Genomic DNA, 57,671 nt, shown 5'->3' on the forward strand with positions numbered 1-57,671 from the left:
TGGCTACCGATGTATTGTTGAACGCGAAATGTACAGCAAAGATCAACACGCCCTAATCAACAGGAAGATATTAAGAAAAACATACTCAGAGAGTTGGGTAATGTTGACGCTAAGTTCATCTCGTTGGTTGGCAGTGCTGGAACAGGAAAAACGCTATTAGCATACGATATAGTCAAAGAATACAAGCAAACTAAAAATCCACTAATTGTTCACTGTGGTTATCTAAATGAGGGGCATCATACTCTAATTAGAGATGGCTGGGATATCGTTCCAATAAGGGATTTAGGAAGGCGTGATGTCGCAGACTATGATGCGGTCTTCATTGATGAAGCACAACGGATTTATGAGAATCAACTAAACAATACAATTGAGGGCATTAGAAGTAGTAATGGGAAAATCGTTTTTTGTTATGACCAACTACAAACGCTGTCCGATAGCGAAGCACGAAGAAATATTGATGAAAAGATCAGTAATATCGATGGGATTATTAGACATCAGTTATCTGAAAAAATAAGAACCAATAAAGAAATTGCTACTTTTATCAAATGTTTATTTGACAAAAGTAGAAACCTACCAATTCATAATAGTCATAACATCGACTTTGTATACTTCGATAATGCTGATGATGCAAAATCGAAAATTCGCTCTTTAAGTGGTGACGACTGGGAAGTGATTCGTTTTACTCCTTCGCAGTATCACAATGAACATCATGAGCAGTACTCAAACACAACCTGTCAGACGTCTCATGGCATAATTGGTCAGGAGTTTGACAACGTAGCTATCGTTTTAGACAACCTATTCTATTACTCAGACAGTAATGTTTTAGATTACAGAGGGCGTGTTTACTACAATCCTATCAAAATGTTGTTCCAAAACATCACACGTACGAGAAAAAAGCTGAAGATAGTTATAATCAACAATCAAGAGCTGCTAGAAAGATGTATGTCAATCTTAAACTGACGCACGTAAACATACAAATAGGAGCTCAGTCCCCGTTAAACGTACCAATTCAGACTTGTTCTGAAAGTTACCCGTTTTGAGGATTGGTGCATGTCAGATCATATCTGGGCTAGATTCTTTTGAGCCCAGATTGATTTCGCCACCTTCTAAAGTGTACGTTAGCGTTCTGCCGCAACAGACTTTTTTTGATGATTTCGAGACTTCCCATTAGTAGAAGTTACCCCGAACGTCTAGCGCTTAAGGGGTTCGTAACAAAGTTTTGTCCTGAGCCTTGCTGCGGGACGACGCAACCCCAAAATACCGTTTTATGTGTTTCTGATAGTCAATAATCCATTGCATCAAAGAAACATTTGACCAAAGCTTTTTTACCAGCTTTGCGTCTAGAGACTATTGAATAATGCTCTTTCCCTCATCAAGTGAATACATATTCAACTTTTCACAAATACGCTTTAAATTATCTCGACGAATGAGGCGTATCTCAGATTTTCCATCAAATGTCACATTGGAGTGATCTACAAACACTTGTACATACTCACTATTCAACATCTCAGCTTCAACTTCTCTTGCTATCGAAGCTCCCACAGGAACAAAAGCTTTTAAAGATGACTTAATATCCACCCCAAGCTCCCGACTAGCACTCGCTGCAGACGCCTTAGGTCTCTTGTCAAAGTACTGCTTAACCGTTATACCAATCTTACAAGCGACCCATCCTTCAGCAACCTCACCCAATGGAAAGTTCTCTAACTCTGAAATGTACAAACAATCACTTTGTAAATTCTGAGGCGGCAGAGTTTCGTATAGTTCCTCATCTAATTTACGTCGCCAAATCACCATTCGAACTGCAGGCATGTACTGCGCAAACTCTTGAAGTGAGTTGAAGGCACCGGCAATAACAAAAAGCACTTCGTTATCTTGGTAGGTCTGTCTCGCACCGCATATCTCTGCCAAAACATAGTTTTTAAGACCTGCGTTGAGCAATACATTTGAATAATTGCGCGATTTAAACTCTGACCAAGGTTTTATACCCTTTGAAGCAGCTTGTTCGATGATGTCGTCTGACTCGTCCCTCAAAGTCACTAGAGCGTTTGCCAAAGGGCTGAGCTTTAAAAAAAATTGATCTACTAAATTCATCAACCCTTTACGCTTGGCATAAGTGTAGGCGCCACGGTTCTCTTCGTGCCACCTCTCCTTGATGGCGTAACCTTTCAAACTTTTCATCAGCGACTCTTCAGTCCATTTAGTGTTCATTTTAAGTAGACTGTCCATCTGTTTGGCCACTTGGAGTTTACGCTTTTGGATATTGCTCAAGTTGTCTTTATTGTCAAACTTCCTCCAAGTTTGATAAGCCTCAAACGCCTTTTTTACACCCGGCTGAGAACTGTTCGCAAAATCACGACGCACACCCAGCTGACGAGCTAACCTTAAGAGTGTTTTGGGCTTCCATTCAATCTCCGATTGATCGCCCAATTTGTAGTTTGCAAGCAGAAATATGCTATTTGAAACTTTAAACGGATACTCTTTAGTGTAGTTCAAAGAGTAAATACGCTTGTAAATTGCAGGCCATGTCTCATTTAGTCTTCTGACTGTATGTGAACCGTCCATACAAACATAGCTTCGAAGAAGCTTAACAAGCTCATAACGCGATGCATAAGCTACTGTAGGCCGAGGGGGGGGGTATTCGATCCTACAAGACTGGAACACTTCCTCTCGCACACGTAACCCACCTCCCGCATCCTTATCAAGTTGCCCAATCCTCTTTGAATAGGTTGAATACTTCTTGTGGAACTCCTTTCCACTGCACTTAACGTTAAGAGTCTTAATAGCTTCAATGAGCTCCTGTTTCCCCATACGGCTTATTGCTGTCATAAGTATATCTTTATAGTAATATCGTTAAATTAGTCATTAACTAAGACACCCCTTCCTACTTTGATATACGGTAGTTGAGCCTTGTTTTACAAAATAAGGAAATTTCGTAACTCATAAATTGTCCAGAATGTGTCGATGGAGAGTAGAACACAAAAATGTCCAATACTGAGTTAGCCTTCTCCCTTACCCAACAAAAAGGCCTCGCAATGCGAGGCCTTTGATTTTTCTATCTATCAGAAGAGATTAGTCGCGAAGTGCTGCGCCGAATTTCTCTGAGATTGAAGCTACGATAGCATCTACTGAACCAGCGATGTCTGCATCTTCAAGTGTGCGCTCTACAGACTGTAGGCTAAGTGCGATTGCTAGGCTCTTCTTACCTTCTTCAACGCCTTGACCAACGTATACATCGAACAGTTTAGCGCCTGTTAGGAATTCGCCACCAGCAGCGATACACGCTTCTACGATGTCGCCAGAAGCTACTGCTTCGTCAACAACAACGGCGATATCACGACGGTTTGCAGGGAACTTAGATACTGCTACTGCTTCTGGAAGCACGCGAGTGTTGATAGCTGCCCATTCGATTTCGAATACGATAGTACGGCCGTTAAGACCAAACTTACGCTCTAGTTCTGGGTGAACAGTACCAATGATACCCACTTCTTTGCCGTCTACTACGATAGCCGCAGTTTGACCTGGGTGAAGTGCTGGGTGCTTAGCTGCTTTGAAGCTGTATGCGATTTCGTTTGCAGAAAGCTCAAGAACTGCTTCTAGGTCACCTTTAAGATCGAAGAAATCTACAGTGTTAGTTGCAATGTCCCAGTGCTCTTCGCCACGAGTACCAGAGATAACGCCCGCAAGCATCATTTCTTGGCGCATGCCGTTTTCAGCAGTTGCTTCAGGGATGAAACGTAGGCCTGATTCGAATAGACGAACGCGAGACTGTTGACGCTTCTGGTTGTGAACAACCGTGTTTAGAAGACCTTGGATTAGGCCAAGACGCATTGCTGACATGTCCGCAGAGATTGGGAATGGCAGGATTAGCGGCTCAACACCAGGTACAACAAGTTTTTGCTGTTCTGGTTCTACGAAGCTGTATGTGATTGCTTCGTGGTAGCCACGGTCCACAAGAAGGTCACGAACGCGCTTAAGCGGTTGGTCAGCTTCTTTGTGGTCATTCATTTTAAGTGCCGCTTTAGGCGCTTGGTTTGGAATGTTATCGTAACCGTAGATACGACCTACTTCTTCAATTAGGTCTTGCTCGATTGCGATATCAAAACGCCAAGATGGAGACGTTGCCGTCCAACCAGCTTCTGTCGTTTCAACTTCACAACCTAGGCGAGTAAGAATTTCCACTACGTCTGTAGATGGGATTTCGTGACCTAGTAGGCTGTCTAGCTTAGCGCGACGTAGAGCAACTACGTTTGCTTTAGGAAGAGCAGCTTCAGATTCGCTGCCGTTTACTGGCGCAACTTCCCCACCACAGATTTCAACTAGAAGCTGTGTTGCACGCTCCATTGCTGCTGCTTGAAGTGTTGAATCAACACCACGCTCGAAACGTAGAGAAGAATCTGTGTGAAGGCCGTAAGCACGCGCACGACCACGGATGTGATCAGGTGCGAAGAATGCAGCTTCAAGAAGTACGTCTGTTGTTTCAGTAGTAACACCTGAATCTTTACCGCCAAAGATACCAGCGATTGCTAGTGCTTTGTTGTGGTCAGCGATAACAAGTGTGTTGCTGTTTAGTTCAGCTTCGTTGCCATCTAGAAGTGTTAGCTTTTCGCCCTGCTCTGCTAGACGAACCACGATACCGCCTTCGATCTTAGCAAGATCAAATGCGTGCATTGGTTGGCCTTGCTCTAGCATCACGTAGTTTGTGATGTCTACAACTGGGTCGATTGAACGGATACCACAACGACGCAGTTTTTCTTGCATCCAGATTGGTGTTTCCGCTTTCACGTTTACGTTCTTAACCACACGGCCAAGGTAACGTGGACAAGCGTCAGTTGCTTTAACTTCAACAGATACTGTGTCTTCAATGCTTGTTGCAACAACTTCTACTGCTGGCTCTGTAACGTCTGCGCGGTTTAGTACGCCAACTTCACGAGCAAGGCCACGGATGCTGAAGCAGTCTGCGCGGTTAGCTGTTAGGTCTACGTCGATAGTTACGTCGTTAAGCTCAAGAAGCTCACGTACGTCCATACCTAGCGTTGTACCTTCTGGCAGCTCAAGGATGCCGTCAGACTCTACGTCGATACCTAGCTCAGAGAAAGAACAAAGCATGCCGTGCGATGGAACGCCACGTAGTTTTGCTTTCTTGATTTTGAAGTTACCAGGAAGTACTGCGCCAACTGTTGCTACTGCTACAGTTAGGCCAAGACGACAGTTAGATGCACCACATACGATGTCTAAAAGCTCTTCTTCGCCGATATCAATTTTTGTAACTTGTAGTTTGTCTGCGTCTGGGTGCTGACCGCACTCAACCACTTTACCTACTTTAACGCCGGTGAATTCACCAGCAACAGGTTCTACATCGTCAACTTCCAAACCAGCCATAGTGATTTGGTGAGCTAGCTCTTCGCTGTTAATTGCAGGTTTAACCCACTCGCGTAGCCAAGATTCACTGAATTTCATAGTTTTGACTGCCCCGGATTACTTGAATTGTTTTAGGAAACGAAGGTCGTTCTCGAAGAACGCACGAAGGTCATTTACGCCGTAACGAAGCATTGTTAGACGCTCAACACCCATACCGAATGCGAAACCAGAGTATTTCTCAGGGTCGATGCCTACAGAGCGAAGTACGTTAGGGTGAACCATGCCACAACCTAGAACTTCTAGCCATTTGCCATCTTTACGTTTCACGTCAACTTCAGCTGAAGGCTCTGTGAACGGGAAGAATGAAGGACGGAAACGCACTTCAACTTCTTCTTCAAAGAAGTTACAAAGGAAATCGTTAAGAATGCCTTTAAGTTGTGCGAAGTTTACGTTCTCATCAACTAACATACCTTCCACTTGGTGGAACATTGGCGTGTGAGTTTGATCGTAGTCGTTACGGTAAACACGACCCGGAGCAATGAAGCGGAATGGCGGTTTGCCGTTTTCCATCGTACGGATTTGAACACCAGAAGTGTGCGTACGTAGCATTAGATCAGGGTTGAAGAAGAAAGTATCGTGATCAGTACGAGCTGGGTGATCGTCTGCGATGTTTAGTGCATCAAAGTTGTGGAATGCATCTTCGATCTCAGGGCCAGACTCAGTGCTAAAGCCAAGCTCACCAAAGAACTGTTCGATACGCTCAACTGTGCGAGTTACTGGGTGAAGACCACCGTTCTCAATGCGACGACCTGGTAGGCTCACATCGATAGTTTCTTCAGCTAGTTTCGCTTCAAGCTCTGCACGTTGTAGTGCGTCTTTGCGAGCTGCGATCGCTTGTTGAACAGCACCTTTCGCTTTGTTGATCTCTTGACCAGCAGTGCGACGCTCTTCAGGTGGAAGTTTACCTAGGCTTTGTAGTTGAAGAGTGAGTTCACCCTTCTTACCTAAATACTGAACTCGCACTTCATCAAGTGCGACTAACGAATCTGCTGTATCAATAGCAGTCGTTGCATTAGCAATGATCTCTTCTAGATGTTGCATCATTTCCTCATCTACCAGTTGGTAGTGTCCGTATCGGATGATTAGTTTTTTTAGATAGCTACACATAGTAATCAAACACGCTACCAATGCCAAATTGAATCGCTAAAAGAGCAAGTTATTGACTAAAAACACGGCAAATTTAACAGGATATTAATGAGGAATAGGAAGAAGTGGAACAAATACCGGTTCCACTTGTTTATTTTAAAGTGAGTCGCACTCAAAAACTAAAGTGAACTAGGTTCTAGAATTAAAGCGAATAGCGCTCAAAAAATAAAGTGAGTAGCGCTCAAAGACTAAAGCGAGCGGTGCTCTAGATCTGAAGTGAACGGTACTCTCAATATCGAGTGAACCGAGATCTAAATCTGAATCGAACAAACGCTGTTCTTCCCCGCGTTTTTCGCTAAATAGACGGACTCATCGGCGGCTTTAATCAAATCGTTCATTGAGCCGAATTCTTCGGTTATTTCAGCGACACCAACACTAATGCTGCCAATCCAAACTTGATTACTGGTTTCAACCTCTAATTCAGACACTTTCTGTCGAGCGGTTTCCGCTATGTACATCCCACCTTTAAGGTCGGTGTCTGGGCAGATAACCAAGAACTCATCGCCACCTAACCGGCAAACAATATCATCATTACGGAACGTGTTTTTCAGTTCACGCGAGAGGGTTTTTAGCACCAAGTCGCCTGCATCATGACCGCTAGTGTCATTAATGCGCTTGAAGTGGTCGGCATCAATCATAATGCACACTAAAGGCATGCCAAGTTCTTTAGAGTCTTGCCAATGCAGCGCTAACTGTTTAAAAGCACTACGACGGTTATGCAAATTAGTGAGAGAGTCGGTTAATGACAGCTCTTCAAGTCTCTTGTTCGCTCTTTTTAATTCAGCCGTGCGTTCCTCAACTTTATCTTCGAGTAACTGGTTGAAGCGTAACAACTGCTTATTGCGTTCAGAGACTTGTTCAAATAAGCCTTTAAGAGCCGCCAACAAAGGCACAGTCGAAGAGTCTTGCTGCTTTTCCTCCGCTTCAAAGGCTTGCAGAGGTGTCGCGCCCTCTTCTATGGCGGTCATTTGTCGCGCCATGTTTTGGTCGATGCCGAGGATGTGATAAGCAAGCCAGTGGATTAAGAAATCAAGTAACTGCCGTGCGGACACCTGATCTTCTTCCAAGATGAAAGCTTGCATGCTGTAGATATCTTGCATGAATACACGATGCACTTTGATGTGCTCTTCAATGTGTAACTCATACACACCGCAATCCCTCATCAAAGATTCTTCCTCTTTAAAGTGAAATTCTGCATAGCGTGTGAGATCGAGTAAAGCGACGTTAATGTCGTCAATAGAGATAGTATTCTCTGACAACAGGTTTCCGTAGTGGTTGATAAAACCAACAAGATATTGATGCTGTTCATCTACAACACCAATGCCTGTTTCAAAGTTTTTATCCCAATTAAATGAATTCATAAATCCCTTAAGGCCGATACCACCAGCACGATTTACATGCATATTCGGAGGTTATAGATATTCGAAAAAATATAACCATCTTACCTGTGGGTCTATTAGATTGTTTGATCCATTTTATAAAAAGAAGATATTGAACACTCTAAATATAACTCATCTTAAATTTGAGACGCCCCTTTTAACAAGAGCGCCTCACGAAGCTAACACTAGAAATAATATTCCAACGCCATCTCAACAAAGTCATCCTTGCGCGCGAAGAACAGCAAGTCTTCTGGGGTTTCGTTCTCAAACAACCAAGCATTCAACCGCCACTTAAGGTTGTTGTTGATGCGGCTTGAGGCTTCTAACTTCGCACTGTAGACATCACTGTTATCTAAGTCTTGAGTGATGCCTGTAAGCACCTCAGTCCCATCTTCATCGTTCAAGGCGAAACGAGCTCCAAGGAACACATCGTTTTGACCGATGGTTTGGGCGTTATTGCCTCGGCTGTCATACAGATATTCAGCAATGAAGCCGATATCCCAATACGATTCAAGCGCGCCAACCCAGGTGTATTCAAAGCCTGTTGCTACGCCCGTGTGGTTGTCGTAGCTTTCGCGATAAATGCTTTCCAGCTTCCATAACCAGTCTCCGATAATGCCTTGCACATCCAATCCGAAGTGCTGCATTTGTGCGTAATACGGCTTTAGCTGATTGCCTTCAACACGGTAGTAAGGGTCGCGGTTTGTGCCGCCTAAGTAACTTAAACCGACATCCCAATCACCGTACATTTGGCTATAGCGCAACGCGACATCCACATGCTTATCTTCTCGCGAGGATTCATAAAGCGCATCGTCTGATACAGGTATCGTTGGTCTTAAGCGTCCGTCTTCGCCTGCAAAGGTACGCTCACGAAAATACGGGAGTAACATGGCATCGATGGTTCCCCACTCTTTTATCGAGGTGAAGTGCACCATAGGCTGACCTAGCTTGGATTCACCATCGACCGATTCAATCGCATCGGTTTGGTTTACCACATCCACCAAGTGCGCCGATTCGGTCACACCCCAAAACACCTTGCCAACACCGGCGCGCAGTTCGTAATCGTCCCAATAATTGAGATACAGAGCTTCACGAACGTCGCCATGGGTTCGCTCATCGTCTTCGCTGTCTAACCGATAAAACGGCGTGAAGGTAAAGCTGCCATTGCCCTCTTGTTGCTCCCAGTAGAACTCTGGCTGTAACACCAGTGAACTTTGCCCTTTGTCTTGCCCCTGTAAGCCTTCACTAAAGAACTGCCTGTGTTCAAGGTTAACCTGCCCTGCGAGCTCCGGGGTAACCTGTTCTACGAATTCAGAGCTAAAGCCTGCCGCCACACATGGCAACGACACCTGCATAAGCCCGACGGTCGCTGCCAAAGTTAAGGATAACTGGGTTCCTGTTGCCACAATCCTTTTCATATTCCTGCCTTATTTTGCACGTTTTAGTGTGTTCTTTTGGAAATCCTTGTCTTTAAGACCGGTCTGGAAGGCTAAATCTGTCGTAGTTAATACCGTACTCTTGCCTGTTTGGTGGTTTTGCATCGACATGGTGTGTGCGCGCCAGTATTGGTTTAGGTATTGTTTGTAGTCTTGGAACGATAGAGTTTTCAGCAATGCGCCTTTACGGTCGTAAAACTCCACTTGAACGGGGCGGTAGTATTGTTGGTCTAGCCATACTTTTTGCATGGTGTAGCCAGAGTTTTTGTCGGTCGGTACTTGTTCTAAAACAAAGGTATCGACACCTTCGATTTTGGCGTCTTCAATGTAGTTGAAGGTGTACTTTTCTAGCTCAAACGAGCTCAAGTCTTCGTAAGCAAATTCACTGCCCATAAACGGGCCCGATTTGTTGCGTGAAGAGATGCGTTTTACACGTTTCAATGCAGGCAGATACAGCCACTGGTCATCGGATTTGGTGATGTGTGAATGGTTTAGGAAAGCCGTACCTTTAACGTCGCGGGGCTCATCAAAAATGGTTAAGCCTTTGTCGCCATCGTCATCGACTTCCAAAGATTTCAATCGCATTAGGCGTGTGCTGCTTTCGCCCTGTTTGTTACGAAGTAGCATTTCCATGGTCGCGACAGAATCGCCCCACCCAACATCGACCGCTTTACGTTGTTCGGCAATTTCTAAGCCTTTCGCAGGGTCTGCTAACGCTGGGAAAGCGGCGAATGTGCTCACAGTCAACGAGCTAACCGTAAGTAATGTAGTAACGAATGATTGTTTAACGCTTTTCATAAATATCTCCTTGAGTCAGCCCACCGCAGCAGGCTGACGATTCCTTATTTGGTCGAAGTAGACAGTTCTGCAGTCGAGTTAGGCTGCGCTGTTTTAGATGGCTCTGTTTTAGACGGTTGCGATTCGTGCTGAGGTTTATCTGCATAGTGCGTCTGTTTGTCGAAGATCATCAGTAAGCTCGGTAGCAAGATGAAGTCGACCACCAGCGCAATGAAAATCACAATCGCGCTGAGCAAGCCCATGTCGGAGTTGAGTCTGAAGCTCGACATCGCCAGTACAGAGAAGCCAGCCACCAGAACAACCGTGGTGATCCACAAGGCGCGTCCAACGGTGTGGAAGGCATATCGAACCGCTTCTTCTGCTGATTTCCCTTCGATTCTGGCGCGTTGGTATTTACTTAAGAAGTGCACCGCATCATCAACAACGATACCCAACGTGAGCGTCACCACGACTGACAAACCAAGGTTGATTTCACCAGAGATAAGCGCCCATAAACCAAAGCCAATGATCGCAGGCGCAATGTTTGGCACTAGGCTGATCATGCCTAAGCGAACTGAGCGCAACGCAAAGATCATCAAGCCAGAGATAAGCACTAAGGTAATAGGCAGAGTCGAGAGCATGCTCGCCATATTGGTTTCGCCAATGTGGGCAAACATCAGTGATGGGCTCGACGCGACTACTTCATACTGAGGCGCATTGGCCGCAAACCATGAGTAAATGCGCTCTTCGAGTTCGACTAGCTCCACGCTGCCAAGATTATCGACGGTGAGCACCATTTTGATCGATGACTTATCGACGTTAATCTGGTTGTTCAAGTCCAAGCCATACGGCAAAGACATCTCATAAAGCAGAAGATACTGCGCGGCAAGTTCACGGTTAAGCGGTAGCTTGTAGTAGCTTTCGTCGTCGCCATGCATGTTCTTGTTCAAACGCATGTAAACATCAGAAAGCGTCGCTACATGGTCGGTCTCTGGTTGAACGCGCAACCACTCAGTAAAGTCGCCAATTGCTTGCAAGAACACAGGATCGGCAATCGCTTGAGATTCATTGGTTTTCACTGCGATGCTAAGGGTCGTCATGCCGCTTACGGTCTCTTCCATAAAGTCGGCCGCTTGTCTGAATTCACTTGAGGTATCGAAATACTTCACCGATTCATCGTTGACTTTGTTGAGCGGGATTAACGCGGCAGCACCCACAATCACTAGCGTAGAAATCGGCAGCAATGCTTTACGATTAGTTACGACAAAATCGCCCAGTTTATCCATGAAGGTGACTTTGTTTGCCGCCTCACGGTTAGCAGGTAGGCGTTTCACAGGCAGCAGTTTTAGCAGTGCAGGCAGCATAGTCACAGAGAGGAAGCACGCGATAAGTACGCCTAGTGCCGATAAGTTACCGAAATCACGCAGCACTGGTGAATCCGACATGTTCATCATCAAGAAACCAATCGCAGTGGTGACTGAGGTGATCAGAATTGGCATCGCATTGAGCTTAATGCTGTATTGAATGGCTTGTGCTTTCTCCATCCCGCGTTGCATCGCTTGTCTCATGGTCACGATTACGTGAACACAATCAGCAACCGCCAAAGTTAACACTAAGGTAGGAACATTGACGGTTGCGGTACTCAAGAACATCCCTGCCCAACCAGATAAACCCATGGTGGCAACAATCGAAGAGATAATCACAATTAAGGTAGCCACCACGCTAAAGAACGAACGCAACATAAAGGTCAGGAATACCAACACCACTAATAGCATTAATGGCACCAGTGTTGAGCTGTCTTCTTGAGCCGAAGTCATAAACGCGTTGTTCATGGCGATGATGCCCGCTTTATGGAACTCGACGTTGGGATACTGAGCTTGGTACTTGCCGATCATGGCATTGATCGCCGCAATCACCTCTTGCACTTCCGCCGTCTTATCCACTTCTGGCAGTTGTACGGTCACGTTAACAATCGTCACATCACCAGAGGCCGACACCAAAGCATTCTTAAGCAACGGTTCGTTGAGGGCGATCTGTTTTACTTTGGCGATGCGCTCTGGTGTGTGCTCATACTCTTCATACAGCAAGTCTTCTACCAAAAGATCATCTTCAATGGCTTCGGTGTGCTGATAATTAGCTAGGGAATCGACACGGCTTGAATACGGGATCTGCCACGCATCAACCGTGAGATTTTGAATCAGGGTGAGAGTTTCAGGGGTGAAGACATTGCCATCTTCAGGGGCGACAACAATCGCAAGGTTGTCGGTTTTTGCAAAGGTGGTTTGAATCTCATCGAACGCCATCAACTGCTTGTTGGTGCCTTCGAAGAAGATGTTGTAATCCCCTCTAAAGTAGAGGTTCTTCGCACCAAAAGCAGAAAGCATGATGATAGAAAAAACCACCAGCAGAACGATAAACGAACGCTTGGTCGGTATTGAGTGCCAACTGTTATTTAGATCAGTGTTTGCGTTATCGACATTACGGTTATCTCGATTTTGTTGATCGAAAGCGGGCTTCTGGCTGTCATGTTTCATCACAGTCTCCATTTGTGACGATTCGTCATATTTGTGTCATAAAAAGCCAGCCGAAGCTGACAAAAGACACAATTCTTAGTCAAACACTCAAGAAACCAAAACTACAGTCGGTTAATCTCAAGTTTGTGACGAATCGTCAAAAATGGTTATTAATAAACCCACATGAGTGGGCTTAATAGAAGCTATCGACCTACTGATTCTAAGTAAGCGATCTCTTCGCTGAACAGTTCTTGTTCTACACGGCGCCAGGTTTTGCGGTAATCCCAGTCACTAGAAAGGGGCTGCCAATTGAGGCCGTCTAGAATCATGTTCGCGTTGTGTAATACTGAATACGGGTCTTGTAACCGCTTAATACAATGACTGTTTGATGCATTCTGTGACAAAGCATTTGAACCAAATGCGATTGACCAGTTAGCAAAAACGATGGCATCTGAGCCAACGCCAGAAGAGAACTTTAGGTCACCCGCTTCTACCGCTTGGTTAACCATAGAGTCGCATTGTTCAATCACCAACTCTTCCAGTTCATTCATCTCGGCGACGCGTGCACTAGACGCTTTCTCTAGTACCCACGGGCTTTTAGCCATGATCGCACAGGTTGATAGTACCGGTTCCATGCGAGCATAGATTCGGTAAGCAACGTGCAATGCGACGATCTTTTCACGTGTGTTGCCTTCAAACTCTCCAGAGCGAGCAAACATCATTGCTTCTGTCTTGAGAGAGTGAATACATAACGCTAAAACGACGTCTTCTTTGCTGCAAAAGTGATTGTATATCGTACCTTTAGAATAAGAGCTCGCTGCCGTTAGCTTGTCCATCGTGAGGTTTCCGAACCCTTGTTCTCGAACCAGATCTTTTGCTAACAACATCAACTCTACTTCTCGGTCTGCAATAGACTGCTGCTTTTTAGACAACACGCCTTTGCAACCAAAGATACCTTGTTTATCGCCTTTACAACCAAAGCCAAACATAATTTTTTAGTCCGTATATGAGCTTAGCCGTTATCTAAGCTTCGCCAGTATTTAAAACACTCCTATCCAATATATTAACACGAATAGTAAATTCATGTAGTTAACCATTTTGTGACGCTTCGTCATTTCTGACTTATCGTCATAATAGCGCAAATATTGATCATATCAAGGTGTTTTATAAATTAAATACAACTTATGAATGGATGGATAAATATGTCAACAAGTAGATAGAGAAGTCATCAACAGTCACTAGAGAGAGAAGATAGGCGCTTTCATGAAGAGAACACGAAAGGTGAGAAGCTCATTCTTTACGTTAATAGACCACGTTATTTTAAGCCTTAGTGCAGAATCAGACCCGAAAAAGACGGCCGTAAAACCCACCTTTAGCCACCTTCTGACCTAGAATGAATGAGTGTAGGCTTACTTTTTAGGGCAGACCTCTCCTTATGGTCAATATTTGGCTTACTAATGCCGTTTTCTGTTAAGTTGCTATAAATTCGGTAAGGGGTGACTTACAATAGTGACAACGACTTACCTTTTTTGAGAACACGATATTGAGCGCCAAATATTCTTATTTAGCTTGGCAAGTGAATACTTCTAGCCCTGCAGAAAAGCTGGTTTTATTGATGCTTGCAGACGGTGCTGACGAATTCGGCTACACCAATGTGTGCCTACAAACAGCAGGTCAACTTTGTGCTCTCTCTACGTTTGGTTTAGCCGACTGTCTTAAGTGTTTAGTCGACCAAGGTTTTCTCGATAAGGTAAAAGTAGATTATCGGGATAAAAAAGAGATTCACGTTTTCAAAATGCTCATTGAGCAAGAGCAAACTGCGGCGCACGTTGAGGTTCAACCGACCAATAGTATTCCGGTCTACTCTACGGCACCTGCACCTGCACCTGCACCTGCACCTGCACCTGCACCTGCACCTGCACCTGCACCTAAGTTTCAGCCTGCTCCGGCACCAATGCAACACATGCAGCAGGCCCCTCGCCCACAAGGTCGAGGCTCAATGAACAGCAACACCGTCTCTACTCATGATCTCAACGAAGAAGAGATACCATCATGGGCGGAACGTGCGTTTAAATTCTCCGGTTTGACCGGTGACCATAGTTTAGTATGGAAAAAATTTGTCCTCTGGTATAAAGCCAAAGCCAATGAATTAATGCCATTATCTCGGATTGAATCCAAGCTGCAGTACTGGCTAGTTAACGAGAAGCAAAATGAAAGACAACAACAGCAGAAGACCTCTCAATATTCAGGAAATGCAGGACAAGCTCAAGGAAATGGGTATCGACAAAAGCTTAGCCCATCTGAACGCTTCAGGCAGCAGCTCATTCAAAAAGGCAAAAAGCCAACCTTCTGAGCCAGCTTCACCTGTTGTTCCGGAAGTGCTGCCTAAAGATCCCGCAGTACCTGACGTTATTGAAGCACAGAGTACGGAAGTAGCGACACCTAATGCTGCTAGCACTGGTGCGTCTCAACAAGTGCCAGTTGTTGATCAGGATGCCGCAGAATTAGAACTAACCGATTGGTGTATCCATGTGTTCGGCTCTTTCTTGAGCGTATACGAAACACAGTGGGAATATCAGTACGGTAGCGAGCCAAGTGGCAAGTTCATTGAGTTTGCTAACTCTGTTGATTCAGACGGCCTAAACCGAGTGCTAATGCACTGTCATGAGCGCATTCAGCTTGGCAACAGTTGGCCGCCGCAAATGGGTGAGCTTTGGATCCTGAAAGATTCTTTGACGGAAGAAGAGTTGTTGGATAGCCGTATCCGTGTGTTGTCGCGCACAGCGGTGAACAAGATTGAGAAATGGCTGATTCAAAACAAGCTGTATGACTTGAAGCGCACTGCGGAAAACAAGCTTGATGGCCTGTTTAAGAAGTACTACTTGGAAGCAAAACGTTTAGATGAGAAAGGCATGCTAGAAACGGAGTTACCGCAATTCCTGCTTGCCGCTAATTCAGTGAAGAACCTGAACGATTTAAAACGTGAAGAGTACGAAAGCCAACACGGCAAAGCGATTAACCCTAGAATTCAGCGTATTTTGAACAGTAAAAAGTAACCGTCGGCCCGCTATCTGTTGTAAGAAAACAGAGTAGCGATTACACGGTTAACAGATACAAAAATGCCAGCTATCAAGCTGGCATTTTTTATGAATTCTTACGAACCCTTTAACCACTACCCGACCGTTATTAACGATCGTTTTACCGATTAATTAAAGTAGGTGGATAGTTGCGTTTAGAGAGAAAACGCCTGCGTCGTCATCTTTCATTTTGAAGTTTTGGTAGCTAGCGCCTACAGATAGTGGACCGAAGATGAAGTATTCAGCGCCTACAGCGTACATGATATCAACGTCGTCTTGCTTGAAGTTATCGCCTTTCACTTCGTAAGAATGAAGACCACCCTTCGCGTATACGTGAAGAGGACCGAAGTCGATGCTTGGTTTGATCGCTAAGTAAGCAGTGCTTACGTCAACACCTTGTTTAGCACGGTTGCCGTAGCTAACGTTGTCGAAAGAACCTAGATCCCAGTAACCCGCTTCAACACCGATTAGTGGAAGGATACCTGTACCTACGTGGATGCCCACCGCATTTTCATCTTCACCAGCGAATGAGTTTTGACCACCCATTACACCGCCGTACAACCAAGAATCAGCCATTGCTGTTGAAGATGCACCTAGTAGTGCTAGTGCCAATAACGTTTTTTTCATATTCGACCTTTTTCGTCCTAGTGGCAGGCCTTGAGTGGTAATAAATTGCCACCAAGTCGCCCTGTATGTAATAACTATTCAATTAGTAATGCAATAAGCAAGATTTATACCCAAACCTTGCTATTGCGTCTAGCTTTATTCCTTTAGCAAGCATCAATCGCGTTTTTAACACGCTTATCTGATACTGGGTAAGGCGTACCGAGCTGCTGTGCGAAGAAGCTTACACGAAGCTCTTCTATCATCCAACGCACCTCTTTTACATTTTCTGGAACCGCGATCCCTTTTGGAATTTTATTCAGCAGTTCTTTGTAATCATTCATTACTGACTCAACTTTGATCATATGAAGACGATCTTTATTCGGGTCAATTGGCAGTTTTTCCATGCGACGTTCAATCGCTCTCATATAGCGTAGAATATCCGGCAGGCGTTTCCACCCACATTCTGTGGCAAAACCCTTAAAAATCAAACCTTCTACTTGAGCTTTTATGTCAGAAAGTGCGAATGCCATAGAAAGATCGACACGGCCTTTTAGCTTCTTACTGATGCTGAATGCCGTGGTTAAGATGGTTTCAACTTGTTGAGCAATCTCAACTACCGTATCACCCAACTCTGCACGTACGTGCTCTTTCAGTGCTTCAAACTGCTCTGGTTCCCAAACCAAACCGCCCTTCTCTTCAATCAGCTTATCAATACCACAAGCGATACAGTCATCGATTAAATCAAGTACCTGTCCGTATGGGTTGAAGTACAAGCCAAGTTTCGATTTGTTCGGCAAGTTAGAGTGCAAGTATTTGATCGGCGATGGCACGTTCAATAAGATCAAACGACGTTGACCCGATTTCATTGCCGAGATCTGCTCTTGCTCGGTTTCGAACAGTTTGATCTCTACGCTGTCTTTGGTATCCACCAGCGCAGGGAAGGCTTTAACATCGTAGCCGCCACGCTTCTGTTGGTAGACTTTTGGTAACTCACCAAAGCTCCACGTGTGCAGATTCTGCTGCTCGATATCGTCATCCGCAACTTTAGAAAGCGTTTCTTGAACCTTGTCTTTCAGGCTCTCTTTCAGTTCATGCAAATCTTTCTGTTCTTTCAGCTTACGCTTACGATGATCTACGGCACGGAATGTTACCTTTAAGTGTTCCGGAATCTGGTCTAACTTCCAGTCGTCACGGACCACTTCAACACCTGTCATACGGCGCAGCTCTTTCTCAAGAGAGTCTAACAGCGGGGCTTCTAACGGTGTAACACGAGCCAAGAACGCATCGGCGTAGTTTGGCGCAGGCACAAAGTTACGGCGTAGCGTTTTAGGTAATGACTTGATTAGGCTAATCACCAATTCCTGACGTAGTCCTGGGATCTGCCAATCGAATCCGTTCTGGTCGATCTGGTTCAAGATAGGCAGCGGAATGTGTACCGTTACACCATCGTTGTCATCGCCCGGCTCAAATTGGTAACTCAGCTTGAGCTTGATATCGTTTTGGTGCCAGAAGTTCGGGTAATCCAAGTCAGTAACGTGGCTAGCATCACCTCGGAACAGCATCGACTTTTCAAAGTTCAGCAGTTCAGGGGTTTTCTGGCTGGTCTTCTTCCACCATGTATCGAAGTGACGGCCTGAAACTGCCTCTTCGCCAACACGCTGGTCATAGAAATCGAACAGTTCATCATCGTCGATCAAGATGTCACGACGACGCGATTTATGCTCTAGCTCTTCCACTTCTTGCAGTAGCTTGCGATTCTGCTTGAAAAAGGCGTGTTTGGTTTCCCACTCACCTTCTACTAATGCACTACGTACAAACAACTCACGGCTGACTGTTGCATCAATTGCACCGTAGTTCACAAGGCGTTTAGGAACAATCGGGATTCCGTAAAGCATCACTTTTTCGTGTGCCATGACTGCCGCTTGTTTCTTCGACCAGTGTGGTTCGCTATAGCTACGTTTAATCAGGTGTTTCGCTAGCGGTTCAATCCATTCAGGTTGAATCTTGGCGATAACACGACCCCAAAGTTTTGAGGTTTCCACCAGCTCAGCAGACATGATCCACTTAGGCTGTTTCTTAAATAGGCCAGACGCAGGGAAGATATGGAAACGTGCGTTACGTGCACCTTGATACTCATTCTTCTCTTGGTCTTTCATACCGATGTGCGAAAGCAGGCCTGATAGTAGCGAGATATGAATGCCATCATAGCTGCCCGGCTCTGTATTCAACTTAGTATCCAGTTCACGCATCGCTTGGTGAATTTGAAAGTACACATCTTGCCATTCACGAATACGTAAATAGTTGAGGTAATCCTGCTTACACTGTTTGCGGAACTGGTTACTCGACAGCGCTTTTTGCTGCTGCTTGATGTAATCCCATAGGTTCACAAACGTAATGAAATCAGACTCTTTATCGAAGAAACGTTTGTGCTTGTCATCAGACGATTGTTGCTTGTCTGACGGGCGCTCACGCGGATCTTGAATCGACAACGCAGACGCAATCACCATCACTTCGTGTAGGCATCGGTTACGTGGCGCTTCAATCACCATACGCGCTAAACGTGGATCGATAGGCAGTTTTGCTAGCTTACGGCCAATCGCGGTGAGCTTCTTCTTGTCATCGCCTTGGTTCTTGTTTTTGTTGGCTGACGGTTCAACAGTCGCGATCGCACCAAGCTCTTCAAGCAGCCTTACACCATCTTGAATGTTGCGCTTATCGGGCGCTTCAACAAATGGGAACGCTTGAATGTCGCCGAGGCCTAGCGCTGTCATCTGAAGGATAACCGATGCTAGGTTAGTACGAAGGATCTCTGGGTCAGTAAACTCTGGGCGTGATTCGAAATCTTCCTCTGAATACAAACGAATACAGATACCTTCCGCAACACGACCACAACGACCTTTACGCTGATTTGCACTCGCTTGAGACACGGGCTCAATCGGTAGACGCTGTACTTTGGTGCGGTAGCTGTAACGGCTAATACGCGCCGTACCCGGGTCGATAACATACTTGATGCCCGGAACGGTTAATGATGTTTCTGCCACGTTGGTTGCCAGAACAATGCGTCGTCCCGTGTGAGACTGGAAGATACGGTTCTGCTCACCTGCCGATAGACGTGCGTAAAGCGGAACAATTTCAGTATCACGAAGGTTACGTTTGCTCAATGCATCTGCGGTATCACGAATCTCTCGCTCACCGTTCATGAAGATCAAGATATCACCAAGGCCTTCATCACACAGCTCATCAACGGCTTCAAAGATACCTTCGATTTGGTCGCGGTCTGAATCACTGTCATCACCACCTAATGGACGGTAACGCGTATCTACTGGGTAAGTACGGCCAGAGACTTCGATGATTGGTGCATTATTGAAGTGCTTAGAGAAACGCTCTGGATCGATGGTTGCCGACGTGATGATCACTTTCAGATCAGGACGCTTTGGTAGCAACTCTTTCAGGTAACCCATGATGAAATCGATGTTCAGGCTACGTTCGTGCGCTTCATCGATGATGATGGTGTCGTACTGGTTTAAAAAACGGTCGTGTTGAATCTCCGCCAGTAGAATACCGTCGGTCATCAATTTGATCTGTGTGTTGTCAGAAATCTGGTCGTTGAATCGAACCTTATAACCAACAAACTCACCTAGCTGCGTTTCCATCTCTTCAGCAATACGGTTCGCAACCGAACGCGCAGCAAGACGACGAGGCTGAGTGTGACCAATTAGGCCAAAGCGACCACGGCCAAGCTCAGAGCAGATTTTTGGTAGCTGAGTGGTTTTACCCGAACCCGTTTCACCCGCCACGATAACCACTTGGTTTTCAGCAATGGCTTTCGCGATGTCGTCGCGTTTTTGGCTAACAGGGAGAATTTCTGGGTATTCAATCGTTGGTTTTTGCGCAGCACGCTGAGTTGCCGTCATCATTGACTTAGCAATGTCTAACGCAATCTCATCAAAGACAGCGTGCTTAGCTTGTTCGTTCTTAATTTTACTCGCACCAGCAATTCGCTTACTCAAACGGAAGCGATCGCGCATCATGCACTCATTTAAGGCCTTACGAAGAGAGGCTGGGCTATTTTGAGATGCGCTAGCTTTAGGTGCTTGTTGTTTGTTGTTTTGCTTTTTTTGATTAGCTTGATCAGCAGCAGAATCCGATGTCGCGTTGGTATTCGCTACATGGTTATTTTTATCTGCTTTTTCCGGAGACGAAGTCACAGCGTGTCCTATTCTTTCTCTTATATAAACTCGCGCGATTGTAGCATAAAGGAAAGGAACGAGTTAACACAAAGCAAGGAATATTAGCTGCCTAAGCGCTTGCTGAAACAGGGGCAATGCAAACTAACGTGTTCAATTGTTACACTAAAAACTGAAGCTCATTATTGGTAGGCAGTTGGTGATTCGATTAAAAAATGTTGGCTTAGATTGCCCAAGCCAACATTAGGTAGAAACACGTTATTGGTAGAGACTCTGAAAGCAATAAGAGCTTCACTTGTCTCGTGTTTAGTATTCCAGATTAACTTCGTCTTTTAATAAAACAGACTTATCAACGGGTTTCATTAAGTAATTCATTACAGTAATTGAAACCAATAGCGCAGCGTAAGCCAAATAGGTGTTTTCAGCCGTCCCCGCTACCGAGGCGAGTATTCCTCCGAAGAACCCTGACACACCCCATGCTGAATAGAGTATTCCAAAGTTGGTTCCGTACGTCTTCAAACCATAATCCACCGCTGTTACTGGAGGGAAAACACCGAATAACGCACCATAAGACATGGCGCCTGCGGAGATCCTGATCATTAGAGGAATCGTGGTTTCAATGGTTGTAAAAAACACCATATTGACCGCTTGCAACATGAATATTAAGCCTAGTGTATGAACGCGCCCTATCCTGTCGAATACAACGCCGCCAATGACTCGCCCTGCGGTATTAAAAATCGCTAATAAAATGATACCTAACGCAATTTCTTCAGCGGTTAAGCCTATTGATTTACTGACGTTGCCAATGGAACCGATGAGCATGATACCTGCTGCTGATGACACCATGAACATTAACCATATCTGGTAAAATTGTGGTGTTTTAAGCATATCCAGCCACTGGATGTTTATGTCTGATCCATATTCCGCAGCCTTTCCTCCGGGAACTTCTGAAACATATCCTTTGGGTGGGTTCACCAGCAGAGAGGCCATCGGGATCATGAAGAGTAGACCGACACCGAGGATCTTGAACGTATCTAAGATGCCATAGTGTTCGATGAGAACGGTCGATAACGGAGCTAAATACAGTGCCGCCATCGCAAACCCACCAGCGGTTAAACCACTAACCAGCCCCTTTCTGTTCTCTGGCCACCACTTCATGGTACATGGGCCAATACAGGCATAGGCAAAGCCCATCCCAGCACCGACCATACACCCGAAGGTAACCTGCAATTCCGCTAATGTTGAGGCATAACCGGACGCTAAAAGCCCCGCCCCGACAAGAAACACACCAAGTATTGTGACCTTCCTTGGCCCTATTTTGTCTTGCCATACCCCAGCCAAAAACAGACTTACCGAAAATGCGAACACGGAAGTCTGGTAAGGCCCATCTACGTCCTTAGGATCAACACCTAGCGCCTCAGCCAAAGGTTCACTGAAAACGCCCCATACATATAGGATACCGATCGATAGGTTCACGATTAAACCTATCACTAGTATTTTAAATGGTTTACTAATCAAGCTAACCTCAACAATTCGCTGTTTATGAACAATCGTTAGAAATGATGACTTTCAACGACTTGTGGTCTGAAGCATGGATAAAGGTCGAATAAGCTTCTTCTGACTCTGTTAAATTGAACTGGTGACTAATCAGTTTTTGAGGTTCCAAATAACCCGCTCTAATTTGCTTGATTAACATTGGTGTTGTGTTGGTATGAACCATGCCAGCTGTCATAGTGAAGTTTCGTTTCCACATGTCTTCTAGGTTAATCGTTGCAGATTTACCGTGAACACCAAGCACTGCAATGTTGCCTCCTGGGCACACCAACTTCTGAGACATATCCCACCCAGCAGGAATGCCAATAGCTTCAATCACCACATCAACACCCACATCATCTGTCATGTCGAGAATTTGCTGCACGGCGCTGCCATCTGAGTTATCGATCGCATGAGTTGCACCTAGCTCTTTAGCCACTTGCAGTCGATGAGGGTTAGTATCAATTGCATAGATTTCGCTTGGAGTGAAGAACTTAGAGGTCATCAGAGCTGCAAGGCCAACGGGACCACAACCAATAACGGCAACAGAGCAACCCGGCTGAACCTGACCATCCAATACACCCACTTCGTAACCCGTTGGGAAAATATCGCTCAATAGAACCAGAGAGTCTGTATCGATGTCATCAGGAACAAGGTGCAGACTTGTATCGCCATAAGGAACTCGAACGTATTCCGCTTGGCAGCCATCAATTTCATTACCAAGTAGCCAGCCACCATCTAAACATTGACCAAATTTAGACACTTGACACATTTTGCAGCTACCACATGAAGTAATACATGACACGATCACGCGATCGCCTGGCTTAAACTTACTCACCAACTCACCGCATTCTTCGACTATACCAACCCCTTCATGGCCCATGATTGTGCCTGGCTTAAATGTCGCAACGTTATTTCTTAATATATGTAAATCCGTACCACAAATTGTGGTTTTCTCGATTCTTACGATGACATCGCTTTGCTTCTCAATTGTAGGGATTGGACGTTCTTCCAATTTCGCGCTGTCTTTTCCATCAAATACATATGCTTTCATTATTCTTCCTAGCTGACGTTGTTGTTATATAAATTCGAGCTCATCATATAGACGCAATTAAATAATTAACGTGACCAGCACGACGATTAACAATCGATTAACAGACAATAAACACAGTTAGAACACCATGAAGGCCCAGGATGGCAATATAATATAAGTCATTGTAAATAATATAAAAAAGTTAACAAATAATGAAAGAAGGTTAAATAATCAAATAGTAGTAAAATCCGAAAAGGAGACAGAGAATATTAGATAATCAGAATGAACTCATATATTAGGTTTCAGTTGAAGTAGCTTCGAATAGTTAATTATCAGTGACTAATCGTGATTAGCTCTTTTCTTTAGTGATAAAAAAATGCCGCTCTATTTGGAGCGGCATTTTTAGTAGATGTAATACTTTAGAACTCGTATTGGAAGTAAACCGTGTTGTAGTTACTGCCACCTTTGATACGTCCAAACTGGGACGCATTTTCAAAGATCGCCGAGCGGTGATGTAATGAGTAACCAAACCATAAATTGTTGAGGTCATTCTTACCGATAAGGTCACCGACGTTCACATCAAATGAGAAGTCCAAGTAGTTTAACAGGTGGCTTGCCGTGTAGCCCTTACGATCCATTTCAGAGCCTTCGATATAAGTAATCGAATCTATGTAAGACATACCCTCTGCGACACCGAATCGCCACTGAGTTGGCCAGTTGAAGGTGTAGTACGCTTTAATTGCAATGATGTATTCCGAGCTACTGGATTGAACGTCTGAACTCCAGTGATGCGCAATACCCGGCGTTAGATAGATATCCAACGGGAAACCAAAGATCTCATCCGTTAAAGGGTGACCGTAAAAGAACGATGTGAGTTGGTTGTTGTATTCGTCTTTCTCCGTGTTGAACTTCATGATGTCGCCGATATTCGACGGTGTTGCCCAGCCATGTGCGACACGTAAATACGGCGCATTGCTCAACTTAGGTTTCGGCGCTTTCTCTTTATCGTTAAAGAAACCAAAGCCAAGGTACAGTTCACCTTGATAACGATCTTCGACAATCGACGAATCGTAAGCGTTATCGTCCAATCGAGTGACACTGGTTGAACCCAATAAGTATAAGTTTGAAACTACATGGTAACGCGCTTCAACACCGACATTTAAGTCAACACCAGCCCCAATGCTTTCACTCGCTGCAGAGTAATACTCACTGTTGAAGTCAGCACTTTTATAACGCAGTGTCGCACTTGGGTAGAACTCCCAATCGCCTGTTTCATACTTCGCTTTAGCACGCAAGTTACCGTGGAGGTTAAACTCACTGTCACTCATGATTTCTGTTTCAACAGCCCACTGCTCGTCCAACTGGTACGCAAGTTGCCCACCAAAGTCAGCTGTATCACCCTCAATCGCGTTCTGCTCAGATGCTGGGATATCAATAAACCGCATGCGAGAAATAGCATTAAAAGACCATTTTTCGTCATCTGTTTGGTAGAGGTAAGCCCCCATTTCAGTACCGTCAATGAACACATAGTCGTTTTTAAAGAACAACATTGGGACAAACGAGCTGACGGTCTTATCACCACCTGACGTGTCATAAGGGATACTAGCAGTACGGAACATTGCTGCAATGCCCCACTCTTGCTCTTCAGCGGCCCACACATTAGTGCTTAGGAACGCGCTACCAAGTAGAATCGCACCCGATGAAGTGAGAGTCGGTAAATATTTGAGCTTCATTCTTATGTAATTACTCTTTGTAATAAATATTGTGTTACTGAATAGACATTTATTAACCGTGATGGCTAACTATTTTTAGGTTTGCTCGGCATTGACCGTTACAATGTAGGATATTCTCGGTTAAATGAAAGTATTGTGAAAGTCTCCAAATTACAAAATATTATAGATCACTTACCCAAATATTCCGATCCAGATATTGTTATGGGCGAGGCGTGGCTACCCGAACGTTTGGTGAATACCAACCTAGACGGCGACATGCTATTCCTTGAATTCGATAATGCCCCTGAAGACAATCAAGGGGATGAAGAAGGCCGTGGTTTTGTTGAACACGAGATTGCTATGATTCGTGAAAAACTGGAACAGGTGTTAGACGACACTTCCGATACCAAGACCAAAGCCGATGCCCTATTGGCAATATTTCTAATGGGTCATGAACTTTCTAGTTCAGAAGTTATCGAAATACTTGAAACAACAGAGTCTGAAACGAGTGAGCCTCAAACGAATAAGCTCGAATTAATAGAACACCACGACGACTAGCCACTAACGATTTTAGGTACCGTATTGAAACCCTCTACGACATCATCTCTTCCCCTGTTACTCGCCGGACCCATTTTAAGAAAAACCACCGCGACTGAAGTGGTAATTTGGTTAGCCACCAGCTCGCCTCTCATAGGCAGGGCTGAGCTGTATGTTAACGAAACAGATCTCGTTGAAGAAATCGGCCAGTCTAACGTAGAGCAAGACCAACCGTTTTATACCTCTTCGCTTGAAGAGCATGATTCGATTCAAGTCGGCACACATGCGTGGGTGACACTCATCCGCTTACAAGGTCAGTTTCCGACTAATACGCTTCTTGAGTATGACATTCACACAGACTCAGGTTCACTAAAAGAGCTCGCCCCTCACCTTGTTTACAATGGCAAATCTCACGTTGAGTTTAAGATATCGACCTCAGCTGATTACATTCTTCATGGATCTTGCCGTAACCCCCATCATCCAAGCAAAGACAGCCTAGTCGCAGCCGATAACAAGATTGCCGAGCAAACCGTTGCAGAAAGACCCGATATGCTGATGATGAGCGGCGATCAGATCTACGCCGATCATGTGGCAGGCCCAACGCTTGATGCTATTCAACAAGTGATTCAACGGCTTGGTCTTGTTGGTGAGAGCTTACCGACTGACTCGCAGATTAAACAAATCAACAGCAGTGACGCTCTGTATAACAGTGAATATCACTTATACCAGCGTCATCACTATTTACCGCACCACACCGCTTCAGAATCCATGCTCGATAAGTTCTTCCCGAATCGTGGCATGCCGATTTTTAGTTCTACCGATTGTGAAAACCACTTGGTCACGCTGTCTGAGTTTATCGCGATGTACTTGTTGGTTTGGTCTCCAACACTGTGGCAATGCATTAACCGCGAACGATTAATCGAAAACAATTTCATGCAGGCTGGTCGACAATTGACGCCAGCAGAGCAGCAACAGTGGCGTGATGAAAGCGTCATCATCGATGATTTCATTGCTGGCTTACCGCAAGTACAACGTCTGTTCGCGCATATCCCAACATACATGATCTTCGACGATCACGATGTTACTGATGATTGGAACCTTACAGTGGGTTGGGAATACGCCGTCGACCAAAATCAGTTCGCCACTCAAGTGATTGGTAATGGCCTTGCCGCCTACTGGATGTGTCAGGGTTGGGGTAATAAGCCTGAGAGCTTCGACGAAACGTTCATCGAGCAAGCAAAACAGCTTTTTGTCGATCATCCGCGCATTACTGAACAAACGCATAATGAAGCCGGTAATCCTGCGACTACTCACTCTGTTAGCAACATCGAGCCAGACAAGCATCAAGCCTTCATTGAGATGCTGAATCGCTTTGAAGAGTGGCATTACACAATAGATACCTCACCTAAAGTCATTGTGTTAGATACTCGAACCCGCCGTTGGCGTTCAGAGTCACGCATGAATAAGCCTTCAGGTTTAATGGACTGGGAAGCCTTGATTGAGTTTCAGCATCAGTTAATGAATCAAGATAAAGTGGTGATCGTTTCTGCTGCACCGATGTTTGGCGTGAAGTTTATTGAAACACTGCAAAAGATGGCGACCACAATCGGCAAGCCATTAGTGATTGACGCTGAAAACTGGATGGCACACCCGGGCAGTGCGAATACGCTGATCAGCATCTTTACCCATACCAAAACACCGACCAACTTCGTGGTGCTTTCTGGCGATGTTCACTACTCCTTTGCTTATGACATCAAGCTTAGGTATCGTCGTAACAGCCCGAACATCTATCAGATTACCTGTAGTGGCATTAAAAACCAGTTCCCTGCTCCGCTGCTTAAATTCTGCGATGTATGGGACCGTCTGTTGTACAGCCCTCGCTCAATTTTGAACTACTTCACTAAGCGTAAACGCTTGAAGATCGAAAAGCGAAGCCCTGACAATCAGACCTTCTATCGCCTTTCAAACCGCAGTGCGATTGGTGAATTGAGGCTAGATACCGATGGGAAACCGCAATCGATCACGACACTCAGTGGCGATGGCAAGGTCACCCGCTTTCCAAAACCGGACTAGGAAGTGCTCCTTATCGCTCGCGTATCCGTAATGTCAGTTTTTAGTAAAGACGCTTGCGATCACACTCTGTAGACCCAATAGTTATAGTTATACTTGTAGTTATAGCTATCAGCGTTACGGAACCCGATACAAATTTTAACTGGAGCTCGTTATGTTCAATTCTCTCACATCAATGTTTAAACAATTGATTGAAGGCCAGGACCTAAGCAAAAACCAAGGCACATCACCTAACATCGCCATCGCGAGTTTGTTGTGTGAAGTCGCGGGAGCCGACCATCAGATCAATGAATCAGAAAGAGTCGCTAAGCTACAGCTTCTTCAACGCTTGCTGGATTTAGATGAAGAACAAGCGAAGGTGCTGCTAGCTCAAGCAGAGCCGAAAGTAGAGCAATCAGTATCGCTGTATGACTTTACATCTCAACTTAGAGATCTTTCTCAACCAGTGAGAATCGATTTAATCAAAGCGATGTGGGAAGTGGCGCACGCCGACGGGGAAATTGACCCTATCGAAGACTCTGTGATCCGTAAAACAGCAGAACTGCTCTACGTTGACCACAGTGACTTTATCAAGACTAAGTTGAACGTCCTCGGTAAAAGCTAATCAAGCGTTCTCTACTCACGTTAAGCCTCTGTATTAGCGTAATCGATCGCCATGCATGATGCCTTTGAGCTCTAACGGCGTGCCCTTTTTAGTCACATAAAGGCCGCGCTGATTTGATACCAACACGCTACGCTTGCCTTGTGTTTGTTGAATATATAAGTGCTTGATATTGAAAACCTGTTTATCTTGGGCTTGGTCTTGGTCCAATTGGTAAAGGTAGTAGTGATTCCCCCAGCGTAAGAACACACCAAACATCTGCTTGGTTTGAACAACATTCCCATCGATGTCGTATCCAATGTACTGCATTTTAACTCGACCATTTTCCAATCGCAGTGAGATTTTTTCCCAACCTACCATTGGATACTCTGCTGAGAATTTATAGGTACTTTTGGTTACGATCCCAGAGATTAAACCTACATTTAGAATCACAAAAAACGTTAATAAGATGGGCATCCAGAACTTACGATTCATATCGATTGTCCTCGCTCATCGTCTTCATCACATGAGAGCGATTTAAACTGATGGCTCATCTCTTTCCAACGCCCGTTTATCAAAGCAACGGCTTGAATGTTCTGACATCCAACGCCAATGCGATGTAAGTAGAGAGAATCAACACCGAGTTCTGACACGCGATTCAGCTCGGTTAACAGTTCTTGATCAAAATTCAAACTGTCGTGATAAACATCCATGCCGCGATAGCTGGTCTTATCCATAAAAAAAGCAAATTGATAAAACAGCATAAGAAGAAACGCGCTGACTAATATTCCTGCGATACGAGAGCGATGACGCGCGATAAAGTACTGCACCTGACGTTGTTCATAAGAGTCCGGTTGCTTCGTTAAGACAGGCTCATGTTCATTGTTGCCGCGTTCAGTACTCGAGCTCTTTGAAGCAGAGGTTTCGTCAATCAATTCAACTTGAATAGCTGAAGTGGGTGTTAATAGGTAACCACCGAGCGGTTGAGGTCGGCTAAAACTGTACCCTTCCTTTTGCACCGTTAGGATTTTGCAGTCACACTTAAGTGAACTTAATGCTGTACGAAGATTCTTCACCGCAACATTAAGCGAACTGCCTGTCACCACCCTGCCCGGCCAACAATGCTCAAGCAAAAAGTCGCGACCCACTGCTTTGGGGGTGTTCTTCACTAGGAACTCAAGAATCAAGGCTTCTGAGGGAGACAAAGTCACCCGCTCGTCCAAGTTCGAATCAATGAGTGTGTTGTTAACCAACTCGATACCCGAAGCGTCTAAGGTGATTTTTTCAGGGCTACTGGCGTTCATTTCGGCGAGGTGTTCATAAATAAAAAGGTCATCAAAAAAGTGTTGGTTTGGTCGAGCTAATGCCAAACCATACATAGAAAAGAATGGTGATAAGTTTAGCCAATAATTAAGCCAAATATAAGTTCAGCAAGTAACAAGAAAAACAACGATAAGGTGAGTCAGTCATGCAGACTCACTCACCTTAGTACGAGGCCTAACTCTTAGTTCAACTAACCAGGCCTATGGAAACGAAGTTACATCGAATGATATCTATAACGCTCGTTTCTACGTCTCTCATTTTTTATAATTCTTATTTTCTATAGATCTAGTTTAAAGCCCAGTTCACTGACCATGACTTCAGCAAAGCCTAGCTTTACCGCATTCAACTGATTGGCAACTTCGCGTGCTTGTGCTTCGTTTTTAGCCAATATTGCCATTGAGTAGATTGGCCTAATCATCGCTTTTTGGTTTGGTTTCTCTTGTGCTATTTCTTGATGTTTTAAATAAGCAGAAGTAATCACGCCTTGAGCGCTCCAATCGACAACCATTTGTAAATCTTGGCTAATAATCTCGTCGACAATGAATTGATTCTCTGGCTCTTTCCAAGCGAGTTCAACTGCGTAGTTTTTGAAAGCGACTTCAGTGTTTAACCACTTATTACCGATGTCTCTAATTTCAGTCACCTCTACAAGATCTTTAAATTGGAATGGTAAGTTACCAATCAACTCTCGAACGTGCTGTTCGCTATCCGCTTCAATCACAAACTTGATGATCGGAAATTTCTTATCTCCGATAAAGCTTTCAGATACGAACATGTCGTGGACTAAGCCCGCATCAATTAAGTTAGCAAATGCTTTTTTCTGATGCGGCATTGCCTCAAATACCGCTTGAGCGTCATCGGTTTTCCAAGCTACTGAAACACCGTATGCCGCAGCATGGCTATAACTAGAAAATAGAAGGGCTGAAAATAGAAAGCTAAAAATAGCTAAAAAGGTTCCTAGCGTTGTTTTCATTATGTGGTTTCCTAATTAGTCGCGAACAATTTCATACAAGTTAGGGTCAGCAGAAACCCCTTCGATTTTTAAAGGTGGTAACTCTTTTCTCATCGCCTGTATCGCATCATGGAATTGCTTCTTACTTTCCCATTCAGCGACATTGATGAAGCGGTAAGTTGCGTCCGAGCTTAAAGAACGGTGTAACTTGGTCGATAAGTACCCAGGTTGCTGCTCTAATACGTCTCTTGCGCTTTCCCAATACGCTAACGTTGCGGCTTCATGGGCTGGCTCGACTGAAAAAGTGTTTATCAATACAACGGGGGTTGCCGAAACTAGCGCACTGACGCTTAGCGTCCCCAGTGCCAATCCATACTTAATAATGTGCTTCATCCTATTCTCCTTGTTTTGGGTGAGCTAACGCTATCATCTAGCCCAACCCAATCAAGGCTGCAACCTGCGATTTAATATTAATTAAAAAGCTAAATTTCAAACCAATATTATTCACTCATTAAATAAGCGATGTAGCCATTCACTATTGATAAGCCACTCGCTGATATTAGGTTTTTTGGATAACCATTCTCTACCTTTCGACACATAAGAGGCAATTCAAGTCAGTCCCAGAGCTAACTACCCGACATTTAAAGTAATTTTCGAGGCCAATTCTCAAAATGGGCAGCTCCCTTGCCTAACCCTTTCGCTATATGGTGCTATTCGGTCAAATTGATTCTCTTTTTAAAAATGAGGTAGCTTTCTGACTAGACACATCTAGCATCCCAAAAAAAACACGTTAAATCAGTCACTTAAACATGGCACGTGACTTGCTAATTCAATATGCAACTCATTAAATAAGGATATTGAAAATGAAAGCATTAACTCCTTTGATATTAACGATGTCATTAAGTGCTGTGATAACTGGTTGTGGCGGCGGAGGTGGCGGCGGTGGCGGCGGTGGAAGCACCAGTGGTGGGAGCTCTTCATCAAGTGAGGAACCAGAACCGGAAATTGCAACGGTAAGTGAACCTATAGCTACAGTTGATTCATTCAGCGATATAGTGGTGCCGGGTAACTTTGATTGGAGTGGTGTCGAAACTCTTGAAATGGCGATTGATGTCGTTAGTAGTTTTTCCACGACCAACGGCGAACCACAAAACATTCGCGGCTCTCACATTATCAAACTATTTAGTACTTCGAACTCATTGACTGACTCTAGCCCTTTCTACACAGGTATCTCAAACAAGGACGGTCAACTTTCCAATAAGTTCTCAATCCCGAGTCATTGGCAAAGCATCACAATAATTGCCCTTGTTAGAGACTTAGAATGCACGTCAACATACGATTTAGATGAACTTACATCAAATCTGTTGATTTCATGTGACATCTATTTGGATGAAGATTAAGGGTAGAGATATGAATAATATAACAAAGTCACTCATCTTAGTTGGTACATTCTCGGTCAGCTCCTTTTCTCAACTCGTTTTTTCTGCCGCTTCCGAAAACTCTTCTACTATAAATGGCGACGGCTCGATTACCGTCACTCAAAAGATCGACGACAATAGTACATCTCCACACTACAGTGCTCCGAATAACAACAAATACGGGTTTGGCAAGTACAGTCGTCACAATCAAGATTACTCATGGCAGCACGATATTGCTGTGCCTAGTGGTTCTCAGATCACCGCAGCAACCCTCACCATTTACGCTTATGATGTCGATTCAGAAGCTCACCACGGAGAAAGCGGTGAGTATGATAGTGTATCGGTCGACGGAGCAATGCTAACGCCAGGCTTTTTGCAAGGGACGAATGAAAACTGGTCAACGACGGTGTTTGATTTGCCTAGCTCTTCCCTTGATGACGGGCTTGTCGACGTCGACCTAGATATTGATGTCAACAAAGATGGCTGGTATACCACCCTCTCCTATAGCCTAATCAGCGTCACCTACACGGAAATAGCTAACAACCCGCCGTATACACCGACCTTAGAAAGAAGCTCGGGGCTAGGCGCTACTCATGATCTTGTTGTTAGCGTTACAGGTCCAACGCCCAGCGACCCAGATTCAGATTCTGTCACCTACAGCTACCGCTGGTTTGTCGATGTTGGGCAAGGCTTCTATGTTGATGATGAATTTGTTGGTAAAAACAACAATAGTGACGCAACGTTGCCCGCTAGCCAAACTGTTGCTGGTGAGCTGTGGAAGGTTCAAGTTACCGCTATCGACTCAAATGGGTTAATCAGTGATATTGCAGAAATAGAATGGCCGGAAATCGGTGATACGGATGGAGATGGCATTGCAGATATACATGATTATGCGCCGAGCGATCCAACTATCGCGTTTTACAGCCGAACGCCAACTTCTGGTTGGTATACTTTGGGGTTTGAAGACCTATGGCCTTATGAAGGCGACTATGACCTAAATGACTTCGTTACACACTACGCTTATGGTACTTACACTGATGCGAACAATCAGATCACACGCTTCGACTACTATGGTCAAGCTATTGCTAGAGGAGCTGCGCAAGATAACAGTTTTGCCATTTCATTATCAGGGTTAGAGGCATCCAATATAGGCACATTGACAAAAACCTATGATGGTTCGACTGAGAATTTAACACCCGAAAATGGACACTCTGGAGAGTTAGTTTTTGTGGTCATTGAAAGCATTAATGAAATGCTACCCAACACGACAGGGTATGAGTTCTACAATACTGAATCCGGAGACAATAGAGATCTCGTTGAATACAGTGTGTCGCTGGTCATTGATGGTTCGATTGAAAGTCTCGCGGGCAAAAGCTTTAACCCTTTCATATTCAAAGCAAACAATCGCGATAAAGAAGTCCATTTAATGAACTATCCACACACAGACCTCGCCAATACGAGCGTGTTCGGTCAAGGTGATGATGATTCAAGTGTTGATAACAATGAGTACTACCAGACAAGTAACGGTTTACCTTGGGCGTTAGACATACCTGCATCTTGGTCCCACCCTTTAGAGCGAAAAGATGCGTGTGCTGCTTACCCTAACATCGTGAACTGGGCGCAATCTGGAGGCGAGCAACACAACAACTGGTTCTCATCCCCTGAACTCAATAAAGTGTGGTAGTTACAATTTAAGTAAAGAGCAACTAACCTTATAGTAATAAATAGAAAACCTCTATTTACCCAACGGATAAATAGAGGTTTTTGTCGCTTATTCTTCAGATGTTCTACTTGATCGCAGTTCAACCTGCAATATAAAAGGCAGGTACTAAAGCATCGTCAGCACAAGCTTTGCCAAGTTATAAGCATCAACATAACCCGAGTGTTGACGACCTTCCCACTCAATATTTTTCGCTTCTTGAGCGGCGCGGTGACCAATGCGTTTGTCTTTCAATCGATTCTGAACTCGATAAAGCGTTGCGATATTCAAGAACTCGCTGAACGGCGGTTCGATGCCTTTCTCTTGACACTCTTTGTGTAAAATCAGGTCATCGCGTCCCCACGCAGCATAGATCTTGTTTGGACCACCAAAGTTCTTGATCATCGATTTGATGACTGACTCTAGCGGACGACCCTGCTTTTCGATTTTGCGTGGAGTAATGCCGGTTAGCTCGGCACAGAATTGAGAAACTTCGTCTTTTTCTGGCTTAACGTAGTATTGCGCTCGTTTCACGATGGTTCCAGATGCCAGATCAATCTCAGCAAGACCCACTTCAATGATCTCGCCTGTTGTACCTACACCATTTTCGCTCCAACAGCACATTTCCAAATCGAAACACACCACTCGATTGTGATTCATACGTCGCCTAATTCTCTCGTAAAAAATTTTGTGAAATTGTACATGAGCCCAATACAGAACTCGACCCCAGTTGCATCAAGTGCTCACTTAGCCTGCAATTGTGACTCGATTTCGGCCATTTGACTTACTTTGATAAAGCATACTGTCTGTTTTTTGCAGCAATTCTTCTGTGTCTTCACTGGTATGAATCGCGGCACCAATACTCAATGTGCAGCTTAGCTGTTGCCCTTTATGCTCACAATGAGAGTGGCTTACTGTATTTAGAATGCATTGTAAGTAGCGGTCTAGCGCTTCATGATTTGAGATGCTCGAAATAATACAGAATTCATCTCCGCCCAAACGGAAAAGGTTATCCCCTTCTTTCAGGTTTACCGAAATCAACTTGATGACATGCACAAGCAAAGCATCGCCAGCAGGGTGACCAAACTTGTCATTGATGCTTTTAAACTTATCGACATCAAACCCAATCAAGCTAAATGACTCACTTCGCTTAACCGCCCTATCAAACATCTTATTGAAAGCTCGTCGGTTATAGATTTCAGTTAAGCTATCGTGGTTCGCAAGGAATCGGAGCTCTTCCGTTCTTTTGTCTAGCATGCGGTACAGGCGCTCTTTTTCTCTGATCTGCATATTCACGATGTACGCTAACAACAGTGAGATGGTTGTTCCGACTAAGGCAATTCCAGTTAGTACTAGGTAGCCATAAAAAGAGATGCAGGAATCTATCTTGTAATCGATCTTCCAATTCCGGTTGGTCAACTCGATTGTCTTAGTTATATGGTGCCCTGTTACTCCCTCATAACCTTGAGTTTCAAATAGAATTGGGGAGTCTTCAGCTTCAAACCCGGTATCCGTAACGCGAATGTACACGTCCATATCACCGACAGCTGATGCCAGCAGGTTCTCAAAGTAGTAAGTTGTGCGAACCACGCCAATCACAACACCAAGTAGGTTATCACTTTCGCCTTCAAACACAGGGTGATAAACCAGCATGCCTGTCTTAGGCGTATCTTGAGTTAGACCATCTTGAATAAGGCGTACTTTGTCCGAGATATTCGCTTGGCGCGTGTGTTTAATATTGTCTAAAACCAGCTTGAATCGCTCGCGAGAAGAGTAAAAACCAAGAACACTGTTGTTTGCTTCGGTATTGGGATACATATCGCTAGCTACAAAGATGGGTTCACCACCTAAGACGTAACCATAGGTTTTGGCTTCATGTTTTGGGATTGTATACAGCTCGTAAGACGGGTATTTTGCTTTCATCTTATCGGTATGCTCGGCAATCTCGTCTGCCGGCACTTTTTGCATCCACTGCAAGCCGATTAAGCTTTTTGAGTCATTAATGGTTTGCTGGGCAAAACGATCAAATTTATCCCAGTTTTCAGGGTCGTTAGAATAGAAAAAATTAGCACCGGAACCAATATAAGCCACATCATTAGCGATAAACGCTTCCAAGCTCAATGTCTGGTGAGTAGCAAAGCTATCCAGATTCATATTTAACGCGCGGTTTTGGTTGAGTGCGACTAGTATAAAACACAACACAGTAATCAAAAAACTGACCGAAAATACGACCAATGGGAGAGTTCGTCTCTTCAACCCTGTTAGTGGGTCGGTTGTGTGGGGCATGTGGCTTCCAAATAGGCTCTAATGAGTTAAAAGTATATAACGGAAGGGAATCATGCTCCATTTATGTTTGGTCTAAAAACTAACATAAAACAGGCATTGTTTACCTGCCCCTCACATCAGAGGCCAATATTCAGGCAAATCTCGACTAAATTTCAAGCTAACACACTAAAAACCCACTTGATTGAAAGCATTAAATACCACTCTTAAGCCTTGAATATGCTAGTATCCACCCATATTTATAGCTTGAAAGTGACCAATTCGGCTTCACGCCACTGAGTTTCTTTCCAACCTGTATATTCCTTTGAACCGACGAATATACCGTTAAATCAATTTTAAAGAGAAATCACTATGATCGTTGATTTGAACCTAATCCCACAAACGTTTGATATGCTTCACGCAGGCCTAACTGCATCAAGCGTTTTACTACTGCTAATTGCCGTTTCTCGTAAAACCAAAGTGGTTGAGAAAGTCGTAGAAAAACCAGTAGAGAAGATCGTTGAAGTTGAAAAGCCAGTTGAAAAAATTGTCGAAGTAGAGAAAGTTGTTGAAGTTGAACGTGTTATCGAAAAAGTAGTAGAAGTTGAATCTAAGCTGGCAACAGCCCCAACTGATTCAGCGATGCAGCTACTGTCTATCATGCAGCAAGAAGCGCGTTTAATTGACTTCCTAAAAGAAGACCTAACGTCATTCTCTGATGAAGAAGTTGGCGCAGCAGCTCGTGTTATTCACACTGGCGGTCAAAAAGTATTAGCAGACTACGTAACGCTTTCTCATATCCGCAGCGAAGATGAAGAAACACGTATCACTATCGCTGAAGGTTTCAACCCTCAAGAAATTCGCCTAACAGGCAACGTAACAGGCAATGCGCCATTCAACGGCACACTGGTTCACAAAGGTTGGAAAGCAACTGACATGAATCTGCCTAAGCTTGCTGAAAACTACGATGCATCTGTAATTGCACCGGCAGAGGTGGAGCTATAATGGAACACCAAAGTCATTCAGCTCAAGAGCATTCACAAGAACTATCTTCTCAAGAGCACCATCAGGCACCTAAGTTCAGTGTTGGTATCGATTTAGGTACCACACATTGCGTTTTGTCTTTCATCGATACAACCAATGAAGATGCACGCGTTGAGGTGATGCCAATCCCTCAGCTTACGGCTCCTGGTACAGTAGAAACTCGCAGCCAACTTGGCTCGTTCCTATACCAACCGCACGAACATGAAATGAATGCGGGCTCTCGCGTTCTTCCTTGGTCTTCAGAGCCGAAAGCGCTAGTGGGTGCAATTGCTCGTAACCTTGGTTCGAAAACCCCTATCCGTTTGGTAGCAAGTGCAAAATCTTGGCTATGCCACGGTGGTGTAAACCGTCGCGATGCTTTCCTTCCTGCAGGCAGCCCTGAAGAAGTAGAAAAAGTATCTCCGCTTAAGACAACTGAACTGTACCTTGAGCACCTTAAAGACGCATGGAACCACGCTAACCCAGAACACAAATTGGCAGACCAAGACGTAACGATCACGGTTCCTGCTTCGTTTGATCCTGCGGCTCGTGACCTAACAGCAGAAGCTGCACGTAATGTTGGTTTCACTCACCTAACGCTTCTTGAAGAGCCACAAGCTGCTCTTTACAGCTGGATTGATAACAGCAACGACACATGGCGTGATGAAGTAAACGTTGGTGACATCGTTCTTGTTGTCGATATTGGTGGTGGTACAACCGACCTTTCGCTAGTTGAAGTAACACAAGACGACGGTAACTTAAGCCTGAATCGTATCGCTGTAGGTGAACACATCCTACTTGGCGGCGACAACATGGACTTAGCACTGGCTTACCGCCTGAAAATGAAACTGGCTCAAGAAGGCAAAGAATTGGCTCCTTGGCAGGTTCAAGCCATGACTCACGCATGTCGTGATGCGAAAGAAGCACTACTTAACGATGCAGAGCTGCAATCCGTGCCTATCGTTGTACCAAGCCGTGGTTCTAAGCTACTTGGCGCGACACTGAAAACAGAACTGACTCAACAAGAAGTACAACAAACATTGGTTGATGGCTTCTTCCCGAAAGTTGCTGTGACAGAGCACCCAGTACAAAAGACGCGTGGCGCACTTACTCAAATGGGTCTGCCTTACGCTCAAGACGCAGGGATTACTCGTCACATTGCCGCATTCCTTTCTAAGCAAGCAAACGCGCTTTCTGGAAATAGCGAAACGGCTCAGCAAGATTTCAACCCGTTTGCAAACATGCCCGGTATGCCCGGTACACAAGCGCAAGGGTCAGAAGCGCCAGCGGCAGACTTCATCAAGCCAACAGCAATCCTGTTCAATGGTGGTGTTCTAAAATCAAACCTACTTGCTGATCGTCTTTCAGACACGATCAACGAATGGCTGATCAATGCTGACGAAGAGTTCGCTAAACAGCTTTCAGGTTTAGACCTAGACCTAGCGGTTGCAAGCGGTGCTTCTTACTACGGCGCAGTTCGTCGTGGCCAAGGCGTTCGTATCCGTGGCGGTATCGCTTCTTCTTACTACGTAGGAATTGAAAGCGCGATGCCAGCAATCCCAGGTATGGCTCCTCCAATGGAAGCACTGTGTGTTGCACCATTTGGTATGGAAGAAGGTTCAAGCGTTCAAGTACCTAGCCAAGAGTTCGGCCTAGTGATTGGCCAGCCGGTTCACTTCCAATTCTTCGGTTCAACGACACGCCGTGAAGATCAAGCAGGTACTCACCTTGATCACTGGGCGCCTGAAGAACTAGACGAACTTCCTGAAATTCAAGTGACACTGCCGGTTTCAGAAGGCCGTCGCGAAGGTGAAGTGGTTCCAGTTACTCTGGCTTCTCGCGTTACTGAGCTAGGTACCTTATACCTAGAAGCGATTGCTACTGATAATGGTCAGAAATGGCATGTTGAGTTTGACGTTCGTGAAGATACGAATAGCGACTCAAACGAACAAGCATAATGAATCAACGGCACCTTAGCGGGTGCCGTTACTTTATCAATGCAGTTCTCAACCTAGTCCTACCTGTTTTTCAGGAATGGCGTTTACGAATAACAACAATAAGACCAAAGCTATCAAAAAACTGGTCATCACTCTGGAAGAATAAGGTTTTGTATGGCAACTCCTCGTTTTTTAGTCGGCATTGACTTAGGCACAACGAATACGGTTGTCGCTTACTGTGAAATCAACGACGACCTACAACATGCTCCCGTTTCTCTTTTCGATATTGACCAACTCATCGGCCCCGGTGAAGTGGTTCGCAAGCCTCTACTACCATCATTTCGTTACCACCCAGCACAAGGTCAAATCTCCCCTTCTGACCTGACTATGCCGTGGGAACCAAGCCCAGTTGAAGGCGATATAAAAAACGTTATCGTTGGAGAATGGGCCCGTGAATTGGGTGCTAAGGTTGAAGGTCGCCAAGTATCGAGTGCCAAGAGCTGGTTATCACACCAAGCGGTGGATCGTAACTCCGACATTCTGCCTTGGGCAGGCGCAGCTGATGTTGATAAAGTCTCGCCAGTTGTCGCAAGTGCAAGCTACCTGAATCACATTCGCCAAGCATGGAACTACCGCAACCCAAGCAACAAACTTGAAGACCAAGATGTTGTAGTGACGGTTCCGGCTTCATTCGATGAGACAGCACGTAAGCTGACACTTGAAGCCGCAGAACTCGCAGGCTTAGGTAAGATTCTGTTACTCGAAGAGCCGCAAGCCGTTTGTTATGACTGGTATGCACGCCACCAACAAACTGCTGCGAAAGAGCTTCAACAGATCCCATTGATCTTAGTGTGTGATGTCGGCGGTGGTACTACCGACTTGAGCTTAATTGAAGCCAAATTCGATGCTAATAGCAATTCGGACATGCAAGGCCACAACGAGCTAGCACTCGACCGTATCGGTGTTGGCGAACACTTAATGCTCGGTGGTGATAACCTAGATTTAGCCCTCGCTCACCTTGCAGAGCAACGCTTCAATCAAAACAAAAAGCTGAATGCCTCTAGCCTAACCAAACTGATTCAACAAACTCGCGCCGCAAAAGAGAGCCTGCTTTCTGCCAATGCACCCGATGATGTGAAAATCACTATGCTGGGCAGCGGTTCAAAGCTACTTGGCGGTACCAAGAGTATTGGTTTAACCAAACAAGAAGTTCATCAAATCGCATTGGAAGGTTTCTTCCCGCTTTCTGAGTTTACTGAAACACCAGACAAACGCCGCAGTGCCGTGGTTGAATTCGGCCTGCCTTACGTTGCCGATCCTGCGGTCAGTAAACATGTTGCAGAGTTCCTAACGACACATCAACAAGTGTCAAAAGCTGCGTTGGAAAACTCAGACTCGATTGAGTTCGATGACACTAAGCCTGCTATCCCTGTTGGTGTGCTGCTTAACGGCGGTGTGTTCAACAGTGAACTTGTCACAGAGCGTATTACTCAGCTACTAGGTAACTGGAACGGCGCTCCAATCACAGTATTAGATAACCCTCACCCAGACTGGTCTGTCGCGCTAGGCGCAGTTGCCTTTGGTAAAGCACGTCGTGGTGCACAACTGAAAATCGGTGGCGGTGCGGCTCGTTCTTACTTCTTACATCTACAAGAAAAGAACAAAATGGGTAAAGCGCTTTGTCTGCTTGCCAAAGGGACTGAAGAAGGCCAAGAAATACGTTTGAACAGCCGTCGTTTCTCACTGACTTTGGGTGAGCCGGTACGTTTCAATCTACTGACTTCAACGCACGATCAAATTGCTCATGACACCGCCATTCAAAATGGTGTGATGGTCAATGTCGATGCTGACTTGTTCTCCCCTCTTCCACCTTATATTTCTACGCTGGAAGGGTCTGGTACTGCAGAGCTTCAAGCTAACCAAAAGGAGCGCGTTGAAGTATTGCTCGCTTGTCAATTAACCGAAGTCGGCACATTGAAAATGGAGTGTGTGAGTACAGAAGATGACACCAAGCGTTGGTTGCTTGAGTTCGAAGTCAGAAACAAGCAAGGCGATGAATCCGACAACTCTAAACTTCATCCAAGATTGGATGAGTGTAAGGAGTTGATTTCTCGTCTGTACAGCGGCAACAAAAAGAGTGCTGAATCGAAAGAGATCAAAACACTATCTAAAGATCTTGAGAAGCGATTGGGTAAACGCGATGAATGGGACTTCACGACCCTTCGTCACCTGTTCGATACCTTTTCATTAGGTCGTAAGCGCCGTCGTCGCTCTGAAGCTCATGAGAAGAACTGGCTCCGTTTGGCGGGTTACTCTATGCGACCTGGCTTTGGTGATCCAACCGACTCATGGCGTATTGAACAAATTTGGGGGCTCTACCAACAAAACATCCAATTCCAGAACCATCAAGGTTGGACAGATTGGTGGGTATTCTGGCGTCGAGTTGCGGGTGGCCTGAATCAAGAGCAGCAAGAGAGTATCTTAGCAGACATCGCTAAGTACCTTCACCCAGGCGCAATGAAAAACCCTAAAACGGCCAAAGATGCACAAGACAATGGTTACGAAGCCATGGTGCGATTAGCCGCATCGCTTGAGCAACTAGAAGTTGAAGACAAGGTACTGCTGGCAAGTTGGTTCTTAAGCAAAGCGATTAATCATAACCAATTTGAGCAAGCGCACTGGTGGGCGCTAGGTCGATTAGCATCAAGAACACCTTTGTATGGTAGCCAACACAGCGTGATTCCTAGAGAGCAAGCTGAACAGTGGTTACCAAAGCTGCTTGACCAGAATTGGCAGAAAGAGCAGATGATTGCCTTCGCGGCTGTGATGATTTGTCGTAAGACCGGCGACCGTCAGTTCGATATCTCTGATGACTACCGTGCTCAAGTTCTTGAAAAGTTAAAGCAAAGCAAGGTGCCAGAGTCTTGGCTAACGCTAGTAAGTGAAGTTACTGAGCTTTCAGAGAGCGAGTCTAAGCGCGTGTTTGGTGATGCATTACCAAGCGGCTTAAGCCTGATCAATAGCTAGCATTTAAAACGATTAGCTTTAGTTGTTAACGAGTAAAGAAGCTAACGAGAAAAGAAAAAGCCACTTTCGGTTCGTTGAAAGTGGCTTTTTTATGGGTGGCTTAAGGCTGGTATGTTTAATCGACTTATAGCTTTTTGGTTAAGAGCCTTAGCCGTGTTGCAGTTAATCATTATTAATGTTTCGTTCCGGTTGGGTTAATTGGAAATTCGGTGTTTTCATAGATGTCTGATAACTTTTTCGGTTTCTTCTCTTTCTCTCCATTCTTAGATTGATTATGAGTTTCGCTTAAAAGCCATTGCTCATGCATTCTTGCCGAATCCAGAAAATCCGGATCCTCCATTGCTTCCTTGCGAAGTTTATTTACACGTTCGAGAGTATCCCAAATCATAATACTTCACCTCCACTAAGGCAGTACTATAAAGATAGCCCAACACCATAAAACTTCAACTAAGCCAATGAGATAGCGATCTCAATTTCGTGAATTTCCGTTTTTAAACGAGTAGGAATTCGATTCAATTTTCAGGTTCAAACAGTGGGTGTTTCGCAACGATCTTCAAAGATCCACCGACACAAAAAAAGCGAGCACTAGGCTCGCTTTTATACAGCTATACATACGTTCTAAAGCTTAAGCTCGGTTACCGATTTTCACCGTGCCATTTGTAGCAAACCAAAGTGCTTCTGAACGACGACGACCGAGTAGAATTGGACCGTCATCGTAGAACAAAAAGTTCTTCCAATGCTTCTTGAAAATCGCCCACTTTGTTTCAAGAACATTATATTTTTCGTAACAAAAATAAACAGTTACGTCATCTTGCCAATCGATAAAATTAAGAATCTCTTCTGGCATATCAGGCTCATCCGCTTCCCAATGCGCCATCCAGCTGATCTCTTCATTCCAGTTCGATGCTTTGCTTGGCCAGTCTTGCGAGCTTAGTCGTTCTGCGTCTGGGCTTTGAGGGCTCACGTTCTCTTTCCAGAACTGAGATGCTCTTGCCTGTGTCATTGGCTTAATCTTTTCCAAGTCCTCTGCTGGAAGCGGCATTGACTGGTGGGTGAAAATCCATTTTCTTTGGTATTCGTCCAAAGTTGTGTATGACATCAAAATTCCTCAAATATCTTCTCAGGCTGATGGATTACCATGCCTATCTGTTCTTTTTGATACAGCGGCGATTAGAGATCGCTTGATATTCGCTGCCTTTAAATTCGTTGTTAGCTTGTGCGCTTAAATACTATTTATTTAAACCGTGCGTCTGTCTTCCCAGTTTGGGTTAACCAACGCGGTCAGCACATGGTCTTCCCATTTACCGTTAATCTGTAGGTAGTCTTTGGCAAAGCCTTCTCGAACAAAACCAAGATGTTCTAATACACCCGCACTGCGTTCGTTGTGAGGCATGTAGCCCGCCATTAAGCGGTGCATGTTCTGCACATCAAACATGTAGTCCTTCGCCATGCTCAAGCCCCTGCGCATGTAACCGTGCCCCTGTGCACTTTGAGCCAATGAGTAACCGACATTACAAGCGTAGAACGGAAAACGAGACAAATTACTGAACGATATGGTGCCTAACATTTCATTAGAGTCAGCGTTAATCAGTAAACAGTAATAGCCTAGCCCCATTTTATGAAGCTCGTTTAACTTGATCAGTCGCTGCGCCCAACTCGCTCTATCAAAGAACGCATCTTCGCGAATCGGTTCCCAAGGTTTCAGGTACTCTCTGTTAACCTGAAAGTACTCGCTGATCATGCCAGCGTCATCAATTTCAGCCGTGCGTAGAATCAGATTACCATCATGCTTATAAATGCGCTCTGGTGTACTCAAATCTTCCATAATCTTGTTCTTATTCGATCAGTTCTTTCTGATACCGTAATCACGAAGCTTATTCGCAATTGAGGTGTGAGATACATTCAAACGCTTTGCAAGCTTACGGCTTGATGGGAAAGACTGATAAAGCTTCTCTAGAATCTGAGATTCATAGTCTTTCATGATCTCATCCAGAGAACCATCTAAGCTTAAGTTCGCCATTCCTGCTGTCATGGTTTCAAGCTTTGGCAAGTGGAATTGCTCAACCGTTAGCGTGTCTGAATCCAACTCTGTTAATGCGCGTAGAACCATGTTGTCTAACTGACGAATGTTGCCCGGCCATTGGTAATTACCAAGCTGGTCGATTAGTTCTTGAGTCAGTTTTGGTTTTAACATACCTAATTGCTGCGCGTACTTTGCAACGAACAGTTCCAACAGCGGCGCTACGTCGTTTGAGCGTTCACGCAATGCAGGGATAGACAGAGTCAGTACATTCAAGCGGTAGAACAAGTCTTCACGGAACGAGCCGGAGTCTGCTAATTCAGAAAGACGATGGCGCGTTGATGCAATAATACGAACATCCGCGTGCATCTCTTCTTCTTCACCCACACGACGGAATGAACCATCTTGTAGGAAACGCAGCAGTTTGATTTGTAGATGTGGGCTCATTTCGCCAATTTCATCTAAAAATACCGTGCCGCCATTCGCTTGCTCGAAAATGCCTTTATGCCCTTGTTCATGGTTAAACGAACCCGGTGCATGACCAAACAATTCGGTTTCCGCTACGTCATCAGGCATTGATGCACAGCTTAGAATCAAGAATGGGAAAGAAGAACGATTTGAACGGTTATGACACGCTTTTGCTAGCATCTCTTTACCCGTACCCGTATCGCCTTCAATTAATAGAGGCTGATCCAGCATAGCCAATTTCTTAGCTTGACTGATCAAAGCTTTATGGCGATTAGAGACACCAACAAAGTGTTCGAAACCTAGGTTGTTCTGTTCTGGAATTGAATCTGGCGAGTTCATCTCTTGATTACAAGAACGAATCGTCATTACTGCACTTGCCAGTACCGCTTCGTTGACATCACCACCAAGGTAAATTGGTAGGATTTCAATCGAGAAATCTAAACCATCCAACACGACAACTTCACGATGGCGCGTTACATCGCCTTCAATCCAACGAACAAAGTTAAAGCTAGGAACGAACGTCGCTAACGGTTCACCGATGACTTCGTCTTCTTGCTTGTTGAAGAGGTTCAGTGCAGCGTGGTTAGCCATGTCGACTGAGCCTTTAAGGTCAATCGCAATCACAGGGTCAGGCAGGTTTGCCAGCAGAGCAATCAGCTCTGTGTTATGCCTTTCGCTTGGCATAAATTGGATTTTACGTACATCCTTCACACCTGAAATTCGGCGAATTTCAGCCATAAGCTCACTAAAAGCATCAAAATCGATATCAGGGCAGTTTAGGTAGATAATGCCTTTAACATCAATTTCGATTCCTCTTAAATCAATGCTTTTTGAGGCCAAGATATCGAGCAACTCACGCGTTAAGCCGAGTCTGTCTTCACACAATACTTCAAGACGCACAAATAGTCCTATTATAGGTGTCAGGATAAGTTGACAGTAGTGTGGATTAAGCTCTGAGTTCAGTCAAGAAGAAGAGTAAACATATGTTTACTCTTCTTCTCAAACTATTGACCTTTCAATGCTTTATTTGAGAGTAATACGCTTTATTTCTGAAAGGACGGCTTTGCGGAGGTCTGCCAGTTTTACTTTTCGTTCGTTATGCCAAGGCATAGGACGCAGTAATGTCATGGCTTTTAAGCCCAGTCTCGCCGTAAGGATACCGACACCTAGCCCCTGCCCTGCTCGAGCTGAGACTTTGCCTGCAAGGTCCATCGAGACGAGATCCATGCTCGCATCAATCGCGAGTTCACTGGCTCCTGCAGCAGCCATGTTGATTAACACCAGTTTAAATAGCTTAATACGAGACCAGTAGCCAAGCTCGATACCATACACATCAGCAAGCTTGTCTATCATGGTGAAATTACGCCACGCCACCAGCAACATATCAGCAGCAGCCAATGGACTCACTGCAACCAAAGCCGCCGATTCGGTTGAGAACTTAGTGACGATTTGAGTAGCCACTTTATCTTGCTGAGCAACAACCAACGCATCGTACATATCCAACACTTCTGCATCACTGTGTGCTGGGTTAATGCTGTTTTGCCACTTATCGTACGAAGGTGACTCAGCAATAATACCGCCTTGCTTGGCGATGTTTTCACAGAACGCTTTACCCTTGCCGACACTTTGGCTTTGCAAGAGCTCTTCACTCTGCTCTTGCACACTAAAGTGGTCTTTAAGCGAGCGCAGTTTCCATAGCTCTTTGCCTATTGCGCCTAAACCCAATGAAGCAATGGCAGCAATAAAGCCAGCCCAACCCAACGCAAGCCAATCGGCAGTTTGAATCGCGATTATGACCGAATCAATTGCTTGCCATCCAACGAGGCCAGAAAAAGCGACCAGTAAGCCCGTTCCAAACCACTTCTTCTTTTTACTCGGTCGAATCACTTGTTCCAATTGCTGTTCAGCTTCACCATCAAGGTCGGTTTCCACTTGTGGCGCGACGGGTACAAACTTCTCTTGTACCGTAAATAGCTTTTGAGCACCCAAATCAGGGGTAACTTCACTCTTATCAGGCTCGTCGAACGAGGTCTTCAACGGTTCATCAAAGACCTGCTTTGTTTTTAATTCACTCATTTTGATTGCCTCAATTACTTCAACTTGTCGCCAATGAGATACTCTAAAACCTTGTCGACTCTCAGATGCTGACAAGGCTCATCGGAGTGTTGCTCCATTGGCCTAAAGCTCGTGAAATCAAATTGGTTGGTTTCCCAATACTGTTTGTTCGGCAGTTTGCGCGGCACCTCACCCGGATACATGGTTTGAGGCTCGTTATTTAAAGTGACACCTTGCAGTGCTGGAACATTGTCTGAACCCGACGAAATATATCCCGCACTGGTCGCTTGAATAGACGCGATGCTCATACAACTCATGTCGATATGTTCAAACGCCGCCTGTTGCCAAGCAGGGTGTACCATCTGCTGTAACAGTGATACTAAGTTCGGATGTTGATCCGGTGTCACGTGATCGGCCTTGGTTGCGGCGAACAAAATCTTGTCGATCTTCGGCGCAAACAAGCGTCTTAGCATATTGCTTCGCCCGTACTTAAAGCTCTTCAATAACTGTTCTAACGCACCACGCATGTCCATGAAAGAGTCATAGCCTGCGTTAAGTGGTTGTAAGCAATCCACCAGCACGATTTGTCTGTCGAACGTGGCAAAGTGATTCTTATAGAACGCCTTTACGACCTTCTGTTGATACTCTTCATAACGCGCTTTTAAAACCGCATAGTTGCTGGTTTTCGAGAATTTACCCTCGGGCGCAGCACACGGGAAGAATTGCAGCACAGGCGCACCTTCAAGCTCACCCGGCAATACGAATCGACCCGGCTGTACCCAATGCAGTCCGTTACTTTTACAAGTATGAAGGTACTGGGTATAGCTATCGGCAATCGCGACCAGTTTCTTTTCGTCCGCTTCTGCTAGCAAATCGATATCACCACGCATTGCGTTCCACTGTTGCGAGTAGGTTTCTCTATCGCCTTTGAGTGCGGCGAATTGGGATTGGCTCCAAGTATCAAAGTCCATATCCAGCAAAGGTAAATCAAGTAGCCACTCACCTGGATAATCGACAATATCGAGATAAAGGGTGCTGTTTTTGCTCAGCAGCTTCTTTGCGCCTTTAGCTGGCTTATATTTGATGGCTAGACGAATCTCACTGACATCGCGCGTCGGCACTGGCCATTCTGGTGGCTGCGCATTCAAAGATTCCATCGCCTCATCATAAGAGAAGCGTGGGATCATCATGTTGTGTTGCGGGATGCGCTTTGCGCCAATAATTCTTCCATCTCTCGCTGATGCAAGTAGAGGCAGATTTTTGTGGGTAGACGTATGAAGAAGCTGATTAACCAGCGAAGTAATGAAGGCTGTCTTACCCGCACGAGAAAGTCCAGTGACCGCTACTCGAATGTGAGAATCCGTTCCTCTGCTTATAAAGTCACTCATTTCTTGAGTTAGGTGTTTCATTTGAACGACTCCGTGATAGTTAGGCTAGCTGATTATGATAATAGAGAGGCAAGCCTATGTTCTTTCCCTGTTGGGATAATATGTATGCTTTTGCTTGTTCTTTTACTAATAGTAATGAGTATGCAATACACATTCTTAATGCTAGATGAATAAAAGCCCCTGACTACATTCATAATCAGGGGCTTTAGAATTTTTCTGCGATATCCGACTCTTAATCGTCTTCAATCAACTTGTAGATAACAAACAGTGCAATCTCTGCGATTAGCCAAAGTGCACAGGTAATCGTCACGTATTTATTATCAAAGATACTGATCCCTTTCAAGATCAGGTCGTAGCCAACAAAAGCACCAATCACCACTGCCAAGATAATCTGTAGGATCTGAATAAAACGAGGCATTCCTCTCTCCTATATTCTTATATCAAACTATGTGTTTATCACTATATCATTGATAATATGACAAAAGTGCAGATAATGCTGCACTTTTGTCTTTAACTTTCTGTCAAAAATTGCAATTCAAACGCTGAAGCTAGCGCCTGTTACGACTTTTGACTTCGGTAAATTATGCTTTTTCAGCTTCAGCAATTTTCACTTTCCACGTGTCAGGGCCGATCTGGTGCGCGTTCACGCCGTTCGAGTCAACAGCAACCGTTACCGGCATGTCTTCAACTTCAAACTCGTAGATCGCTTCCATACCGAGATCTTCAAACGCAACCACACGTGCTTTTTTAATTGCTTTAGCCACTAAATAAGCTGCACCACCAACCGCCATCAGGTAAACCGATTTATGTTGTTTGATTGACTCAACCGTTGCAGGGCCGCGCTCTGCTTTACCAATCATGCCCATAATGCCGGTTTCTTCTAACATCATGTCGGTGAACTTATCCATACGAGTAGACGTTGTTGGGCCAGCAGGACCTACCGCTTCATCGCCTACTGCATCAACAGGGCCTACGTAGTAAATGAACTTACCTTTCAGGTCGACACCTTCTGGTAAACCTTCACCACTTTCAAGCATGCCTTGAATACGCTTATGCGCTGCATCACGACCGGTTAAGATCTTACCTGATAGAAGAACCGTTTCGCCGGTCTTCCACTCTTGAACGTCTTCTTTAGTAATTTCATCAAGGTTAACACGGCGAGTATTTGCACCTGCTTCCCAAGTAATATCTGGCCACTCTTCTAACTTAGGTGGTGTTAGCTCTGCAGGGCCGCTGCCGTCTAATGTGAAATGTACGTGACGTGTTGCTGCACAGTTCGGGATCAAGCAGACAGGCTTAGAGGCTGCGTGCGTTGGCGCTGTTTTGATTTTCACGTCAACCACAGTTGTTAGACCGCCAAGACCTTGTGCGCCAATACCCAGTTTGTTTACACGGTTGAAGATATCTAAACGAAGCTCTTCTTCAGCGTTCTCTGGACCTTTGTCGATAAGCTCTTGAATATCGATGTGCTCCATCAGAGATTCTTTTGCTAGTACTGCTGCTTTCTCTGCCGTACCGCCAATACCTATGCCTAGCATGCCCGGTGGACACCAGCCCGCACCCATGGTCGGTAAGGTCTTCTCTACCCACTCTGCAATATCGTCAGAAGGGTTCAGCATAACCATCTTAGTTTTGTTCTCAGAACCGCCGCCTTTCGCTGCGATTTGGATTTCAACTTTGTTGCCCGGAACCATATTAATGTGAACAACCGCTGGTGTGTTGTCTTTGGTATTAATACGCTTACCTGCAGGGTCCATTAGGACAGATGCACGCAATGGGTTATCTGGGTTGTTGTAAGCTTGACGAACGCCTTCATCAACCATCTGTTGTACTGTTTGATCCGTTTCCCACCTAACATCCATACCGATGTTCACGAAACAAGTAACAATACCCGTATCCTGACAAATTGGACGATGGCCTTCCGCAGACATACGCGAGTTGATAAGAATCTGAGCGATCGCATCTTTAGCTGCTTGGCTCTCTTCTTTCTCGTACGCTTTTTCTAGGGCTTGGACAAAGTCTAAAGGGTGATAATAAGAAATGTACTGAAGTGCGTCAGCGACACTGCTGATCACATCTTGCTTACGAATAACCGTCATTGCATGCCTCTTTATTGTTCTGGTTCCATGTGGGTTCACAGTTTGGCTATATATGCCAAATCGAATTAGGTGGTTTAGCTTTTTATTGTGTTGAGCTGTATTTAGTTGCTTTAGCAATCGCTTGCATAGCTTTAAACTAAACCACTTGGATTAATCAAGAACCCATTTTATTTTCAATTTATGATACTCTTGCTTCCTCTCACACGCCATGCAGTGATCGAACTCTTTGTCACAAATTAAACAAATGAATAACAACGAATTTCGCTCTATCCAAATCAAGCCGCTTGAATATCAATCAACTTTAGCTAAACAGCTGTTTTCCCATGTTGAAAATCTGCCGTGGGCAATGCTATTACGCTCCGCTTCAGAAAGCCACGTTGATAGTCGATACGATATTTTAGTTGCTCAACCCATCGCCACCTTCGAGACAATCGGTGCAAAAACGACCGTTAATGTTAATGAGACGTGCGAGGTTTCAGACTCTGATCCTTTCGAGCTACTCGACCAATATCAGCAACAATTATTGCCTGTGACTAAAGAGCATGCTGAGTTGCCATTCATTGGCGGCGCTTTAGGCTACTTTAGTTATGATTTAGGCCGCAGAGTCGAGACTCTGCCTTCACGCGCAAAGCGCGATATTGAAGCACCAGACATGGCGGTTGGCTTGTATGAATGGGCTGTAGTGATTGACCATAAATTAAAGACAGCTTGTATTGTCGGCAATAATATCGAACAACATCATGATTGGCTGATGCAGCAATTGGTTCAATCAAAGCCAACACACGCAGCCTTTGGATTAACCACACCATGGCAATCCAATATGAGCGAAGAGAGCTACGCCACCAAGTTCGATAGTGTTCAAGAATATCTGTTATCCGGTGACTGTTATCAGATTAATTTGGCTCAGCGCTTCAATGCCCAATACCAAGGCAGTGAATGGTTGGCTTATGACAAGTTAGAGCAGTACAACTCAGCGCCCTTTTCTGGCTTTATCCGTTTGGCCAACTGCGCAATCATCAGTGTTTCGCCAGAACGTTTCTTAGAACTCAAAGACAACGTAATTGAAACCAAGCCAATCAAAGGCACACGCCCGCGTTCTGACGACCACGTGATTGATGATGCTAACGCGCAGGACCTAGCAAGCGCCGATAAAGATCAGGCGGAAAACCTAATGATTGTCGACCTACTTCGTAATGACATTGGCCGAGTAGCAAAGCCAGGGACAGTTCATGTACCAAAGTTGTTCGATATCGAAAGCTTCCCTGCCGTGCACCACTTGGTAAGCACGATACGAGCAGACCTTGATGACCAATATTCTGCGACGGACCTCCTGAGAGCGTGTTTCCCTGGCGGTTCGATTACTGGCGCACCAAAAGTTCGCGCCATGCAGATCATTGAAGAGTTAGAACCACATCGACGTTCAGCGTACTGCGGCAGTATTGGTTACATCAGCCGAAATGGCAGAATGGACACCAGCATTACCATTCGTACCTTGGTCGCAGAGAACAACACGCTTTATGCATGGGCTGGCGGTGGTGTAGTATTTGATAGTGATTGTGCTTCTGAATACCAAGAAACACTGGATAAGCTAAGTCGAATTCTACCGGTACTTGAAGATTGCTAAACCTAGTGTCATTAACTGCTAGTTCCGCGACTTAATGACGAGTTCCGCAGCTTAACGGCCAGCAAAAGCTCTATATAAGAAGAAACCGAAGGATCGCAAGATCACTTCGGTTTTTTGTCTTTAAACTAGAGTACATAACTCACAACGCTTTATTGGCCCGTTTACGCAACCTTCACCGCAGAGACACCCCACTTCTTAAGCATCTCTTTAAGATCATTGGCGGTGTAAGGCTTACTCAAAATGTCATCCATTCCACACTGAATACAGCGTTCCCGCTCTTCAAGCGTCGTTCCGGCAGTGAGAGCAACTATAGACTTAGAATACCCTTTCTTTCTTAGCTTCTCTGTCGCTTCAAAGCCGTCCATAACGGGCATTCTGCAATCCATGAACACAATGTCGTATTCGTTGTCAGAAGCAAGCTCTAGCCCTTCGATTCCATTAGTGGCAATAGCAGGCTCTATCTCGTATTTGCGTAGCATTTGCTGGATGATGATCTGGTTCATCTTAATATCATCAACCACCAGCACTTTAAGCAGTGACAATTCCGCCTCTGACTCAAAGCCTTTAGTGACACTGTCATTCTCTGCTGGCACATCGACAACTTGAAGAGGAATCGAGATGGTAAAAGTCGTGCCTGAGCCAACAACACTGGTCACGCTAATATCACCGTGCATCAAACCTACTAGCTTACGACAGATGGCGAGACCAAGCCCTGTCCCTTCGTAGTTTCGGCTACTTGAATTATCCGCCTGAGTAAAAGGTTCAAACAGTGTCTTATGAGAGGATTGAGCGATCCCAACTCCAGTGTCCTCTACGGAAAAAATAAATTGGTCTCTCAACCATTTAATCTCAACGCTCACATGTCCTTTATCCGTGAACTTGATGGCGTTTCCAATCAAGTTTACGAACAGTTGAGTAATACGCTCTAAGTCACCATAGAAATGGCTCGGTACACCTTTGTCTACATCAACATCAAACTTAAGCTGCTTTTCAAGTGCTCGATTGGTAAAGATACTATCGATAGTATTTCTCAAATCATGAAGCGCGAACTTCTTCGGTATTAACTCCAACATTCCCGCGTTGATTTTACTGTAATCCAATAGGTCATTAATGATGGTTCTGAGAAACTCTCCAGATTGACTTAAGTTGTTCACTATTTCACGTTGAGAGCTATTCAGTTCGGTATCGCTAATCAATTCGGCACTACCTAGTAGGCCATTAAGCGGGGTTCTTAATTCATGGTTGATCATTGCGACAAAGTCACGCGTTGCTCTTTCAGATTCTTCTGCTCGTTTACGTGATTCAATGTTTCGATTGATAGCAAGCTGGTGGGTTAAGGCACTACAAATAAGGTCGGTAACTAACAACAGTTGGCTTTGGATGAATTCGAAATCTTGGTCTAATACCCTGACCTTCACAATTAACGCGCCGACTATGACCTTTTCAACCTCTAATGGCACGGTAAGGTGGTTGCCTTGCCAATGAGGCTCTTGAATATCTTGCTCTATCACCTCGACGGTTTCGTCACCATAGTCATAAGTGTGTAATTGAGGGAGCAGCTTGGGAGGCAAAATCAAACGACTGGCTTCAATCAGATAACTGTTGGTCACACTTGTCGTCAATTGTGACAACATGACGTCATCAAGATCATTACTCAGAAAAGCGCGTCCGAAATCAATCAACAGGTTGTCGATTTGTTCTTGGAATTCAATGCGACGTATGTTTGCATTGGAACGCTTCTCTAACTGACGCAGTGCAAGCTCGAGTTGTTGGTTGGCCTCAAAAAGTTCAAGGCTCTTTTGTTCCAACAAAGCTTCTGCTGCTTTTCGCGCAGCAATTTGGCGTTTAAGTTTTTTCTCTAGGGCTGAGGCCGGATCCATATCACTTTTCTACTTTGAGATTAAACCTAACCACGCTCTGGTCATCATTTTGTGGCGTCATCTCCACCGCAATAGATTCACCGTGGTATTCAGCGCACCCTTCGATAAGCCCTAAACAAACATGAGACATACATCTTGCGCTTTTGTAGTCAAAAACAAGTTGTGCTTCGGTCGTGGTGATAAAACTGAATTCAGGTGGCTCAGCATCTGGATAAAGCTTCTTCACTTCAACGTGAATGTAGCGCTCTACGTGCTGAATAAATTGAAAGGTGGTATTGCTGTGAGCAAGGCTCGCTTTATTCGGCAATGAGGCTAATAAGTTCTTAAATACGGACTGCCCGAAAACGCGTTGCAAGCTTGCTGCATCTATATCGGTTTTTTTGCTCAGATTAATGATGAGTTTAACCAGATCTTTGTGGTCGTAACTTCCGACAGATGTGTAGATCCCTTCATCTTCTGACATCTCTAGAACTTCTTCCAAAAGCTCTAACCCAAACTTGTCTTCAACAAGCTCTAAAAATTCGGTGAATATGATTCCTTTCATCTCATACCTTTTCTTCTATTTCTTTTTAGAATGGTTCACTAAGTCATTGTTATCAAATTCTTAAACACAAAATCTACGCTTCGTAACCCAATTTTATGACATGGGTAACGCTTACTCGCAGATGCGTACATATTGAATATAGCAAAAACCGGCATTTTAAGGATGTCAGTCACAACGTGGCCCTTAATTACGCCTAGTTAATAGCTAAACTAAAGGTAAGTAAATGAAGACACACTCAAAATTGGTAATCAGCCCACGGTTATGTCTATACTTAAAATCATAATAATCAATATATTGGCTTGATATGAATAAAGAAAACTTCCTTCAACAATTCCAACTAAACCCTACCGTTGGCTATCACCCAGAGTCAGTAGAGCGTGTTTCGCATATCAGTGGCGATCAATTACGTAAAGCGGCAGTGGTGGTAGGTTTAGTTGAAAGAGAAGATGGTTTACATGTCATTTTTACTAAAAGAGCCGCTCATTTAAAGCATCATCCTGGCCAAGTCAGTTTTCCTGGCGGTAAACATGAACTCTCTGACCCTTCTATGCAATTTACTGCACTTAGAGAGCTCCATGAAGAGGTAGGAATTCGATCAGATCAAGTTAAAATTGTTGGGCAATTACCAGCTTTGAGTACTATTAGTAAATTTTCTGTGACGCCGATTGTTGCTATGGTCGATCCTGACTATGAAGCCATTATCGATGAGAACGAAGTTGCCTCTATTTTTGAGGTGCCTGCCACCTATGTTTTAGACCAAGCCAAGTTACACAGCCACACTGTTAACTTCAAACAAATCAAGCATCGTGTTTTTGCTATGCCCTTCCAAGAGCACCTAATTTGGGGCGTTACGGCGCAAATTATCCAATCGCTGCAGCAGCATGTAGTGCAACAAATCACATAGCAACTACGTTTTGTTTAATCTCTGTTAACAAATCGCAAGCTTTGTATGGAACAGAATTATTAATGCAATTTTACGCAAACGTTTACTTGCTATAGATCTATACAACCCGCCCTTTCACATAAAAAAAACTAATACCAAGCATAAACATAAATCACCTGTGGCACGCTATTTTCGTGATCAAAAATCCGTTTTTCGCATATCATGTGACACGCCGTTTCATTACATGATTTAGATCTATTTTTTGTAGAAGAAAATTCTGCAGAATTAGCCCCGACTTATTTCCTGTTCCCAAAAAATGAGTAATTTAACATGAACACAACAACTTCTTCGGCAAATGCCGTTAAAGATTCAAGCAAGTTTAACTATAAAGATTTTACCTGGTGTTTATCACTATTCGGTACAGCAGTTGGTGCTGGCGTACTATTTCTTCCAATCAAAGCTGGTGCGGGTGGTTTTTGGCCATTAGTTATCCTAGCTCTAATCGCGGCACCGATGACTTGGTTCGCACACAAATCTCTAGCTCGCTTCGTACTGTCAGCTAAAAACCCTGAAGCAGATATTACAGACACAGTTGAAGAGCACTTCGGTAAGACTGGCGCAAACATTATTACTTTTGCTTACTTCTTCGCTATCTACCCAATCGTTCTTATCTACGGTGTTGGTATCACAAACACGGTTGATTCTTTCCTAGTAAACCAAATGGGTATGGAATCTATTCCACGTCCTCTTCTTTCTGGTGCACTTATCCTTGCTATGACAGCAGGTGTTGTATTCGGTAAAGAGCTGATGCTTAAAGCAACGTCAGCGATGGTTTACCCACTAGTATTCATCCTACTAGCACTATCTTTCTACCTAGTTCCTGATTGGAACACTTCAATGATGGACGTAAGCCCAGAATGGTCAACAATGCCTTCTATTATCTGGCTTGCTATTCCAATCATCGTGTTCTCTTTCAACCACAGCCCAATCATTTCACAGTTCTCTAAAGAGCAACGTCGTGTATACGGTGAAGACGCAGTTAAGAAAACTGACCAAATCACTGGCGGCGCAGCAATGATGCTTATGGGCTTTGTAATGTTCTTCGTATTCTCTGTAGTGCTTTCTCTATCTCCAGAGCAACTAGCAACAGCACAAGCACAGAACATCTCTGTTCTTTCTTACCTAGCTAACGTACATGAGTCTCCACTTATCTCTTACATGGGTCCTCTAGTAGCGTTCGCAGCGATTACTTCAAGCTACTTCGGTCACTTCCTAGGTGCTCACGAAGGTCTTGTTGGTCTAATCAAGTCTCGCTCTGGTTCTTCAATCTCTAAGATTGAGAAAGCTTCTCTAGCGTTCATCGTTGTTACAACTTGGATTGTTGCGGTAGTTAACCCAAGCATCCTAGGTATGATTGAAACAATGGGTGCTCCAATGATTGCAGCTATCCTGTTCCTAATGCCTGTATTCGCAATGAACAAAGTACCAGCAATGGCTAAGTACAAAACTTCAGCACCTGTACAAATCTTTACAGCTTTATGTGGTCTAGCGGCTATTAGTTCTGTAATCTACGGCGCTCTTTAATCTCAAGCCCTTTTTATAAGATTACATCCATCTTATATCGCGAGATTAAACAAAAAATATAATGATAATAAATGAGCCTCCCTACTCCCCTTGGGAGGCTCTCTTTTTGAGGTAATCGCTATGATTAGTGTATTTGATATCTATAAAATCGGTGTTGGTCCATCGAGCTCACACACAGTTGGACCAATGAAAGCGGGTAAAGAGTTTATTGATGACCTACGTTCAATGGGAAAATTGCGCGACATCACTAAAATCACCGTGGACGTATATGGATCACTATCACTGACAGGGAAAGGTCACCACACAGATATCGCAATCATCATGGGTCTTGCTGGCAATACTCCTGAGCGTGTTGATATCGATTCTATTGCAGGCTTCATTGCTCGCGTAGAAGAAACTGAGCGCCTTCCTGTTGGCATGCACTGTCATACAGTATCGTTCCCACGCGATGGCGGTATGAACTTCCACACTAGCAACCTTTCTCTACACGAGAACGGCATGAGCATCCATGCATGGGTTGGTGACGAAGTTGCATACTCAAAAACGTACTACTCAATTGGTGGCGGTTTTATCGTTGACGAAGAGAACTTCGGCAAAGAAGAAGAAAACCCAATCAAAGCACCTTACGAATTCACTACAGCTGAAGAGCTGGTTAATCAGTGTAAAGAAAGCGGTCTTTCTATCAGTACACTGGTTATGAAAAACCAAGCAGCATTCCACTCAGACGAAGAGTCTCGCACTTACTTCGCTAACATCTGGAAAACGATGCGTGAGTGTATGGATCGCGGTATGAATACTGAAGGTATCCTGCCTGGTCCACTGCGTGTACCTCGTCGTGCAGCAGCACTTCGCCAACAGCTAATGACTTCAGAAAAAACAACTAACGATCCAATGTCGGTTGTTGACTGGGTAAACATGTTTGCTTTCGCAGTAAATGAAGAAAACGCAGCTGGCGGTCGTGTAGTAACGGCACCAACAAACGGCGCATGTGGCATCATCCCTGCGGTATTGGCTTACTACGATAAGTTCATCCAAACAGTGACAGAGAAAGATTACATCCGTTACTTCGCTGCTTCTGGCGCGATCGGTGGTCTTTACAAGCGTAACGCTTCTATCTCTGGTGCTGAAGTTGGCTGTCAGGGTGAAGTTGGTGTGGCATGTTCTATGGCTGCTGCTGGTCTTGCTGAGCTTATGGGTGGTAGCCCTGAGCAAGTATGTATGGCTGCAGAAATCGGCATGGAGCACAACCTAGGTCTAACGTGTGACCCAGTTGCTGGCCAAGTACAAGTACCATGTATCGAGCGTAACGGTATTGCAGCAGTTAAAGCAATCAACTCGACTCGTATGGCACTTCGTCGTTCTTCTGCTCCTACTGTTTCTCTAGATAAAGTTATCGAAACGATGCTAGAAACAGGTAAAGACATGAACGCTAAATACCGTGAGACATCTCAAGGTGGTTTGGCTGTTAAGGTTGTTTGTTA

At 44.7% G+C, this 57,671-nt stretch carries 44 protein-coding genes (1 of these 44 running past the window's edge); 15 read left to right on the forward strand and 29 right to left on the reverse strand.

Annotation, left to right across the window (positions count from 1 at the left end):
- Positions 1-123 precede the first annotated feature (123 nt).
- Positions 124-960: a DNA/RNA helicase domain-containing protein gene (locus ACED45_RS05450; RefSeq protein ID WP_371713469.1), complete on the forward strand. Its 837-nt coding sequence runs from the start codon at positions 124-126 to the stop codon at positions 958-960.
- A 387-nt stretch (positions 961-1,347) separates the two neighbouring features.
- Here ACED45_RS05450 and ACED45_RS05455 read toward each other — a convergent pair whose 3' ends face one another.
- The 8 genes from ACED45_RS05455 to ACED45_RS05490 all read right to left on the reverse strand — a co-directional run bounded on the left by ACED45_RS05455 (position 1,348) and on the right by ACED45_RS05490 (position 13,658).
- Positions 1,348-2,826 carry a hypothetical protein gene (locus ACED45_RS05455; RefSeq protein WP_371713470.1) on the reverse strand — a complete coding sequence of 493 codons (1,479 nt, stop codon included), beginning with the start codon at positions 2,824-2,826 and terminating at the stop codon, positions 1,348-1,350.
- Between the two features lie 243 nt (positions 2,827-3,069).
- Entirely contained in the window at positions 3,070-5,457 is a 2,388-nt protein-coding gene (pheT, locus tag ACED45_RS05460) for a phenylalanine--tRNA ligase subunit beta (protein WP_371713471.1), read from the reverse strand.
- Between the two features lie 18 nt (positions 5,458-5,475).
- Positions 5,476-6,459: a phenylalanine--tRNA ligase subunit alpha gene (gene pheS / locus ACED45_RS05465; protein ID WP_004734764.1), complete on the reverse strand. Its 984-nt coding sequence runs from the start codon at positions 6,457-6,459 to the stop codon at positions 5,476-5,478.
- A gap of 356 nt (positions 6,460-6,815) precedes the next feature.
- Positions 6,816-7,925, reverse strand: coding sequence for a GGDEF domain-containing protein (locus ACED45_RS05470; RefSeq protein WP_048668675.1), 1,110 nt, complete (start codon positions 7,923-7,925; stop codon positions 6,816-6,818).
- Positions 7,926-8,128: 203 nt separating this feature from the next.
- Positions 8,129-9,361 (reverse strand): hypothetical protein, encoded by a 1,233-nt coding sequence (locus ACED45_RS05475; protein ID WP_371713472.1) that lies wholly within the window; start codon positions 9,359-9,361, stop codon positions 8,129-8,131.
- Between the two features lie 9 nt (positions 9,362-9,370).
- Positions 9,371-10,177, reverse strand: a complete 807-nt coding sequence (locus ACED45_RS05480; protein WP_371713473.1) for an outer membrane lipoprotein-sorting protein — start codon at positions 10,175-10,177, stop codon at positions 9,371-9,373.
- 44 nt (positions 10,178-10,221) lie between these two features.
- Positions 10,222-12,702 carry an efflux RND transporter permease subunit gene (locus ACED45_RS05485; protein ID WP_371713474.1) on the reverse strand — a complete coding sequence of 827 codons (2,481 nt, stop codon included), beginning with the start codon at positions 12,700-12,702 and terminating at the stop codon, positions 10,222-10,224.
- 170 nt (positions 12,703-12,872) lie between these two features.
- Positions 12,873-13,658 carry a TetR/AcrR family transcriptional regulator gene (locus ACED45_RS05490; RefSeq protein WP_004741595.1) on the reverse strand — a complete coding sequence of 262 codons (786 nt, stop codon included), beginning with the start codon at positions 13,656-13,658 and terminating at the stop codon, positions 12,873-12,875.
- Positions 13,659-14,212: 554 nt separating this feature from the next.
- On the opposite strand from ACED45_RS05490, the gene ACED45_RS05495 reads away from it, so the two are divergent.
- Both ACED45_RS05495 and ACED45_RS05500 read left to right on the forward strand, forming a co-directional pair.
- Complete coding sequence (locus tag ACED45_RS05495; protein WP_371713475.1) at positions 14,213-15,022, forward strand: hypothetical protein; 810 nt, start codon at positions 14,213-14,215, stop codon at positions 15,020-15,022.
- Positions 14,943-15,725 (forward strand): hypothetical protein, encoded by a 783-nt coding sequence (locus tag ACED45_RS05500; protein ID WP_102478626.1) that lies wholly within the window; start codon positions 14,943-14,945, stop codon positions 15,723-15,725. The genes ACED45_RS05495 and ACED45_RS05500 overlap by 80 nt, the downstream gene beginning before the upstream one ends.
- A gap of 153 nt (positions 15,726-15,878) precedes the next feature.
- Here the strand turns inward: ACED45_RS05500 and ACED45_RS05505 are convergent, their stop codons facing one another.
- The 5 genes from ACED45_RS05505 to ACED45_RS05525 form a co-directional block, all read right to left on the reverse strand.
- Positions 15,879-16,373 (reverse strand): outer membrane beta-barrel protein, encoded by a 495-nt coding sequence (locus ACED45_RS05505; protein ID WP_017107497.1) that lies wholly within the window; start codon positions 16,371-16,373, stop codon positions 15,879-15,881.
- Positions 16,374-16,516: 143 nt separating this feature from the next.
- Positions 16,517-20,560 (reverse strand): ATP-dependent RNA helicase HrpA, encoded by a 4,044-nt coding sequence (gene hrpA / locus ACED45_RS05510; RefSeq protein ID WP_371713476.1) that lies wholly within the window; start codon positions 20,558-20,560, stop codon positions 16,517-16,519.
- A 285-nt stretch (positions 20,561-20,845) separates the two neighbouring features.
- Positions 20,846-22,057 carry an L-lactate MFS transporter gene (locus ACED45_RS05515; protein WP_371713477.1) on the reverse strand — a complete coding sequence of 404 codons (1,212 nt, stop codon included), beginning with the start codon at positions 22,055-22,057 and terminating at the stop codon, positions 20,846-20,848.
- A 22-nt stretch (positions 22,058-22,079) separates the two neighbouring features.
- A complete protein-coding gene (locus ACED45_RS05520; RefSeq protein ID WP_008222112.1) occupies positions 22,080-23,126 on the reverse strand; it encodes an alcohol dehydrogenase catalytic domain-containing protein in 1,047 nt (348 codons plus the stop codon).
- Between the two features lie 398 nt (positions 23,127-23,524).
- Positions 23,525-24,838: a MipA/OmpV family protein gene (locus ACED45_RS05525; RefSeq protein ID WP_371713478.1), complete on the reverse strand. Its 1,314-nt coding sequence runs from the start codon at positions 24,836-24,838 to the stop codon at positions 23,525-23,527.
- Positions 24,839-24,919: 81 nt separating this feature from the next.
- Here ACED45_RS05525 and ACED45_RS05530 point away from each other — a divergent pair, with 81 nt between their 5' ends.
- The 3 genes from ACED45_RS05530 to ACED45_RS05540 all read left to right on the forward strand — a co-directional run bounded on the left by ACED45_RS05530 (position 24,920) and on the right by ACED45_RS05540 (position 28,028).
- A complete protein-coding gene (locus ACED45_RS05530) occupies positions 24,920-25,375 on the forward strand; it encodes a hypothetical protein (RefSeq protein ID WP_371713479.1) in 456 nt (151 codons plus the stop codon).
- Between the two features lie 24 nt (positions 25,376-25,399).
- Complete coding sequence (locus ACED45_RS05535; protein ID WP_371713480.1) at positions 25,400-27,427, forward strand: alkaline phosphatase family protein; 2,028 nt, start codon at positions 25,400-25,402, stop codon at positions 27,425-27,427.
- Between the two features lie 151 nt (positions 27,428-27,578).
- The gene (locus ACED45_RS05540) at positions 27,579-28,028 is read left to right on the forward strand and encodes a TerB family tellurite resistance protein (protein WP_048609171.1); all 450 of its coding nucleotides are present in this window, start codon (positions 27,579-27,581) and stop codon (positions 28,026-28,028) included.
- Positions 28,029-28,061: 33 nt separating this feature from the next.
- Here ACED45_RS05540 and ACED45_RS05545 read toward each other — a convergent pair whose 3' ends face one another.
- The 4 genes from ACED45_RS05545 to ACED45_RS05560 form a co-directional block, all read right to left on the reverse strand.
- On the reverse strand, positions 28,062-28,499 hold the full coding sequence (locus tag ACED45_RS05545) for a hypothetical protein (protein WP_048658434.1): 438 nt from the start codon (positions 28,497-28,499) through the stop codon (positions 28,062-28,064).
- Positions 28,496-29,173 carry a winged helix-turn-helix domain-containing protein gene (locus ACED45_RS05550; RefSeq protein ID WP_371713498.1) on the reverse strand — a complete coding sequence of 226 codons (678 nt, stop codon included), beginning with the start codon at positions 29,171-29,173 and terminating at the stop codon, positions 28,496-28,498. Before ACED45_RS05550 ends, ACED45_RS05545 begins: the two co-directional genes overlap by 4 nt.
- Before the next feature lie 431 nt (positions 29,174-29,604).
- Positions 29,605-30,300: a hypothetical protein gene (locus tag ACED45_RS05555; protein WP_102478487.1), complete on the reverse strand. Its 696-nt coding sequence runs from the start codon at positions 30,298-30,300 to the stop codon at positions 29,605-29,607.
- A 15-nt stretch (positions 30,301-30,315) separates the two neighbouring features.
- A complete protein-coding gene (locus tag ACED45_RS05560) occupies positions 30,316-30,672 on the reverse strand; it encodes an antibiotic biosynthesis monooxygenase family protein (protein ID WP_057623348.1) in 357 nt (118 codons plus the stop codon).
- 470 nt (positions 30,673-31,142) lie between these two features.
- On the opposite strand from ACED45_RS05560, the gene ACED45_RS05565 reads away from it, so the two are divergent.
- Positions 31,143-31,679, forward strand: a complete 537-nt coding sequence (locus ACED45_RS05565) for a hypothetical protein (RefSeq protein WP_371713481.1) — start codon at positions 31,143-31,145, stop codon at positions 31,677-31,679.
- A gap of 10 nt (positions 31,680-31,689) precedes the next feature.
- Positions 31,690-33,381 carry an LruC domain-containing protein gene (locus tag ACED45_RS05570; RefSeq protein WP_371713482.1) on the forward strand — a complete coding sequence of 564 codons (1,692 nt, stop codon included), beginning with the start codon at positions 31,690-31,692 and terminating at the stop codon, positions 33,379-33,381.
- Between the two features lie 144 nt (positions 33,382-33,525).
- Here ACED45_RS05570 and ACED45_RS05575 read toward each other — a convergent pair whose 3' ends face one another.
- Positions 33,526-34,056, reverse strand: coding sequence for an exonuclease domain-containing protein (locus ACED45_RS05575; RefSeq protein WP_371713483.1), 531 nt, complete (start codon positions 34,054-34,056; stop codon positions 33,526-33,528).
- 87 nt (positions 34,057-34,143) lie between these two features.
- Positions 34,144-35,682, reverse strand: coding sequence for a sensor domain-containing diguanylate cyclase (locus ACED45_RS05580; RefSeq protein ID WP_107899261.1), 1,539 nt, complete (start codon positions 35,680-35,682; stop codon positions 34,144-34,146).
- Positions 35,683-36,030: 348 nt separating this feature from the next.
- On the opposite strand from ACED45_RS05580, the gene ACED45_RS05585 reads away from it, so the two are divergent.
- The 3 genes from ACED45_RS05585 to ACED45_RS05595 all read left to right on the forward strand — a co-directional run bounded on the left by ACED45_RS05585 (position 36,031) and on the right by ACED45_RS05595 (position 41,645).
- The gene (locus ACED45_RS05585; RefSeq protein ID WP_048658430.1) at positions 36,031-36,663 is read left to right on the forward strand and encodes a DUF2760 domain-containing protein; all 633 of its coding nucleotides are present in this window, start codon (positions 36,031-36,033) and stop codon (positions 36,661-36,663) included.
- The gene (locus ACED45_RS05590) at positions 36,663-38,639 is read left to right on the forward strand and encodes an Hsp70 family protein (protein WP_102478492.1); all 1,977 of its coding nucleotides are present in this window, start codon (positions 36,663-36,665) and stop codon (positions 38,637-38,639) included. Before ACED45_RS05585 ends, ACED45_RS05590 begins: the two co-directional genes overlap by 1 nt.
- Positions 38,640-38,792: 153 nt before the next feature.
- Entirely contained in the window at positions 38,793-41,645 is a 2,853-nt protein-coding gene (locus ACED45_RS05595) for an Hsp70 family protein (RefSeq protein ID WP_102530379.1), read from the forward strand.
- 172 nt (positions 41,646-41,817) lie between these two features.
- Here the strand turns inward: ACED45_RS05595 and ACED45_RS05600 are convergent, their stop codons facing one another.
- The 8 genes from ACED45_RS05600 to ACED45_RS05635 form a co-directional block, all read right to left on the reverse strand.
- The gene (locus ACED45_RS05600) at positions 41,818-42,033 is read right to left on the reverse strand and encodes a hypothetical protein (RefSeq protein WP_102478494.1); all 216 of its coding nucleotides are present in this window, start codon (positions 42,031-42,033) and stop codon (positions 41,818-41,820) included.
- Positions 42,034-42,270: 237 nt separating this feature from the next.
- On the reverse strand, positions 42,271-42,744 hold the full coding sequence (locus tag ACED45_RS05605; RefSeq protein ID WP_102432738.1) for a DUF2947 domain-containing protein: 474 nt from the start codon (positions 42,742-42,744) through the stop codon (positions 42,271-42,273).
- A 138-nt stretch (positions 42,745-42,882) separates the two neighbouring features.
- Positions 42,883-43,470: a ribosomal protein S5-alanine N-acetyltransferase gene (gene rimJ, locus ACED45_RS05610; protein ID WP_048658426.1), complete on the reverse strand. Its 588-nt coding sequence runs from the start codon at positions 43,468-43,470 to the stop codon at positions 42,883-42,885.
- A gap of 18 nt (positions 43,471-43,488) precedes the next feature.
- Entirely contained in the window at positions 43,489-45,033 is a 1,545-nt protein-coding gene (gene tyrR / locus ACED45_RS05615) for a transcriptional regulator TyrR (RefSeq protein WP_102478495.1), read from the reverse strand.
- Positions 45,034-45,156: 123 nt separating this feature from the next.
- Positions 45,157-46,209: a YcjF family protein gene (locus ACED45_RS05620; RefSeq protein ID WP_371713484.1), complete on the reverse strand. Its 1,053-nt coding sequence runs from the start codon at positions 46,207-46,209 to the stop codon at positions 45,157-45,159.
- A 14-nt stretch (positions 46,210-46,223) separates the two neighbouring features.
- Entirely contained in the window at positions 46,224-47,597 is a 1,374-nt protein-coding gene (locus tag ACED45_RS05625) for a YcjX family protein (RefSeq protein ID WP_107899257.1), read from the reverse strand.
- A gap of 211 nt (positions 47,598-47,808) precedes the next feature.
- A complete protein-coding gene (locus ACED45_RS05630) occupies positions 47,809-47,994 on the reverse strand; it encodes a hypothetical protein (protein WP_004734731.1) in 186 nt (61 codons plus the stop codon).
- A gap of 163 nt (positions 47,995-48,157) precedes the next feature.
- Entirely contained in the window at positions 48,158-49,675 is a 1,518-nt protein-coding gene (locus tag ACED45_RS05635) for a fumarate hydratase (RefSeq protein ID WP_009847029.1), read from the reverse strand.
- A gap of 244 nt (positions 49,676-49,919) precedes the next feature.
- On the opposite strand from ACED45_RS05635, the gene pabB reads away from it, so the two are divergent.
- Positions 49,920-51,299, forward strand: coding sequence for an aminodeoxychorismate synthase component I (gene pabB / locus ACED45_RS05640; RefSeq protein ID WP_371713485.1), 1,380 nt, complete (start codon positions 49,920-49,922; stop codon positions 51,297-51,299).
- A gap of 161 nt (positions 51,300-51,460) precedes the next feature.
- Here pabB and ACED45_RS05645 read toward each other — a convergent pair whose 3' ends face one another.
- Positions 51,461-53,179, reverse strand: a complete 1,719-nt coding sequence (locus tag ACED45_RS05645; protein ID WP_048664806.1) for an ATP-binding protein — start codon at positions 53,177-53,179, stop codon at positions 51,461-51,463.
- A gap of 1 nt (position 53,180) precedes the next feature.
- A complete protein-coding gene (locus ACED45_RS05650) occupies positions 53,181-53,723 on the reverse strand; it encodes a heme NO-binding domain-containing protein (protein ID WP_017065424.1) in 543 nt (180 codons plus the stop codon).
- Positions 53,724-54,027: 304 nt separating this feature from the next.
- Between ACED45_RS05650 and ACED45_RS05655 the strand changes: the two genes are divergently transcribed.
- From ACED45_RS05655 to ACED45_RS05665, 3 genes are all read left to right on the forward strand, one after another.
- On the forward strand, positions 54,028-54,627 hold the full coding sequence (locus tag ACED45_RS05655; RefSeq protein ID WP_050646805.1) for a CoA pyrophosphatase: 600 nt from the start codon (positions 54,028-54,030) through the stop codon (positions 54,625-54,627).
- 309 nt (positions 54,628-54,936) lie between these two features.
- A complete protein-coding gene (locus ACED45_RS05660; RefSeq protein WP_048658418.1) occupies positions 54,937-56,190 on the forward strand; it encodes an aromatic amino acid transport family protein in 1,254 nt (417 codons plus the stop codon).
- 120 nt (positions 56,191-56,310) lie between these two features.
- Positions 56,311-57,671: the 5' portion of an L-serine ammonia-lyase gene (locus ACED45_RS05665; protein ID WP_017060420.1), read on the forward strand. It continues 1 nt past the right edge of the window; only the first 1,361 of its 1,362 coding nucleotides appear in the window; its start codon is at positions 56,311-56,313; only part of the stop codon is in view: it crosses the right edge, with 2 bases visible at positions 57,670-57,671.

It is taken from the genome of Vibrio crassostreae, from assembly GCF_041439375.1.
In the GTDB taxonomy this organism is placed as follows: Bacteria; Pseudomonadota; Gammaproteobacteria; order Enterobacterales; family Vibrionaceae; genus Vibrio; species Vibrio crassostreae_D.

Coding starts and splice junctions, on each gene's coding strand:
- ACED45_RS05490 (WP_004741595.1), bottom strand. CDS start 13,658: ATGTTTGGCTTTGGTTGTAAAGGCGATAAACAAGGTATCTTTGGTTGC.
- ACED45_RS05485 (WP_371713474.1), bottom strand. CDS start 12,702: ATGGAGACTGTGATGAAACATGACAGCCAGAAGCCCGCTTTCGATCAA.
- ACED45_RS05500 (WP_102478626.1), top strand. CDS start 14,943: ATGGGTATCGACAAAAGCTTAGCCCATCTGAACGCTTCAGGCAGCAGC.
- ACED45_RS05570 (WP_371713482.1), top strand. CDS start 31,690: ATGAATAATATAACAAAGTCACTCATCTTAGTTGGTACATTCTCGGTC.
- pheT (WP_371713471.1), bottom strand. CDS start 5,457: ATGAAATTCAGTGAATCTTGGCTACGCGAGTGGGTTAAACCTGCAATT.
- ACED45_RS05600 (WP_102478494.1), bottom strand. CDS start 42,033: ATGATTTGGGATACTCTCGAACGTGTAAATAAACTTCGCAAGGAAGCA.
- ACED45_RS05505 (WP_017107497.1), bottom strand. CDS start 16,373: ATGAAAAAAACGTTATTGGCACTAGCACTACTAGGTGCATCTTCAACA.
- ACED45_RS05635 (WP_009847029.1), bottom strand. CDS start 49,675: ATGACGGTTATTCGTAAGCAAGATGTGATCAGCAGTGTCGCTGACGCA.
- rimJ (WP_048658426.1), bottom strand. CDS start 43,470: ATGGAAGATTTGAGTACACCAGAGCGCATTTATAAGCATGATGGTAAT.
- ACED45_RS05525 (WP_371713478.1), bottom strand. CDS start 24,838: ATGAAGCTCAAATATTTACCGACTCTCACTTCATCGGGTGCGATTCTA.
- ACED45_RS05630 (WP_004734731.1), bottom strand. CDS start 47,994: ATGCCTCGTTTTATTCAGATCCTACAGATTATCTTGGCAGTGGTGATT.
- ACED45_RS05480 (WP_371713473.1), bottom strand. CDS start 10,177: ATGAAAAGCGTTAAACAATCATTCGTTACTACATTACTTACGGTTAGC.
- ACED45_RS05585 (WP_048658430.1), top strand. CDS start 36,031: ATGATCGTTGATTTGAACCTAATCCCACAAACGTTTGATATGCTTCAC.
- ACED45_RS05455 (WP_371713470.1), bottom strand. CDS start 2,826: ATGACAGCAATAAGCCGTATGGGGAAACAGGAGCTCATTGAAGCTATT.
- ACED45_RS05605 (WP_102432738.1), bottom strand. CDS start 42,744: ATGTCATACACAACTTTGGACGAATACCAAAGAAAATGGATTTTCACC.
- ACED45_RS05540 (WP_048609171.1), top strand. CDS start 27,579: ATGTTCAATTCTCTCACATCAATGTTTAAACAATTGATTGAAGGCCAG.
- ACED45_RS05575 (WP_371713483.1), bottom strand. CDS start 34,056: ATGAATCACAATCGAGTGGTGTGTTTCGATTTGGAAATGTGCTGTTGG.
- pheS (WP_004734764.1), bottom strand. CDS start 6,459: ATGCAACATCTAGAAGAGATCATTGCTAATGCAACGACTGCTATTGAT.
- ACED45_RS05595 (WP_102530379.1), top strand. CDS start 38,793: ATGGCAACTCCTCGTTTTTTAGTCGGCATTGACTTAGGCACAACGAAT.
- ACED45_RS05625 (WP_107899257.1), bottom strand. CDS start 47,597: ATGAAACACCTAACTCAAGAAATGAGTGACTTTATAAGCAGAGGAACG.
- ACED45_RS05580 (WP_107899261.1), bottom strand. CDS start 35,682: ATGCCCCACACAACCGACCCACTAACAGGGTTGAAGAGACGAACTCTC.
- ACED45_RS05620 (WP_371713484.1), bottom strand. CDS start 46,209: ATGAGTGAATTAAAAACAAAGCAGGTCTTTGATGAACCGTTGAAGACC.
- ACED45_RS05650 (WP_017065424.1), bottom strand. CDS start 53,723: ATGAAAGGAATCATATTCACCGAATTTTTAGAGCTTGTTGAAGACAAG.
- ACED45_RS05565 (WP_371713481.1), top strand. CDS start 31,143: ATGAAAGCATTAACTCCTTTGATATTAACGATGTCATTAAGTGCTGTG.
- ACED45_RS05590 (WP_102478492.1), top strand. CDS start 36,663: ATGGAACACCAAAGTCATTCAGCTCAAGAGCATTCACAAGAACTATCT.
- ACED45_RS05645 (WP_048664806.1), bottom strand. CDS start 53,179: ATGGATCCGGCCTCAGCCCTAGAGAAAAAACTTAAACGCCAAATTGCT.
- ACED45_RS05555 (WP_102478487.1), bottom strand. CDS start 30,300: ATGAAAACAACGCTAGGAACCTTTTTAGCTATTTTTAGCTTTCTATTT.
- ACED45_RS05470 (WP_048668675.1), bottom strand. CDS start 7,925: ATGAATTCATTTAATTGGGATAAAAACTTTGAAACAGGCATTGGTGTT.
- ACED45_RS05560 (WP_057623348.1), bottom strand. CDS start 30,672: ATGAAGCACATTATTAAGTATGGATTGGCACTGGGGACGCTAAGCGTC.
- ACED45_RS05655 (WP_050646805.1), top strand. CDS start 54,028: ATGAATAAAGAAAACTTCCTTCAACAATTCCAACTAAACCCTACCGTT.
- ACED45_RS05545 (WP_048658434.1), bottom strand. CDS start 28,499: ATGAATCGTAAGTTCTGGATGCCCATCTTATTAACGTTTTTTGTGATT.
- ACED45_RS05520 (WP_008222112.1), bottom strand. CDS start 23,126: ATGAAAGCATATGTATTTGATGGAAAAGACAGCGCGAAATTGGAAGAA.
- ACED45_RS05475 (WP_371713472.1), bottom strand. CDS start 9,361: ATGAAAAGGATTGTGGCAACAGGAACCCAGTTATCCTTAACTTTGGCA.
- pabB (WP_371713485.1), top strand. CDS start 49,920: ATGAATAACAACGAATTTCGCTCTATCCAAATCAAGCCGCTTGAATAT.
- ACED45_RS05660 (WP_048658418.1), top strand. CDS start 54,937: ATGAACACAACAACTTCTTCGGCAAATGCCGTTAAAGATTCAAGCAAG.